The organism is Geobacillus zalihae NBRC 101842 (assembly GCF_001544135.1).
In the GTDB taxonomy this organism is placed as follows: Bacteria; Bacillota; Bacilli; order Bacillales; family Anoxybacillaceae; genus Geobacillus; species Geobacillus zalihae.
This window is the reverse complement of the sequence record NZ_BCPV01000001.1, coordinates 281,592-322,013: the sequence shown is the minus strand read 5'-3', so window position 1 is coordinate 322,013 and position 40,422 is coordinate 281,592. Positions and strand designations below refer to the sequence as shown.

Here is a 40,422-nt window from a genome sequence, read left to right as displayed (position 1 = left end):
ATACAGAAAATTGCCTTTCACCGCAAAATTTGCTACGATACAAGTGAATCTTCCGAACCGAAACGAGCGAAAGGAGAATGAGCGATGCCTCCACGGTTCGTGCTTGCATCCCGCTCCCCTCGACGAAGGCAGATCCTCGAGCTGGCCGGCTGGCCGTTTGATGTGCAGGAAAGCCATGCCGATGAGACGATTCCCCCCGGAACGCCCCCTGATGAAGCGGTTCAACTTCTTGCCCGCCGGAAAGTGGAGGCGGTGATGTCCTCTTTTCTCGACGCGTATGTTCTTGGCGCTGATACGATCGTTGTGTGCGATGGCCGCTTGTTAGGGAAGCCGCGCACGGAAGAAGAAGCATTCGCCATGCTGCGTCAGTTGTCCGGGCGGACGCATGACGTATGGACCGGTGTCGCCATCGCACTCCCTCAAGGGTCCATCACCTCGTTTGCGGAAAAAACAGCGGTGACGTTTTGGGAGCTCGATGACGAGGAAATCGCCGCCTATATTGCGACTGGGGAGCCGATGGACAAGGCGGGGGCGTATGGCATCCAAGGCCGCGCTGCCCTGTTTGTCAAACGGATCGAAGGCGACTATTTGACGGTCGTCGGCCTGCCGCTGTCGCGGACGGTGAGGGAATTGCGCCGGCTCGGGTGGCCGCCGGCATAGATCAAAGCAAAAGCGGCCGCCGTCTGGCGCTTTTTGGCAAAAGAACGCCCCCGCAAACGGATTCTACTGTCGTACCGAGGGGCGGTTCAAGCCTCTCCATCTTTCGATGAAGCAAAACAAAAAAGGGGGAGTATGATGGCGTGGATGATCCGCGATGTTCCGAAAGACAGCCGGCCGCGTGAACGGCTGCTGTCATCAGGGCCGGAAAGTTTATCCGACCATGAACTGATCGCCATTTTGTTGCGCACGGGCACGAAGGAGGAGTCGGTCGTGCAGCTCGCCCAGCGTCTCCTTCGCCATTTTGAGGGGCTGAGACCGCTCAAAGACGCAACGGTCGAAGAAATGACAAACATCAAAGGGATCGGGCCGACGAAAGCCGTGCAAATTTTGGCGGCGCTCGAGCTCGGCCGACGCATCCACCAGTCCGGCTGCGCCGACCGCTATGTGATTCGTTGCCCGGAAGACGGAGCGAAATACGTCATGGAAGATATGCGCTTTTTATCGCAAGAACATTTTGTCGCCATTTATTTAAATACGAAAAATCAAGTCATCTACCGCAAAACGGTGTTCATCGGCAGTTTAAACGCCTCGATTGTCCATCCGCGCGAAGTGTTTAAAGAGGCGATCAAACGTTCCGCCGCCTCAGTCATTTGTGTGCATAACCACCCTTCTGGCGATCCGACTCCAAGCCGCGAAGACATCGATGTGACGAAACGGCTCGCGGAATGCGGCCGCATCATCGGCATCGAGCTCTTGGATCACCTCATCATCGGCGATCAAAAATTCATCAGTTTGAAAGAAAAAGGCTATGTCTAGCGGTTCTCATTTTTTGTCGAATCAGTTATAATATCAACTATGGGTTTTTCCGAATCCGTTCGGGCGGTGTTGTACAATTTATAAATGACTTGACATCTGATCCATGTTGTCAATAGAAAATCATATGCATTTCGTTTCGGAAAGGAAGATCGATCATATGTTTGGAATTGGGACGAAAGATCTCGGGATTGATTTAGGAACAGCGAATACGCTCGTTTATGTGAAGGGAAAAGGGATCGTTTTGCGCGAGCCGTCGGTTGTCGCCATTCAGCGCGACACGAAGCAAATCGTCGCCGTCGGCAATGAAGCGAAAAACATGATCGGGCGCACGCCGGGCAACATCGTGGCGCTTCGTCCGATGAAAGACGGCGTCATCGCCGATTATGAAACGACGGCGACGATGATGAAATATTTCATTCGCAAGGCCGTCAAAACGAAAGGGTTGTTTGCCAGCAAGCCGTATGTGATGGTATGCGTGCCGTACGGCATCACAGCCGTGGAGGAGCGCGCGGTCATCGATGCGACTCGCCAGGCTGGAGCACGCGATGCCTATACGATTGAAGAACCATTTGCGGCCGCGATCGGCGCCAATTTGCCGGTGTGGGAGCCGACCGGGAGCATGGTCGTCGACATCGGCGGCGGTACGACTGAAGTGGCCGTGATTTCGCTCGGCGGCATCGTGACGAGCCAGTCGATTCGCATCGCCGGCGATGAAATGGATGAGGCGATCATTCAATACATCCGAAAAACGTACAATTTGATGATCGGAGAACGGACGGCGGAGGCGATTAAAGTCGAGATCGGCTCAGCCGGAAATCCGGAAGGAATCGGAAACATGGAAATTCGCGGCCGCGACTTGCTCACTGGGCTGCCAAAAACGATCGAAATCAGCGCCGAAGAAGTGGCTGAGGCGCTGCACGATACGGTCTATGCGATCGTCGAGTCGGTGAAAAACACGCTCGAAAAAACACCGCCGGAGCTAGCGGCTGACATTATGGACCGCGGCATCGTGCTGACAGGCGGCGGCGCTTTGTTGCGCAATTTGGACAAGGTCATCAGCAAAGAGACGGACATGCCGGTCATCGTCGCGGAAAATCCGCTTGATTGCGTGGCCATTGGCACCGGGAAAGCGCTCGACCACATCGACTTGTTTAAAAACAAGGCGAGAGACCATCGCTGACGGTAAGAAGGTGTGACGCATGCCACAGCTTTTTGGGAATAAGCGTCTCATTTTTTTGCTCGTCAGCATCGTCATCCTTGTCATGTTGATCGGCTTTTCCCTGCGCAGCCGCGAAGAATTGACGTGGCCGGAGCAGTTTGTAAAAGATACGGTCGGTTTTGTTCAGCTTCTGTTTGGGAAGCCCGCCCAGCAAGTCGCGGGCTTCTTTGAAAATGTGAGCGATCTTCGCCGTACATATAAGGAAAACGAACTGCTGAAGGCAAGACTTGAGGAATATGCGGCGCTTGAGACCGAGGTCGAGGCGCTGCGGCAAGAAAACGAACGGCTGCGCGCGTTGCTCGATAAAAAAGAGAGCTTGCGTGATTTTGTTTCGATTCAGGCGACGGTGATCGGGCGGAACCCGGATCGTTGGCGGGAAACGATCATCATCAACAAAGGCGAGCAACACGGCGTGAAAAAAGATATGGCCGTCATCACCCCAGCGGGGCTTGTCGGCAAGGTGCAGCACGCTTCCCAATTTACGTCCACTGTGCAGCTGTTAAGCGCGCTTGACCAAAACAACCGCATTTCCGCTTATATCCAAGGAAAGGAAAACGTGTTTGGGTTGATCGAAGGCTACGATGAGAAGCGGCGCGAGTTGCTGCTCGGAGAAATTCCGATTGACGCCAAAGTGGAAAAAAGGCAAAAAGTGTTGACTTCCGGCCTTGGCGGCGTGTTTCCGAAAGGACTGCCGATCGGTGAGGTGACCGAGATCAAGCCGGACCAATACGGATTGACGAAAGTCGTCTATGTCAAGCCGTTTGCCAACTTGTATGATATTGACGACGTCATGATTGTGAAACGAACCATCGATGCAGCACTGCAGGAAAAGGAGGAGGCAAAGTGAACAAGTGGCGTCTCCCTTTCCTTGCGGTGTTATGTTTTGTGAGTGAGAGCCTGTTTGTTGATGTATGGCCAAAAGGCGACTTGTATGTCCACTATTTTTTTGTTCCCCGGTTTTTTCTTGTTTTTCTCGTGTTCACAGCGATGCATTTCGGCGGGACGCGGGCGATGGGGTACGGGTTCATCTTCGGTTTTCTGTATGACTGCGTCTACACAGAGCTGCTCGGTGTTTATGCGTTTGCCTATACGCTTATCGCCTACTTGGCGGGCAAAGCGATGAAATGGTTCCACCAAAACTGGTTCGTTGCATCGCTCTTGTCGCTGCTTTCCATTGTGTTGCTTGACAGTTATGTCTACGGCATCCAGCTGTTGATCGGGCGGACCGATTGGTCGTTTTCTGTTTTTTGGGACCGCCGTCTATGGCCGACGCTGCTTCTGAACGTCGCGTTTTTGCTCGTCTTTTCGTACCCGCTCGAACGGCGATTGGCCAAAATTCGCCGGTTTGAGCAGGAAGAATAAAAGAGGAAAAACGGCCCGTTTTGTAGAATTATTCGTTGGGGTGAACGTTGTGGCGAAACAAAAGCAGCAGTATGTGACGATTAAAGGGACGAAAGATGGGCTGACGCTGCATCTCGACGACCGCTGCTCGTATGACGATTTATTGAAAGAAATCGAGGAGCGGCTTGTCAAACAAGCTGGCGTCGCGCCAGACAGCCCCCTTGTCTCTGTTCATCTGAAAATTGGGAACCGCTATTTGACGCCTGCCCAAGAGGAAGAGGTGCGTGCGCTCATCCGCCGTTCAAAAAATTTGGTCGTCGATTCGATCGAAAGCAATGTCATGTCGAAAGCAGAAGCGATAGAATGGATGAGAAAAACGGAAATTGTGCCCGTTTCGCGCATTGTCCGTTCGGGACAAGTGCTTCATGTCGAAGGGGATTTGCTGCTGATCGGCGACGTGAACCCTGGCGGAACGGTCATTGCCGGAGGCAACATTTTCATTCTCGGCGCCTTGCGCGGCATCGCCCATGCCGGGTATGCCGGCAATAAACAGGCGATCATCGCTGCATCGGTCATGAAACCGATGCAGCTGCGCATCGGCGACATCATGAGCCGAGCGCCCGATTCGAAAACGGATGAAGGAAATGAAATGGAATGCGCCTATATTGATGAGCATAACCAAATTGTTGTCGACCGCCTTCAGCTGCTTATGCATTTGCGGCCGAATTTGACGCGCTTAGAAAGGAGAATGTGACCGTGGGAGAAGCGATCGTCATCACTTCCGGAAAAGGCGGCGTCGGCAAAACGACGACGACCGCGAACCTTGGGACGGCCCTCGCCATTCTAGGGAAGCGGGTGTGCCTTGTCGACACCGACATCGGGCTGCGCAACCTCGATGTCGTGCTTGGGCTTGAGAACCGAATTATTTATGATTTGGTCGATGTCGTGGAAGGGCGTTGCACAGTGCAAAAAGCGCTTGTGAAAGACAAGCGGTTCGATAACCATTTGTATTTGTTGCCGGCCGCGCAAACGAGCGATAAGTCGGCGGTCAACCCCGCGCAAATGAAACAGCTCATTGAGGAGCTGAAACAGGAATACGATTATGTGCTCATCGACTGTCCGGCTGGAATCGAACAAGGCTATCGCAACGCTGTCGCCGGCGCGGACGAAGCGATCGTCGTCACGACGCCGGAAGTGTCGGCGGTCCGCGACGCCGACCGCATCATCGGCTTGCTTGAAGCGGAGGAGCACGTCAAACCGCCGCGCCTCATCATCAACCGCATTCGCAGCCATATGGTGAAAAACGGCGATATGTTGGATGTCGACGAAATCATCTCGCATTTATCGATCGAGTTGCTCGGCATTATCGCCGACGATGAAAACGTGATCAAAGCGTCGAACCGCGGCGAGCCGATTGTGCTGGACCCAAACAGCAAAGCGTCGATCGCCTTCCGCAACATCGCCCGCCGCATCCTCGGCGAGTCGGTGCCGCTGCCGCCGCTAGAGGAAGAGGAGAAGGGGCTGTTTTCAAAGATTCGGAAAATATTTAGTTTGAAATCATGAAGTTGGCGCAAGAAGGCCGTTGAATGGGCCTTCTTTTTTTATTCATATTGTTGTGCCGTTTGGAATTCCTGATCTGTAACAACGGAAGCAGATGGTATCGATCGGTTGCGGCGCTCAGCCGAAACGTTGGTGTGAAACCGTTTGAGGGATTTGTTCGCGGACGTGTTCGGCGAGGCGCGGCGAAAAACGCTCGTTCATATTCCATGAGGTTGTCTCATAAATTAGTACAAACGTTGTTGGAAAGGTGGAGGGGGGACGTATGGATCGACGCGTCCGTGAGATGAAAAAACGCATTGAAAAACGAAGAAGGGAACGTCAATATAAGGGGCAGGTTCCAAAAGAATCTAGATGGAGCGCCGCTGATGAGGAGCGGTACGGGCTGCCGGTCGTCACGTACGACCGCTATTCGTTTGAATCAGAGCCGCATCCGCTGTTTCGCAAAGAGTGGTTTCTTTTTCAAACCCTCATCGCCGCTTGTCTCGTGCTCGTGACGGCCATTGTGTTCCGGCATCCTTCCGCTTCGCTCGAGCCGGCGCGGCAGTTTATTGCCCGGACGATGGAAACGGAGTTTCAGTTTGCGGCTGTCTCAGCGTGGTATGAGAAAGCGTTCGGTGAGCCGCTCGCTTTTTTTGCACCGCAAAAAGAAACGAAGACGAAACCGGCGCCTTCCTACGCTGTGCCCGCTTCCGGCCGGGTGTTGGAGAGCTTTGACCAAAACGGGCAAGGAGTGATGATCGAAACCGAGAATGGAGCCAAAGTGGAAGCGATGAAAGAAGGAATTGTCACCTTTGCCGGTACGAAAGACCGTCTTGGCAAAACGGTCATCATCCAACATGCGGACGGCACGGAGACGTGGTACGGACATTTGGGGGCCATTTCAGTGAAATTGTATGACTTTGTTGAAATGGGGCAGGAAGTTGGCACGGCCGAGGCGAGCGAGGCAAATAAACAGAAAGGGCTGTTTTATTTTGCGATTAAACAAGGAGATGAATTTATCGATCCGATTCAGGTGATCTCCTTTGAATAAGTATATGGCGCTGCTCGGGAAGCTGCACGTCCACCCGCTGTTATGGCTGATCGGCGGCATCGCGGTGCTTACCGCCCATTTCAAGCAGCTTTGCCTGTTGTTTTTCATCGTCCTCGTTCATGAGCTCGGCCATGCGGTGGCGGCCGCGTTTTTCGCATGGCGGGTGAAGCGGATTTTGCTGCTGCCGTTCGGCGGAGTGGCGGAAGTCGAAGAGCACGGCAACCGGCCGTTTGGCGAGGAGTGGATCGTGACGCTCGCCGGGCCGGCCCAGCATCTGTGGCTCACAGCGGCGGCGTTTTTTTTGTGGAAGGCCGGCATGATGGATGGCGGGAGCTGGGAGCTCTTTTTTCGCTACAATGCGGCCATTTTCGCTTTGAACTTGCTGCCGATCTGGCCGCTGGATGGAGGCAAGCTATTGTTTTTGCTGCTGTCCTACCGCCGCCCGTTCAGCGAAGCGCACCGGAACACGGTCGCCATATCGGCCGCCGTGCTTGCTGTCGGCGTCGTTCTTTTGTTTGTGTTGGCGCCGCGCCAGCTTGATTTATGGGCGATCGCCGCCTTTTTGGCGCATGCTCTTTGGCAGGAGCAAAAGCAGCATCCGTATGTCGTTATGCGCTTTTTGCTTGAGCGGTATTATGGAAACAAAGGCGGCTATACAAAGCTGCGGACGATTACGGCGCCGGCGGACGAACGCATCTCGGCCGTGCTGCAGCGATTTTACCGCGGACAAAAGCATGCGATCATCGTCGTTCGCGACGGGAGCGAACGGGCGACGCTCGATGAAAACGAGCTGCTGCATGCGTTTTTTGCCGAAAAGCAAGCCGATGCGCCGCTTGGCGCTCTCATCTATTGATCGCGGCTATAGATAGATGCAACAAAAACGTTTCACATATCCTTGATGGAAAAGTTGCTTATCTATGTTTTTGACTGTCGGAGGCAAGCCTGTGGTTTGGGAGGCCGAACGACCGCTCGCTTCACAGACCCATACATGGGTCTGACAGCGGCGTTGTTCGGTCGCTCGACAGTCGATCCAATGCTCGGCAAAAGCTGCAAATGTGAAAGCTTCAAATGGCATCTATATAGTCGTTTGCACCGTTTCATCATCGCCCGCCGGGGGACGAAGATGACGGTTGACGGACGGCCGTTTCTATGTTACGATAGATGACGTTGTAGACTTTTTGTCCTGCCAACAAGGGCAAAAGAGGGCGGCTGTCGCAAAAAGACGCACCCGCACTACAACCGCTCAGCGCGGGCGATGAAGCGCTCCGTCTTGGGCCGCCTTGGCGCTGGCGAGTCTGAGTCCATGAAGGAGGTGCGATGCATGTACGCAATTATCGAAACTGGCGGCAAACAATTGAAAGTCGAAGAAGGCCAAGAAATTTACATCGAAAAATTGGATGCGAATGAAGGCGATACGGTCACGTTTGACAAAGTGCTGTTCGTCGGCGGGGAAACGGTGAAAATCGGCAACCCGACGGTCGAAGGCGCAACCGTGACGGCGAGAGTGCAAAAACACGGCCGACAAAAGAAAATTATCGTCTTCAAATATAAAGCGAAAAAGAACTATCGCCGCAAACAAGGCCACCGTCAGCCGTACACGAAAGTCGTCATCGAAAAAATCAACGCGTAACGATGATCCGCGTCACGATTGAACGGGAAGCGGACGGCCGCATCCGCGCGTTTACGATGGAAGGGCACGCCCATTTTGCGAAACGCGGGCAGGACATTGTATGCGCCGGCGCTTCGGCGGTCTCGTTCGGCACGATCAACGCCATCGAGACACTTATTGGCGTAAGCCCGCATGTTTCGCTCGGCAAAGACGGCGGCTACCTCCGCTGCGAGCTTCCGGAGCTGGAAGAAGCGGCGGCAGAGAAAGTGCAGTTGTTGTTGGAAGCGATGGTCGTTTCGCTAAAGACGATCGAACGCGATTACGGAACATTTATCCGCGTGACATCCATCTAGCGGGAGGTGACTGCCATGCTGAGACTTGACCTGCAATTTTTTGCTTCGAAAAAAGGGGTCGGTTCGACGAAAAACGGCCGCGACTCGATCGCGAAACGTCTTGGCGCAAAACGGGCTGACGGTCAATTCGTCACCAGCGGTTCGATTTTGTACCGTCAACGCGGAACGAAAGTCCATCCGGGCTTGAACGTCGGCCGCGGCGGCGACGATACGCTGTATGCGAAAATCGACGGCATCGTCCGCTTCGAGCGGCTCGGCCGCGACCGCAAACGCGTCAGCGTCTACCCGGTCAGCCAAGAAGCGTAATCGATGTGAAAAAACTCTAACCGTTCGGTTAGAGTTTTTTCTTTTTGGCGTAGAAAAATCGTTCCCGTTCAATGTCAAAAAATGTTATAGTAAAAGTACATATGCCTCCCCCATGGAGGCGGAAGTCCAAGCGAGGCAGGGAGCCTACGCTTAGTGGATAGGGGAGCGTCGGATGGAGAAGCGATGGACTGTCGTTGAGGTGATGCGCCATGCCCGCCATGACTGGCTGAACAAAATTCAGCTCATCAAAGGGCATTTGGCGCTTAATAAAATCGAACGGGTGCAGGAAATCATTGAAGACATGATCGGCGAGATGCATCAGGAAACACGGTTGACGAATTTGAAGGCCGAGCGGTTCGCCGAGCTTATCATGACCTATAACTGGGAGCCGCGCCCGCTTTTTCTTGAGTATGAAATCATGGACGGCAAAGCGGATTGGTCGCAGTACGATGAACAGCTGGCTGAATGGTGCCGCCAATTTTTTCGCCTGCTCGAAGCGCAATCCGATGAGCGGACAGAAAACCATTTATGTTTGTCCATTGAGCTGTCCGACCGACGGGCGGCGCTGTTTTTGGATTACCGCGGCACGTTTCGAGATGGCGAAACCATTCGCGCTTGGCTTGAGCGCTGCGAACCATCACCGCCGCTTCGGCTCGCGTCGTTTGCCGTTGGCGAGGGCGAATTGACGGTGGAGCTTGAGCTTTTGGCGGCGGAATCTTGACCATTGGTTGGACGAAGGAAAATGGAAGGCAAAGCTTATTTTGCCCTAAGAGGTGCGAACGGATCGATCCAATCGGACCGAAAAGCGGCGGCTGGGCTTGAGCCGTCCCGCCAGCCCGCAGACGGCCGATGCTTGCGTACATATTGACATCATGGAATCGACTCTGTATACAATAATAAGTATTAGTCATACTCATTTCGCCATGATACCATGATGGAAGCGAATCGGAGGAACAGCCATGTTTGTTGATCAGGTGAAAATTTATGTGAAAGGCGGGGACGGCGGCAACGGCATGGTCGCGTTCCGCCGGGAAAAATACGTCCCAAAAGGCGGGCCGGCCGGCGGAGACGGCGGCAAAGGCGGCGATGTCGTCTTTGTCGTTGATGAAGGGCTGCGGACGTTGATGGATTTCCGCTACCAGCGCCATTTTAAAGCGCCGCGCGGCGAAAACGGCATGTCGAAAAACCAGCATGGCAAAAATGCGGAAGACTTGATTGTCAAAGTGCCGCCAGGCACCGTTGTCATCGATGCGGATACGAACGAAGTGCTCGCCGATTTGACCGAGGCGGGGCAGCGGTTTGTCGTCGCCAAAGGCGGGCGCGGCGGGCGCGGCAACACCCGATTTGCGACGGCGTCCAACCCAGCGCCGGAAATTGCGGAAAACGGCGAACCGGGCGAAGAGCGCAACATCATTTTAGAGCTGAAGCTTCTCGCTGACGTCGGGCTGGTCGGGTTTCCAAGCGTCGGCAAATCGACGCTGCTGTCGGTTGTCTCCGCAGCCCGTCCGAAAATCGCCGAGTACCATTTTACGACGCTCGTTCCGAACTTGGGCGTTGTCGAAACGGAAGACGGGCGCAGTTTTGTGATGGCCGACTTGCCGGGATTGATTGAAGGGGCCCATCAAGGGGTCGGGCTCGGGCATCAGTTTTTGCGCCATATTGAACGGACGCGTGTCATCGTCCATGTCATCGACATGGCGGCGGTCGAAGGGCGCGATCCGTACAACGATTATCTCGTCATCAACGAAGAGCTGAAACAGTACAATTTGCGCTTGACCGAGCGGCCGCAAATTGTTGCCGCCAATAAAATGGACATGCCGAACGCCGAAGAAAATTTGCGCCGCTTCAAAGAGAAAGTCGGCGATGCGGTGCCGGTCTTTCCGATTTCTGCAGCGACAAGACAAGGAGTGCGCGAGCTGTTGTTTGCCATCGCCGACCTGTTGGAAACGACGCCGGAATTCCCGCTTCATGAACGGGAAGATCCGGCCGTGCAGCGCGTCGTGTACAAATATGAAAAAGAGGAGCCGCCGTTTACGATCACCCGCGCCAGCGACGGAGCATTCATTTTGGCGGGCGACAAAATTGAAAAGTTGTTTAAGATGACGGATTTCTCGCGCGAAGAATCGGTGCGCCGCTTCGCCCGCCAGCTTAAGGCGATGGGGGTGGATGATGCGCTGCGCGAGCGCGGCGCGAAAGACGGAGACACGATCCGGTTGCTTGATTACGAGTTCGAGTTTGTCGACGACTGGGATGAATAGAGCGGGGGAAGGTGCGGTGGAGAAAAAATTTTATTTGGTGCGCGAAGACGTCCTGCCGGAAGCGATGAAGAAAGTCGTGCTCGCTAAACAGCTGCTTGAGCGGAAAAAAGCCGCCTCGGTCGCCGAGGCGGCGCAGCTCGCCAACATCAGCCGCGGTGTGTTTTACAAATACCGCGATGCCATTTTTCCGTTCCAAGCGGTGACGAAAGAAAACATCGTCACGCTCTTTTTCCATTTAGAAGACCGCTCCGGAACGTTGTCACAGCTGCTTGGCGTTGTGGCGGCGGCCGGCTGCAACGTGCTGACCATCCATCAAACGATTCCGCTTCAAGGGAGGGCGAACGTGACGCTGTCGGTCAGCACAAACGATATGAACGAGGAGATTGATGAGCTCCTCGCTAAGCTCAAACAGCTCGAATTTGTCGAAAAAGTGGAAATTGTCGGTTCGGGAGTGTATTAAAGCAAGGGAGAGGCAAACGAGATGAAAATCGGTTATTTAGGACCGAAGGCGACGTTCACCGAAGCGGCGGCTGCTCTTCTTTTTCCGTCGCAGCCGCGGGAGCCGTATGACACGATTCCCGATTGCATTGACGCCGCGGCGGCCGGAGAGATTGAAGCGGCCGTGGTGCCGCTCGAGAACGCCTTGGAAGGATCGGTCAATTTGACACTCGACTATTTAATTCACGAACAGCCGTTGCCGATCATCGGCGAAATCGTTGTGCCCATCGAGCAACATTTGATGGTGCACCCCTATTTCACCCCGCATTGGCGCGAAGTGAAAGAAGTGTATTCCCACTCGCACGCCATTGCCCAATGCCGGAAGTTTTTGCATACGGTGCTGAAAGGGGCGAAGCAAGTGCCGATGACGTCAACGAGCGCCGCCGCGAAATTTGTGAGCGAGCATCCGCACTTGCCGGCGGCGGCGATCGCCAACCGGCTGGCGGCGGAACAATACGGGCTGGTGATCGTGCAGGAAAACGTCCACGATTACGATTACAACCATACGCGCTTTATTGTCGTCAGCCGGCGCAAAGAGCCGCTTTCGCCTGCTTCGCCTCTTTATGCCGGCGACAAGACGACCGTGGTCGTCATGCTGCCGCAAGACCGTCCGGGCGCACTCCATCAAGTGTTATCAGCGTTTGCCTGGCGGCGGCTCAACTTGACGAAAATCGAATCGCGCCCAGCGAAAACGGGCCTTGGAAATTATTTCTTTATTATTGACATCGACGCGCCGATGGATGACGTCCTCATCCCGGGGGCGATCGCGGAAATTGAGGCGCTCGGCTGCACTGTGCAGCTGTTGGGCAGCTATCCATATTATTTTGCTTGACACAGACAAAAACACGCGGGCGGTCTGCTGCCGTCCGCCTGTTCCTTTTTAGACGGCCCGCCGCGCAGTATTCCGCAGGGAATGAACCGATGTTCGGCCAGGTCCAGTTTACGCTTCGATGAGAAAGCCGGCTTGTTTCAAGGCGCGGCAGGCGGCGTCAAGCTTCACTGGTGAATCGGCTTCCAGCGTATGCAAATGGGTTCCGTCCGTCAGCTGCAACAAATACGACGATTTTGTCGCCTCGATTTTGGCGATGAATTGGTCGACTTCCAGGCGGTTGCTCACCATGATCGAGGCGGTTAAATCGCCGTAAACCGGATGCTCGATTTTGACGTCCTTGACTGTCACGCCGCAATCCACGAGCAAATACAACTCTTCTTTCGTCTGTTCTGGCGTATGGAAGCAGGCGACCGTCCTCGTGTACGTTTTGGCCGGTTCAGCCGGCTTTAAATACAAATAGCCTTGGCTTGTGGCGATGATTGGTTCGTTGCGCGCCTTTAACAGTGAAATGTCTTGGACGATCACTTGGCGGCTGACGTTCGTTTTCGCTGCCAGCTCAGCCCCCGTGAGCGGCGCTTCGCTTTCTTTCAACCATTGCAAAATGAGCTGGCGCCGCCTTTCCCCTAAAATTTTCTTTTCCTCTTTCACCTGCCATTCCTCCTTTCATGCCGATGTAAGTCGCTCCAATGTGGAAACGAACTGGTCGATCTCCGCTTCGGTCGTGGCCGCGCCCAATGAGACGCGGATGAATTGCTTCGCTTCTTCAGGCGTTTTCCCGACGGCGAGCATCGTCCGCGACGGCGCTTGCAGCCCGACTTGGCAGGCGCTGCCGGTGGAAATGGCGATGCCGGCGCGGTTGCATTCAAGCATCACAAGCTGCCCTTCGTACCCAGCGACGGACAAACCGATAATATGGGCAAGACGGAAATCGGGATGGCCTTCCACCGCCACCGGCAGCTGTTTGGCGGCGATGGCGTGAAGCAACCGATTCCGCAGTCGTTCCAAACGCGACTGTTCGTCCGCCATTCGTCGATGGAGCTGCTGCGCGGCCGTAATGAAGGCGGCAATACCCGGTACGTTGACCGTTCCCGGCCGAAAGCCTGATTCGTGCGTCGCTCCCGGGAATACCGGCTTCCAATGCCGGCGCGGGTTGATGTACACAGCGCCGACCCCTTTGGGACCGTACACTTTATGGGCGGAAACGGATAGGCTGTCTAGTCCTATCTCTTGAACATCTAGCTGTATTTTAGCAAAAGTTTGCACGCAGTCGCTATGAAAAAGGACGCCGTGCGCCCGCAGGAGGCGGCCGATGTCGGCAAGCGGCTGAATCGTGCCGATTTCCGAGTTGGCGTGCTGGATGGAAGCAAGGATCGTCTTCGGCGTGATCGCCCGCTCCAAATCGGCAAGTCGAATGCGCCCGAATCGGTCGACGGGCAAATACGTGACCGTATATCCTTCTGTTTCCAGCTGTTTGAACAGGTGATGGAGCGAGGCATGCTCGATTTCGGTCGTGATCAGGTGGTTTCCCTTATGCCGGTAGGCGGCAGCTAGCGAACGGATCGCGAGCACGTTCGCTTCCGTTCCGCCGCTTGTGAAATAGATCCCTTCCGCTTCTCCGTTAATCATGGCGGCGAGTTCGCGCCGGCATAAGGCAAGCAGTTGTTTCGCTTTCGTTCCGATGTCATGCAAGCTGCTTTCGTTGCCAAAGTAAACGGACGCCGCTTCAGCGTAAGCGGCGATCGCCTCTTGGCACATTGGCGTCGTTGCCGCGTAATCCAAATAAATCATATTCCCCCGCCTTTGCATCATTTTTTTCGCCAAACCTCTTGCCATTAGTTTAAATATGTGTAAATATAGATGTCAAGACAGGTGAAAAGAAAGGGGCGTCCGAGAGTGAAGGAAGGTGGCGTGATTATCGTCGGAAGCGGGCTGGCGGCGTTAACGGTCGCGTATCATTTATCTGAGCTCGACCATGTGATGATATTCACAAAAAAACGTTGCACCGACAGCAATTCATGGCGGGCGCAAGGAGGGGTGGCCGCGGCGCTGGCAGAGAGCGACGATTGGCGCGCTCATTTCCGCGATACGATGGTCGCCGGCTGCTTTCATAACGATGAACGAATGGTCGAACGGCTTGTCCGCGAAGGGCCGAGGCGGCTGCAAGAATGGATCAACGCCGGCATGGCGTTTGATCGGGACGAACGCGGCCGGTTTTGTTTCGGCCTTGAAGGCGGGCATAGCCACCGCCGGATTTTGCACGCCGGCGGCGATCAAACGGGCAAAGCACTCGTTTCGTTTTTGCTTGAGCGGCTCGAGGGACGCGTATGGATGGAAGAAGGCGAGCAGGTGATTGATTTGCTTGTGGAAGAGGGGCGTTGCGTCGGGGTGAAAACGAAGCGGGAAGACGGTTCGGTGTCCATTTGGCCGGCGTCGGCCGTCGTGTTGGCGACCGGTGGATGCGCCGGATTGTATACGTTCACTTCCAATGCGCCGACGGCGACTGGCGACGGCATTGCCATGGCGTACCGCGCCGGTGCGGCGGTGGCGGATATGGAGTTTATCCAATTTCATCCGACGATGCTCGTTGCCGGCGGAAAAGCGGTCGGGCTCGTCTCGGAAGCGGTGCGCGGCGAAGGGGCGGTGCTTGAGGCGGAAGACGGAAGACCGCTGATGGACGGCGTCCATCCGCTTCGCGATCTCGCTCCGCGCGACATCGTCGCCCGAGCGATCGCGGCGGAACTCGATCGCGGCGGCCGCGTCTATTTGAATATTTCCCGCGTGTCCCACTTCCGCCGCCGCTTTCCGACGATCGCCGCGCTATGTGAGGCCTATGGAGTCGACTTTGAAGCCGGCCGCCTTCCTGTCGCGCCGGGCGCCCATTTTTTAATGGGCGGCGTTGTCGTCAACGAGTGGGGGCAGACGACGGTTCCGGGCTTGTACGCCGTCGGGGAAGCGGCGTGCACCGGTGTGCACGGCGCCAACCGGCTCGCGAGCAACTCGTTGCTTGAAGCGATCGTCTTTGGATTCCGTGCGGCCTGCGCCATCCGCCGTCAGGCGGCGTGGCCGGAAACGGTGCACCGAGCGGATTCATCCAGCCCGCGTCGTTTGATTGTACCACGGCTGCCAGAGCGGGCGTTGCTCCGCGAACAGCTGTCAACGTTTGTCGGCATCGTCCGCAACGGCGATCGGCTTCGCAAAGCGGTCGACTGGTTGGAACAGTTTTCGTTGCCGGATTGGCTGGATGGCGACCTTGAACGATTGTCGGCAGAGGAGATTGAAACAGGATACATGTTGCTAGTGGGCTGGCTTGTCGCTTCATCAGCGCTTGGGCGCACGGAAAGCCGCGGCGGCCATTACCGGAGCGATTTTCCGCGTGAATGCCCAAAGTGGCGGGGGCGGCGCCTCGTGCGGACGAAAGAAGAGTGGGCCCGCCTTGGGGCTGGGAGGTAAAGCGGCAAAGAAAACGGAGGGATGAAAGATGAACCGGTTGAAGCTCGAACAACTGTTGCGACAGTTTTTTCTTGAAGATATTGGCGACGGCGATGTGACGAGCGAGACGATTTTTCCGGCTCATGAACGGGCATCAGGCATGTTTATGGCCAAAGCGGACGGGGTGGTGGCCGGCGTCGGCATGATTGCGGCGGGCTATCAGCTGCTGGATCCGCGCGTCGAAGTAACCATCATGAAACAGGACGGCGAACGGGTCCAAGCCGGCGAAACGATCGCCGTCGCATCCGGACCGGTCGGGCCGCTGTTGTCCGGTGAGCGCGTCATTTTAAACTTGCTGCAGCGGTTAAGCGGCATTGCCACCGTGACGCGACAGGCCGTTGACTTGCTTGGCAATAGCTCCACACGCATTTGCGACACGCGGAAAACGACGCCGGGGCTGCGCATGCTTGAAAAATATGCCGTCACATGCGGCGGCGGCTACAATCACCGCTTTGGCTTGTACGACGGTGTCATGATTAAAGACAACCATATCGCCTTTTGCGGATCGATCGCCCGCGCCGTCAAAACGGTGCGGGAGCGGCTTGGGCATATGGTGAAAATCGAAGTAGAGACCGAAACGGAAGACGAAGTGCTCGAGGCGGTCGAGGCCGGGGTGGATGTCATTATGTTTGACAACCGGACGCCGGATGAGGTGCGGGCGTTCGTCCGGCTTGTGCCAAAGCCGATCATCACGGAAGCGTCGGGGGGAATTACGCTCGCCAATGTGGCGGCGTACGGCGCGACCGGAGTCGACTACATTTCGCTCGGATGTTTAACCCATTCCGCCCCGGCGCTCGATATGAGTTTCAATTTGCGATAATGGAGGGGAGAACCGTGAACGTCCTTGAACAGTTGAAACGGCTGGATGAGATGCCCAAACGGTATAAAACGATGGAACGAAGCGAGCTCGAAGCACGCGCCCGCGCGGTGAAAGAACGGTTCGGCCGGCGCCTTTTCATCCCGGGTCATCACTACCAAAAGGATGAGGTCATTCAGTTCGCCGATGCGACCGGCGATTCGCTTCAGCTTGCCCAGCTCGCGGCAAAGAACAGCGAAGCCGAATATATTGTGTTTTGCGGCGTCCATTTTATGGCGGAAACCGCCGATATTTTAACGAGCGACGACCAAACGGTCATTTTGCCGGACTTGCGCGCCGGCTGTTCAATGGCCGATATGGCCGATATTTTTCAAGTCGAGCGGGCATGGGCGGCGCTTATTGAGCGGTTTGGCGAGACGATCGTGCCGCTTGTGTACGTCAATTCAACCGCGGCGATTAAAGCGTTTGTCGGCCGCCATGGCGGAGCGACCGTCACCTCGTCGAACGCGAAAAAGATGATGGCTTGGGCGTTTTCACGGAATGAACGGATTTTCTTTTTGCCGGATCAGCATTTAGGGAGAAATACGGCCTATGCGCTCGGCATCCGTCTTGACGAGATGGCGGTGTGGGATCCGCATGAGGAGACGCTCCAAGGGGCGGACGATCTCGACAAGGTGAAAGTCATTCTTTGGAAAGGACATTGCTCCGTGCATGAAAACTTCACCGTGCGACAAATCGAGCATATTCGACGGATGAAGCCGGGAATCCATGTCATCGTCCATCCGGAATGCAGCTGGGAGGTCGTCCAGCAAGCAGACTACGCCGGTTCGACAAAATACATTATTGAAACGATCCGCAATGCTCCACCCGGCACCCAGTGGGCGATTGGAACGGAAATGAATTTGGTGAACCGGCTGAAGCATGAACATCCAGACAAAGAAATTGTTTCTCTCAATCCATATATGTGCCCGTGTTTAACGATGAATCGAATTGATTTGCCGCATTTCGTCTGGGCGCTCGAATCGCTTGAGCAAGGAGCGATCGTCAATCGCATCACCGTTCCGAAAGACATCGCCGCAGAGGCAAAAGAGGCGCTCGACCGCATGCTTTCGCTTGTCTAGCTTTTTCCCTGGCTTGACGAGGAGGGATCCTCGTTCGGTCAGGGATTTTTTTATCATAAATCAACGATCATCGTCATACATTGTGTTGAAAGACGATAACGGGAAACAAGCATCGGTTCGATCGAGCGTAAACAGTCTCGGTTTAGGAGGGGAATGGAGTGAAAATCCATATTGTCCAAAAGGGCGACACCCTTTGGAAAATCGCCCAAAAATATGGAGTGGATTTTGAACAATTGAAAAAAATAAATGGGCATTTGAGCGACCCGAATATGATTATGCCTGGAATGAAAATCAAAGTGCCGACAGCAGGGGTGCCGGTCAAAAAAGAGACGAAGGCGCTTGTGTCACCCAAAAAAATGCACGTAAAAGAGCACCCGTACGCGGAGGCGAAACCGTTCGTCTCATTCCACATTGATACCGAGCTTGACACTGCTGTCGCCCCTGCTCCGGAAGGCGAGGCAGCGGTAAACGAACCGGCGGGTGAGGCGCCGAAAGCAGTGGTAAAGAAAACGCCCAAAGCAGTCGTAAAGGAAACACCGAAAGCGCCGGAGAAGAAGGCGGAGAATGTGCCAGTGAATGAAGCGCCAAACGTGCCGGTGAACGAAATGCCAAATGTATCAGTGAATGAAACGCCAAATGTGCCCATCAATGAAGCGCCAAAGGCCGTCGAGAAGGAAGCGCCAAAAGCGGCACCAAAAGCAGTGGTGAATGAAGCGCCGAACGTACCGGTGAACGAAACGCCGAATGCGCCCATCAATGAAGCGCCAAAGGCACCGGCGGGTGAGGCGCCGAAAGCGGCGATGAACGAAACGCCAAAGGCTGTCGAGAAAAAAGCGCCAAAAGCAACGGCACAAGAAGCACCAAAAACGCCGAAAGCGGAGGCAAAAGAAGGGGCAAAAGCGAAAGGCGCCTCTGTGCCGCCGCTTGTGCATACGATTCCGCCGGTGGCCCCGCCTCCTCAACTTTCGTTCGCTCAATCGCTGGCCAACGTGCCGCCGATTCCGCCGAAGCCGAGCAATATTTTGCCCAACATGATGAAAGAGGAGGACAATGAAAGCCCAGCTGAATGGAAAGGGGAACCGGCGGCTGAGAGCGAAGACGCGCCGCCGCTGCCGAACATTCCATACGTTCCTGTCGCCCCGCCGACGATCCCAATATTTGGCACTGACCAAGGATGTACGCCAGTGCCGCCAGTTTGGCCGGGGAGCGGTTTTTACGCGCCGCCGCTGCCGATCATGCCGACGTCCTATCCGCCATCGTCTGCGCCGTCGGCCGTTGGGAAAAGCGGTGAAAGTCCGGAAAACGGTTCGGCGCCGTTTCCCGGCATTCACGAAAGCAGCAGTGAATCATTAGAGCCGCCGTTTTCTGGGCCTGGGGTTGCCGCCCCGTTTGTCCCGTCCGCAGGGGGCGTTCTCCCGCCGCCCGGCGCTGCAACGCCAGTTTATGCGCCGCCTGCGGCGCACCCCTCGCCTGTCGGCTATCCACCTTTTGGGTATGCACCGGCCTATGCGCCGCCCCCGTACTATTATGGAGGGTACGCCCTGCCGGCTCCATACGGATATGCGCCGCAGTCAGCGCCGCCGCTTCCGTGGCCAGGCGTCGTTTATCCGACAAGTCCAGCGGGATACTCGCCGCCATCCTACCCGCCATCATCCGCCCCGCCGGTCGCCGGCCCCCGTTTGTTTAGCGAACCGCCGGATGAGGAGAGCGGGCATGGCGAGGAACAATAACCAAGTGAAAAGAGACGCCGCCGGCCGTCTCTTTTTTCTTCTTGACCGCCAATATCGGCTTGTTATTCAACAAGTTGTGGCATTGAAACCGCATGTCTTAGCCATTGCCGCCCGGCAAGGAATGTTTGTCGCCAAAGCGTATCGCTTTCCTGTTGCGGCCGCGCGGCACGCCTGGCTTCTTGCCGCATTAAGGAAGACCGGTTTTTCCGCCGCGCCGGCCCCTATGCCGATCGGGCGCGGAGGAGTGGTTGAAGCCGGCGGATGCTATTGGCTGCTGACGGAATATGTGGCCGGAGCGCGTCCAATCTCGTTTGCCGCTTGGGCTGACGCCGCTGACGGACTTCATTTGCTCGAACGTTACCATACCATAACGGCAAACATCGCCAGCAGCAAGCAGGAGGCGATGGGGCTGCCGCGTGCGCAGCTGTATGACAAATGGCGGCGCCGCTATGAGGAGTTTTGCCGACATTTGCCTGTTGTTGAAACGATCATGGACAAAGAAGACATTTTATTTACGCTGAGCTGGGCGGATTACTGTCTATCAACGTGTCGCGAGCATGCTCCAGAGTTGACGGCGGATTCTGCTGCCATCATTCATGGTGATGTCGCCTCCCATAATTTTTTGCGCACCACAACCGGCCAGATGTACCTCATCGACTATGACGCGGCCGCTCTTGCCTCGCCCGGGCTTGACTATTGCCAATACGCCAATCGCCTCTTGCCGTATATCGGTTGGTCATATTCAACACTCGCCCGTTTCGCTCCGCTTCGCCGTTGGTTGGAAAAACGCTGGTTTTTGCATGCGCTCTTATTTCCGGCTGATGTGTTTCGCGAATGGCGGTCAGCCGCCGCGCGCCGCCGCCCCCTTGTGTTTGACCGCAAGCGGAGAGAACGGTTTGTCCGCCGCCTTTATGCTATGCTACAATGAAGAATGGAATCTTTGGAAAAGGAGTCGAGGACGGATGCAAGAAAAAATTGACAAACTCGTGCAATGGTTGCGTGACCAAGTCTCATCAGCCGGTTTAAACGGGGCGGTCGTCGGCATCAGCGGCGGCATCGACTCGGCGGTTGTCGCCCATTTGATTAAGCGTGCCTTTCCGGACGATTCGCTGGGGCTGATCATGCCTTGCAAAAGCAATCCGAAAGATATGGAAGATGCGCTGAAAGTGGTGAAAAGCTGCGGCATCCGGCATTTGGTCATCGATTTGACCGAGGCGCACCGGACGTTGTTTGGCGCGGTCGAGGCCGAGCTGAAAGCCATCGGGGAATGGAGCGAAGAGCGCGCGCGCCTCGGCGATGCGAATACAAGGGCGCGTTTGCGCATGACGACGTTGTATGCGGTCGCCAACAATTACGGCTATCTCGTCGTCGGTACGGACAACGCCGCCGAATGGCATACGGGCTACTTTACGAAATACGGTGACGGTGGAGTCGATTTAGTGCCGCTCATTCACTTTACAAAAGGCGAAGTGCGCGAAATGGGCCGTCTGCTCGGCGTCCCGGAAGAAATTATCAAGAAAGCTCCAAGCGCCGGACTGTGGGAAGGGCAGACGGATGAAAGCGAAATGGGCACGACGTATGAAATGATCGATAAATATTTAAAAGGGGAAGATATTCCAGAACGCGATCGAAACATTATTGAACGGCTTCATGAACGTTCGCATCATAAACGGCAGTTGGCGATTGCGCCGCCGAAGTTTTAGCTGTCACCTCGTTGGGTTGAACTGACAGCGATAAACCCCCCGCGTTTGCCGCAAGCTAAACGTAAGGCTGGCTTCATGCCAGCCTTGGGCGAAGGAAACCAAGGGGGGTTTTCCATTGAGATACGCGGTCAGATGGATCGGCGCGTTGTCGGTCGCCGGATTGCTCGCCTCATGCACCAACTACCGGGCGAATGAGGAAGGGGCGCAGCGTTATCATGATGCGGCGAGACCGATCGGTTTTTACTCGACGGAGCGAGGCGACGATTTCCGCTATGGCCGATACGGGACGAATGCGCTCAATTATGACAACCGTTATATATGGGCGCGCCGCGGTCCGGTCACCGATTATTTGACGGACGGCGGCCGCCTCGGAGGACCAGCAGCGACCCGGTTTGACACGGACGTTCCGGCTCTTCCGCCCGACGTCGATTTCGGTGACAGTGATTACAACTACCATGGGCATTTGCACTCGCTAAACGTCGATCCGCACCCGTCGTACTACCGAAGCTATGCCGGCGGTTTGGCTGAGAAGCTCTCCCGCCGCGCCGCAGCGGTGAACGGAGTCGACGATGCCCGCGCGGTTGTGTATGGCGATCAGGCGCTCATCGCGATTGCCACAGACGCCCGCCATCCCAAGCGGCTTGAGAAGCAAATCGAGCAAGCGGTCGCTCCGTACGCGGACGGCAAGCGGGTGCGCGTCACCTCGAATCCGAGCATGTACCACCGCATTCGCACGATTGACAACGCGCTTCGACGCGGGACTCCAATCAATATGGAAGAAATCCGCCGTGATTTGCGCACCATTTTTATCGATGGCACGATTCAAGAACGGCCGGAAAACACTCGGTGACAAACGAAAAAGGCGTCCCAAAAAAGCGGGGCGCCTTTTTTCATGGCTGCTCCTTCGCTGGAGCTTGGCTGACAATTTCCGCGTTTTTTGCTATAGTAATAGTCGGAACATTCCGTTGCGATGAGAGGAGAACTGTCGATGGCTGGACATTCGAAGTGGAAAAATATCCAACGGCGGAAAAATGCTCAAGATGCCAAACGCGGCAAACTGTTCATGAAACTGGCGAAGGAAATTTATGTGGCCGCCAAAAGCGGCGGAGGCGATCCAGCGTCCAATCCGAGCCTGCGCCTTGTCATTGAGAAGGCGAAAGCGGCCAACATGCCGAGCGAAAACATTGAACGGGCGATTAAAAAAGCAACTGGAACCCAAGAACATACCAACTATGAGGAAATTCGCTACGAAGGATATGGACCAGGCGGCGTTGCCGTCATGGTCGTTTGCCTGACGGATAATAAAAACCGCACCGCCGCCAACGTGCGTGCGGCGTTTGCGAAAAACGGCGGCAATTTAGGGGAAACGGGCTGCGTCTCCTATTTGTTCGAGCGCAAAGGGCTGCTCGTGATTGACCGCGAACAGCACAACGTTGATGAGGATGAATTGCTGCTGTTGGCCATTGAAGCGGGCGCCGAGGAGATGGAAACAACGGACGAATCGTTCGAAATTTATACAGCGCCCGAATCGTTTGAAACGGTGAAAGACGAGCTGGAACAGCAAGGATTCACGTTTGCCAGCGCGGAAATTACGATGATTCCGCAAACGTATACGACGCTTGAGGGCGACGATTTGAAAAAAATGCTGAAGTTGATCGATACGCTTGAAGATGATGATGACGTCCAAGAAGTGTACCATAATTTGGACGAATCGGTGCTTGAGGAGTAGCGGCGTCCGTCGGCGAAGCCGGCGGATTTTTTTGTACATACGTTCGAAGGTCGTGGAACATAATGGAATATGATGATCGAGCGCCGTTGGCTCGAATCCCCGCCCCACTTTTTGGATCGGCGGCAGCTTGCTTGGCAAAAAAGCTGATGGATCAAGGAATAAAATGGCGTCCGCTGGTGAAACTAGTGGCGTAAAGGAACCATCATCCGAGAAGAGAGGAACAAACGATGCGAATTCTTTCCCTCATACTGTGGATCGCCGCCATCGTGTTGCCGGTTCATTCGGCCTCCGCCGCACCGGTTAAGATGACGATTGTGCTCGAGCGGCAATACTTGGACGGAGAGATGAGCGAAGAGAAAGTCACCGAAACCGTCGATTCGATGACAGAAATATGGAAAAAATATCGCGGTTGGCAACTCGTGACGCTCGATGATCAGACGATCGTGTTTCGCAAAACAATCAACGACATTTCGCCGTTGTTAAAAACAAACGGCTACTTCGGAATTACGGACGATGGCACGTTGTCTATCTTCAACGGCAAACCGGGCCGGTCGAGCGAAATCATCCAGTCGTTTTTCCAAATCGACGTGCAAAAGCTCGAAAGCCGTCAGCAAGAAAAGCTGAAGAAAGGAATTCGCGTCCTCTCGAAAGAGCGGTATGAACAAGTGATCGAAATGTACCGCCATTTTGCGGTCGTCCAATAAACCAAGCGAAAGCCCGTGGTGCAAAGCGCATCGCGGGATTTCTTTTTGCTATAATGAAATCATATGATACAATGAAAGGACGAAAAAAGGAGAGGAGCATCCATTGATCGAGTTTATCCGTGGGTATGTCGATTACGTCTGCCCGGAATATATCGTCATCGACCATAACGGCATCGGCTACGAGATCTTTACGCCGAACCCGTTTGCGTTTCAGGAAAGCCGCGAGGCGGCGGTGACCGTCTATACATACGAATATGTACGCGAAGGTGTGCACGCCTTGTACGGGTTCCCAACGCGCGAGGAGCGCAACTTGTTCGCCAAGCTGCTGCAAGTGTCGGGCATCGGGCCGAAAGGCGGCCTCGCCATTTTGGCGGCCGGGCGTCCGGATGAACTGGCGCGGGCCATCGAGGAAGAAAACGAGGCGTTTTTATGCAAGTTTCCAGGCGTGGGCAAAAAGACGGCCCGGCAAATGATTTTGGATTTAAAAGGGAAGCTCGGGGCGCTTGCGGCGCCGGCGGCTGCACGTTCGGCCGCCCCGCTTTCCGGTGCGCTCGCCGAGGCGGTGGCGGCGCTCAAGGCGCTCGGCTACGCTGAACGGGAGATCGAGAAAATCATTCCGGCGCTCCGCGAAGAAGCGATGTCGACGGAACAGTATGTGAAGCGGGCGCTGGCGCTGCTTTTGGGATAAACAGCGGCCAAAGGGAGGAATGACGGTGAAGGAACGGCTTGTATCCGGGGAGGTCTTAGGGGAAGAGACTGCGCTTGAACCGAGTTTGCGCCCGCAATATTTGCATGAATATATCGGGCAAGATAAGATCAAAGAAAACTTAAAAGTGTTCATTGAAGCGGCCAAGCTCCGCGAAGAGACGCTCGACCATGTGTTGCTGTACGGACCGCCGGGGCTTGGGAAAACGACGCTCGCCGTGATCATCGCCAATGAAATGGGCGTCAAGCTGCGAGCGACATCTGGACCGGCGCTCGAGCGGCCGGGAGATTTGGCGGCGCTTCTCACTTCGCTTGAGCCGGGGGATGTGCTCTTTATTGATGAGATCCACCGGCTGCCGCGGGCGGTGGAAGAGGTGCTCTATCCGGCGATGGAAGATTATTGCTTAGATATCGCGATTGGCAAAGGGCCGGATGCGCGCACGCTTCGCCTCGACTTGCCGCCATTTACGCTCGTTGGGGCGACGACGAGAGCCGGGGCGCTGTCGGCGCCGCTGCGCGACCGGTTTGGTGTCATCAGCCGGCTCGAATACTATCACGTCGACCAACTCGCCCAAATCATTGAGCGGGCGGCGGCCATCTTGCAAATCGGCATCGAGCGCGAAGCGGCGCTTGAGCTTGCCCGTCGGGCGCGCGGCACCCCGCGCATCGCCAATCGGCTGCTCCGCCGCGTTCGCGATTTTGCCCAAGTGCGCGGGGACGGCGAAATTACCCTGCCGCTCGCTGTTGAGGCGCTCGAGCGGCTGCAGGTCGACCGGCTCGGGCTTGATCACATTGACCATAAGCTGCTTTTAGCGATCATTGAGAAGTTCGCCGGCGGCCCGGTCGGGCTTGAAACAATGGCGGCGGTGATCGGGGAAGAGGCGCAGACGATTGAAGAAGTGTATGAACCGTATTTGCTGCAAATCGGTTTGCTGCAGCGGACGCCGCGCGGGCGCGTCGTCACGCCGGCTGCGTACACCCATTTAGGAATGGAGGTTCCGAAGCGGTGAACAGCTTGCCAAAGTTGATCATGACGATCGGCGTTGTGCTCATCATGGTCGGGTTTGTCATGCAGTTTGTCAAACTCGGCCGCTTGCCGGGGGATATCGTCATCCGCAAAGGGAATATGACGTTTTATTTTCCCGTTGTGACATCCATCTTGCTGAGCGTTGTGTTATCGTTGATTTTTTACGTGCTCGGACGATTTCGCTGAAGAAAGGAGAACTGCATGAAAGTCGATTTGTTTGATTTTCATTTGCCGGAAGAGTTGATTGCGCAAACGCCGCTTCCAGACCGGGCGGCATCAAGGCTCATGGTGCTCGATAAACGAACGGGCGCCATTCGCCATGAAACGTTTCGCAACATTATTTCGTACTTGAATCCGGGCGACTGCCTCGTTTTAAACGATACGCGCGTCATGCCGGCGCGGCTTTACGGCGAAAAAGAGGAAACGGGCGGAACAGTCGAAGTGCTGCTGTTAAAGCAATTGGACGGCGACCGTTGGGAGACGCTCGTTAAGCCGGGCAAACGGGTCAAGCCGGGGACGAAGCTCACCTTTGGCGAGGGGAAGCTTGAAGCCGTCTGCCTCGATACGCTGGAACACGGCGGGCGAGTGCTTGAGTTTTCGTATGACGGCCTGTTTTATGAAGTATTGGCCGAACTTGGGGAGATGCCGCTGCCCCCGTACATTAAAGAAAAGCTTGACGACCCGGAACGGTATCAGACGGTGTACGCCCGTGAAATTGGTTCGGCAGCGGCGCCAACCGCCGGTTTGCATTTCACCGAAGAGCTGCTTGACGCCATTCGCGAAAAAGGGGTGCATATCGTCTTCATCACCCTTCATGTCGGGCTTGGCACGTTTCGGCCGGTGCAAGTGGACGACGTCGAGAAGCACGATATGCACGCCGAATTTTATCAAATGAGCGAGGAAACGGCTGAGACGTTAAACCGTGTCCGGAATCAAGGCGGCCGCATCATCGCCGTCGGCACGACGTCGACACGGACGCTCGAGACGATCGCCGGCAAACATAACGGCCGATTTGTTGCAGAAAGCGGCTGGACCGACATTTTCATCTATCCGGGCTATGAGTTCAAAGGGATTGATGGGCTGGTGACGAACTTCCACCTGCCGAAATCGACGCTCATCATGCTCGTGAGTGCGCTCGCCGGGCGCGAAAATATTTTGCACGCGTATCAAGTAGCGGTCAAAGAGCGATACCGCTTTTTCAGCTTCGGTGATGCGATGCTCATCATTTGAGAAAGGAGACGAGCACGTTGACGACACCGATTCGCTTTGAACTGATCAAAACGTGCCGGCAGACGGGCGCGCGCCTTGGCATCCTCCATACGCCGCACGGCTCGTTTGAAACGCCGATGTTTATGCCGGTTGGGACGCTCGCCACGGTCAAGACGCTGTCGCCGGAAGAGCTGAAGACAATGGGGGCCGGCGTCATTTTAAGCAACACCTATCATCTTTGGCTGCGCCCGGGGCATGACATTGTCGCGGAAGCGGGCGGGTTGCATGCGTTTATGAATTGGGATCGCGGCATTTTGACGGATTCCGGCGGCTTCCAAGTGTTCAGCCTCAGCGAATTCCGCCGCATCGAGGAAGAAGGCGTCTATTTCCGCAACCATTTAAACGGCGATAAGCTGTTTTTATCGCCGGAAAAAGCAGTCGAAATTCAAAATGCGCTTGGCGCCGACATCATCATGGCGTTTGATGAGTGCCCGCCGTATCCGGCGACGTATGAATACATGAAACAGTCCATCGAGCGGACGAGCCGTTGGGCGGAGCGCTGCTTGAAGGCGCACCGCCGCCCGAATGAGCAAGGGCTGTTTGGCATCGTCCAAGGCGGCGAGTATGAGGAGTTGCGCCGGCAGAGCGCCCGCGATTTAGTGTCGCTCGATTTTCCCGGCTATGCGGTCGGCGGATTGTCGGTCGGCGAGCCGAAGGAGGTCATGAATCGGGTGCTTGAGTTTACGACGCCGCTTCTGCCGGCGGACAAGCCCCGCTATTTAATGGGCGTCGGTTCGCCGGATTCGCTCATCGACGGGGCGATCCGCGGCATCGACATGTTCGACTGCGTATTGCCGACGCGCATCGGCCGCAACGGGACGGTGATGACGAGCGAAGGACGGGTGGTGATCAAAAATGCCCAGTACGCTCGCGACTTCTCGCCGCTCGATCCGAACTGCGACTGCTACACGTGCCGGAACTATACGCGCGCGTACATCCGCCATCTCATCAAATGTGATGAAACATTTGGCATCCGCCTCACGTCTTACCATAACGTCTATTTTTTGATAAAATTGATGGAGCAGGTGAGACAAGCGATCCGCGAAGATCGACTCGCCGATTTCCGTGAGGAATTTTTCGAACGCTACGGCTTCAACAAGCCGAATGCAAAAAACTTTTGACGACCGGAAAGGAGGGGGATTGCATGAACGCAGCGATCGCCAATTTGTTGTCGATTGTGCTGTTTTTTGTGATTTTCTACTTTTTGTTCATTCGCCCGCAACAAAAACGGCAACGCGCCATCCAGCAAATGCAGGCGAACTTGAAAAAAGGTGACAAAATCGTCACGATCGGTGGATTGCACGGCATCATCGACTCGGTCGATGAGGACAAAATCATCGTTCGCGCCGGCGACGGCACGCGGTTGACGTTCGACCGCTCTGCGGTAAGAGAAGTGGTGGCGGAAAGCAAGGCGTAGCGAAAGCGCGGCCATCGGCGTCTAAGCTTGAGCGCCGATTTGAACGGCGGTGTGAAAAGCGCGAGCGAGACGCAATCTCGTTTCTTACCATCGCGCTCTCCATCACAAAAGGTGTCCCGTTTGCTTTGAGGACACCTTTTGCTTTTGCGCTGGTTTGTCGTTTTTACGTCCGTTCATAGCGCGACGATGACAAATTGACCCCGACGATGCCGCCTAAGGAAGCAGCAGCGAAAAAGGCAAGGTGGTACAGCCATTGTTCGACGGTAAACGATTTTTCCATGCCAAGAAATTGAAACAAAAAGATGATCGCCGTAAATAAGAGGCCGGTCAGCCCGCCAGCGAGCCATCCTTTTTCTTGGCTTTTTCCGCCGGCGACAACGCCGCCGATAAACAGCGAGACAACCGAGGCGGCAAACACGATCCAGGTGAGCGACGATTCGTGAATGTCCGTCCATTTGAGCAACAACGAAAAAATGAAGCTGACGAGCGCCGCCAACACAAAAACTGTGGCGATTCCATACACCAGTGCGCTGCCAAGCCGTGACACCGCGATCCCTCCTTGGCCCAAACGCTTTTTACCACAATATATTCACCGCCGGACAGGTTTAGACGTTTATTTTCGCTTGTTTTTGCCGGCCAGCCAGTGCAGCCCCGGAAGGTAGACGAGCTCTTCGCGCCGGATGAGCCGGAACAGAACGAGGCAGGCGGCATATAGGGCGGCTGTCGCGGCCATGGCAAGCAGCGTCCAAAGCGGTGCGGGCACCGCCAAAAGCGGATGGCGGGAGAGCGCATAGCCGATTGCGCCCGCAGCGATGATGGCGCCAAGCGCTTTGATGTACTCGCGCGCATCGATGGAAAAAGACACCACCTTGACGACCGTGGCAAAGTGAAGCAACGTCACAAGAACGGTGCTGACTGCAGTCGCCAGCGCCGCGCCCATAATGCCCAAACTTGGACGGGAAGCAAGGACGAAGATGCACACGAGCTTCACCACTGCTCCGATCAAGCTGTTCGTCATGGCGGCGTTCGCCAAGTCCAGTCCTTGCAAGACCGCCTGCAGCGGGCCTTGGAAATAATACAATAAGAAAAACGGCGCCATCACTTGAATAAAGATCGCGGCTTCACTTGTGCCGTACATCCAGCGCATGAGCGGCTCGGCGAACAAGTAAAGAACGACGGTGGAAAGGCCGCCGGTGACAAGCGACAAGCGCATCGCCTGGGCGATCCGGTATTCGACCAAAAGCAGCTTGCGTTGCGCCATGGCTTCGCTGATGGCCGGCACCAGGGCGGTCGAAAGCGCGTACGTAATAAACGACGGCAACGTCAACAACGGCAGCGCGTAGCCGACAAGCTGTCCGTATTGCCTTGTGGCAGTGGAGGCGGCGATGCCGGCCAATGCCAAGCTGTTGGCGACGACGATTGGCTCAAAAAACCAAGAAAGCGAGCCGATCAAACGGCCGCCGGTCGTCGGCAAGGCAATGCGCATGAGGCGGACGAACGTCTCTTTGCCGGCTTGGACGTAGTGAAAAAACTTTGTCCGCAGGCGAATCGATTTTTTAACCTTAAATAAAAACAGCAAATACAATAATGCTGCCAGCTCGCCGAGAACGGAAGACGCCATGGCGCCGGCGGCGGCATACTCGACGCCGTACGGCAAAAGCGGCTGTGTGCATAAAGCGATCAAGCTGATGCGGACGATTTGTTCCATCAAGAGCGAGTAGGCGTACGGTTTCATTTGCTGGCGTCCTTGAAAGTAGCCGCGCAGCACCGAAGAGATGGCGACGATCGGCACAATTGGAGCGATGGCAAGAAGCGGATAGTACGTGCGCGGGTCGGTGAACATCGTCCGGGAGAGCCATGGCGCGGCGGCGAGGAACACCGGCAAAAAGACAACGCTGAGTCCCCCGGTCGTCGCGAGCGATACGACAAGAATTTTTTTCACCCGTTGCCGGTCGCCGGCCGCCTCTGCTTCGGCGACGAGTTTGGAAATGGCGACCGGCAGCCCGATCTGCGTCGCGGTAATCGCTAAAACGAGCGTCGGCACGGCCATCATGTACAGCCCGACTCCTTCATCGCCGATCATGCGGGCGACGACAATTCGGTTGATGAAGCCGAGAATTTTCGTAATAAAGCCAGCGGCGATTAAAATGACCGTACCTTGTAAAAATTTAGACATTTTCTCCCCCTGCCTTCTCAAATGCCTCCATCTTTTATACAATATATGCAAGGCCCATGGCCAAGCATGACAAGATTGGCAGGCGGCAATGGATACAAGGGGGGATGGGGGATGGAGGAAAACCGGAAGTTGCGCGAACAGCTCATGCCGGCGCTCGAGTCGAAGTGCGATGAGTTTCGTCTTCTCGGCTATACGCAAGTGACGATGGACGGGCTGTGGGAATGTTTATGTTCCCGCAAGTGGAAGCATCGGCCGGCGGAAAAAAAACTGCATGAGTTGGTCAGCGACATTTTCTCTCTTTCGCCGAGCGAGTATATGATGTTTTTGACGATGCGTTCGTATAAGCAGCAGGCGGCCGGCGATGATGAGTTGGAGCGGGTTTTAAAGGAGTTGTTATAGTGGAAAATTGACACTTGCCGGCTGCTGTTTCATAATGGAAGGCGAGGCCAATGTTTTGCTTGGCGCTGCGGCGGACGGCGCCGAGGCAAGTTGAAGGAGGATCTTAAGGAGAATGGTAAAACGAAGCCGCATCGTCGCCTTTTTTCTGCTCCTGCTTTTGTTCGCCGGAGTGATGGGGCCGACGATTCAAGGAATTGTACATAACATCAAACTGGGCCTTGACTTGCAAGGCGGTTTTGAAGTGCTGTATGAAGTGAAGCCGGCCAAAAAAGGCGATAAGATTGATCAAGAGACGCTGCAAAGCACCGTCAGCGCGCTGAATAAACGGATCAACGTCCTTGGTGTCAGCGAGCCGCGCGTTGACATCGAGGGAGGAAACCGCATCCGCGTCCAGCTCGCCGGGGTGAAAGACCAAAATGAGGCGCGCGAAATTTTGTCCACGCAGGCGAAATTGACGTTCCGCGATGTCAATGACAACGTGCTTATGGACGGAAGCGACCTCGTCCAAGGCGGAGCGAAGCTGTCGTTTGATGAAAACGGCCGGCCGAGCGTCGCTCTGAAATTGAAAGACGCCGACAAGTTCCGCCAGGTGACGGAAAAAGTATATAAAATGGGGCCGCCAAACAACATTTTAGTCATTTGGCTCGATTTTAAAGAAGGGGTGGACTCCTACCGGAAAGAAGCGGGCAAAGCGGATCCGAAATTTATTTCCGCCGCTTCAGTCAACCAAGTGTTCAATCAGACGGATGTGTCGATCGTCGGCAATTTTACGGTCAAAGAAGCGCAACAGCTGGCCGATTTGCTCAATGCCGGCGCGCTGCCGGTCGAGCTGCATGAAATTTACTCCACGTCCGTCGGCGCTCAGTTTGGGAAAAACGCCCTGCAAAAAACGGTGTTGGCCGGCATCATCGGTGTGGCGGCGATCTTCTTGTTCATGATTTGGTTTTACCGGCTTCCCGGGATCATCGCCGTCATTACGCTGTCGGTATACATTTATTTGATTTTGCTTTTGTTTGATTGGATGAACGTCGTGATGACGCTGCCGGGCATTGCCGCCCTTATTTTAGGGGTTGGGATGGCGGTCGATGCCAACATTATTACGTACGAACGGATCAAAGAGGAGCTGAAGCTCGGCAAGTCGATGCTGTCGGCGTTCCGTGCTGGCAACCGCGGGTCGTTTGCGACGATTTTTGACGCCAACCTTACGACGATCATCGCCGGCGCTGTTCTTTTTATTTACGGGACAAGCTCGGTGAAAGGGTTTGCGACGACGCTCATCATCAGCATCGTCGTCAGCTTTCTCACCGCCGTTTACGGCACGCGGCTGTTGCTCGGACTGCTTGTGTCAAGCCGCTGGCTCGATAAAAAGCCGGAGTGGTTTGGCGTCAAAAAGTCGGAAATCTTAAACATTGCCGAAACGACCGAGGAAACGGAAGTGCCGACGAAGTTTGACCGCTGGGATTTTGTCAAACATAGCCAAAAGTTTTTCATTTTCTCTGGCGCATTGACGATCGCCGGCGTCATCTCGTTGTTTGCCCTGGGGCTGAATCTTGGCATTGACTTCACGAGCGGAACGCGCGTTGAGGTGACGAGCAGCCAGCCGATCGATGCAAAAGAGTTGAGCGGCTATTTCGAGCGGCTCGGCTACAAGCCGGAAGATGTCGTCCTGTCCGGCACGGATGGGAAAACAGGCGTCGTCCGCTTGATTGGCGTGCTCGATAAGCAAGAAATTGCCAAGCTGAAAAATGAATTGAAGCAAGCGTATGGCAACGAACCAAACATCAGCACCGTCTCTCCGGTCGTCGGCAAGCAGCTGGCCCGCAATGCGCTCATTGCTGTGCTTATTTCATCCATCGGCATCATTCTTTACGTGACGATTCGCTTTGAGTGGCGAATGGCGCTCGCAGCCATTGTCGCCTTATTGCACGATGCGTTTTTTATTATTACCGTGTTCAGCTTGACGCGTCTTGAAGTCGATTTGACATTCATCGCCGCGGTGCTGACGATCATCGGGTACTCGATCAACGATACGATCGTCACGTTTGACCGCATCCGGGATTTGATGAAAAAGCGGAAAGTGAAAACGGTCGACGACTTGAAGCATATCGTCAACCGGGCGTTGCAGCAAACCTTTACGCGCTCGGTCAATACCGTCTTGACCGTCTTGTTTACGGTCATCGCGTTGCTCATCTTTGGCAGCGAAGCGATCCGCAATTTCAACCTCGCCTTGCTCGTTGGACTTGTGTGCGGCGTCTATTCGTCGCTTTGCATCGCTTCTCAGCTTTGGGTCGTTTGGAAAGGACAGGAGCTCAAAAAAGGGAAAGGAGCCAAAAAAGCGGCGGCCGAGGCCGAACCGCAGGTGTAACAGCGCGCCGGAAAAGTGAATGTGCTTTTCCGGCGCCTTTTTTGTTCGGTGCAATGCTCGGGGCGGAAAATGGATACACTAACCGTCAGATGCAACATAGGCAGCGCGTGAGGCTGCTGAATGCAAAGGTGGGGGAGATGGCCATGGAACACGAACAGCGGTTCAGGCAGGCGAAAACAGCAGCGGTCGTCGGCATCGCCGGCAACATGGCGCTCGCCGTCGTCAAGGCGGCGGTCGGCGTGTGGAGCCAAAGCCAAGCGTTGATCGCTGATGCCGCCCATTCAGCGTCCGATGTTGCCGGCTCGTTCGCCGTTTGGGTCGGACTGCGGGCCGCTGCGCGCCCGCCGGATGAGGATCATCCGTACGGGCATGGGAAAGCGGAATCCATCGCCGCCATTATTGTGGCGGTTCTTCTATTTCTCGTTGGGATCGAGATCGGGCGCTCGGCGTTTCTGTCATTTTTCGCCCCACTGTCGCCGCCCGGGGCGGCCGCCATTTACGTCTTGTTGTTGTCGATTGCTGTCAAAGAAGCGATGTTTCGCTATAAATACCGGCTCGGGAAAAAGCTAAACAGCGATGCGCTGATCATCAACGCCTATGAGCACCGATCGGATGTGTTTTCGTCGTTTGCTGCGCTCATCGGCGTCGGCGCCGCCATTGTCGGTGGAAAATGGGAGATTGACTGGCTTGTATATGCCGACCCGCTCGCCGGATTGTTCGTCTCGCTGCTTGTTCTGAAAATGGCATGGGACCTTGGCCGACAGTCGGTCCATACGGCGATCGACCATGTGCTTCACGAGGAGGAGGCCGGCTATTTGCGCGAGGCGGTCTTGTCCATTCCCGATGTGCGGCAAATCAATGAGCTGCATGCGCGCGAGCACGGCCATTACGTCATCGTCGATTTGAAAATCGCCGTCGATCCGCGATTGACGGTCGAAGAGGGGCACCGGATCGGAAAGAAAGTGAAAGAAAAACTGCTGACGCTGCCGCGCGTCCGCAATGTCATGGTTCACATCAACCCGTACAACCCGGAAAAAAAACCGTAATGTCGTTGCCTGCCCTTTTCTCCTTTTTGTATAATAAGGAGAGTTGAGGTGGGAGACATGTTGAAAGCGAAAACGCGTTGGGAGGTGGAGCGCCTCGATGAGCAGACGGTGAGGCGGCTGGCTGAGGAAGCCGGCGTCACGCCCTTATTGGCGAGGCTTCTCGTCCGCCGCGGGGTGCGGACGGCCTCGGAGGCGGCGGCGTTTCTCAATCCGCTTGAGCAACCGTTTCATGATCCGTTTTTGCTTGACGGGATGGAGCGAGCGATTCAGCGTCTAAAGCGGGCGATCGACGCGGGTGAACGCGTGTTGGTATACGGCGATTACGATGCCGATGGCGTTTGCAGCACGTCGGTGATGGTGAGTGCTCTCAAGGAGGCGGGGGCGTCGGTCGAGTTCTACATTCCGAACCGATTTACGGAAGGATACGGGCCGAACATGGCGGCGTTTCGCTCCGCAAAAGAGCGCGGCGTTTCCGTCATTGTGACCGTCGACAATGGGATTGCGGCGGTCAAGGAAATTGCGGCCGCCAACGAGTGGGGGATGGATGTCATCGTAACGGATCACCACGAGCCAGGTCCGGTGTTGCCGGAGGCGCATGCGATCATTCATCCGAAGCAGCCGGGAAGTACATATCCGTTTCGCGATTTAGCCGGCGTCGGCGTTGCGTTTAAGGTAGCCCATGCCTTGCTTGGGCGGGTGCCGCGCCATTTGCTTGATTTGGTCGCGATCGGCACGATCGCTGATTTGGTTCCGCTTGTTGGGGAAAACCGCCTCTTTGTTGCACACGGGCTTGAAGCGTTGCGAGCGACGGAGCGCATCGGGCTGCGCGCTCTTTTTCGGCAATGCCGCATTGATGCGGCGGCCATCAACGAACAGACGGTCGGATTTGTCATCGCTCCGCGCTTGAACGCGGCGGGGCGCCTCGGCGGCGCCGATCCGGCAGTGGCGCTCTTAATGACGGACGATGAGAACGAAGCGGTGCAGCTGGCGGCGGAGATGGACGAGTTAAACCGCGAACGTCAGCAGCTTGTGGCACAAATCGCTGAAGAAGCGGCGGACATGGTGCGCCGCCAATTTCCTCCTGAGGAACATCGCGTCTTGGTTGTGGCAGGCGAAGGATGGAATGCCGGAGTGGTGGGCATTGTCGCTTCTAAGCTTGTCGAGCAGTTTTACCGCCCGGCGGTCGTGCTTTCCATCGACCGGGAAAAAGGGATCGCCAAAGGGTCAGCCCGCAGCATTCATGGGTTTGACTTATTCGCCAGCCTGTCGCAATGCCGCGACCTGTTGCCGCACTTTGGCGGCCACCCGATGGCGGCGGGGATGACATTGGCGCTTGATGATGTCGAAGAATTGCGGCAACGGCTGAACGCCATCGCCGCCGAAACGTTGTCTGAGGACGATTTTACGCCGCCGACGTTCATCGATGCTTCCTGTTCGATTGCTGAGTTGACGCTCGACGCCGCCCGCGGTCTTGAGCGGTTCGCTCCGTTTGGCGTCGGCAATCCGCGGCCGCTTGTTCTCATTGAAGGGGCGTCCGTTGAAACGATGCGGCGCGTCGGGGCGAACGGAGCCCATATGAAAGCCGTCTTTTCCCAAGACGGGGCCGCGATCGATGCCATCGGCTTCGGCCTCGGGCCGTTATGCGAAGAAATCGCTCCGGATGCGCGCATTTCGGCGGTCGGGGAGCTGTCGGTGAACGAATGGAACGGGTTCGCCAAGCCGCAGCTGTCGTTGTGTGATCTGGCGGTCAGCGACTGCCAGCTGTTTGACGTCCGCGGCTGCCGCGACGTCCGTCCACTTCTTGAGCGGCTGCCAAAAGAGAAGCGGCTAGTCGTCTCCTTTCGCTGCGAAACTGGGCAGCGCCCGGACGTGGCGCCATTTCGCGGGGAGCTTCATTGCGTGCCGACCGAAGAAGAGGCGGGCGCCTTATCGATTGACGACCGCTATGTCGTGCTGCTTGACGTGCCGCCGCGGCTGGCCTTGCTGTCGGCGCTTCTTGGCAGCGGGCGGCCGGCGCGCATTTACGCGGTGTTCGCCCAGCCCGAGGCGCAATTTTTCCGCACGTTTCCGACGCGCGAACATTTTAAATGGTTTTACGCCTTTTTGCATCAACACCGTTCGTTTCCGCTCGCCAAGCGCGGCGGTGAGCTGGCCCGCGCCCGCGGTTGGACGGAAGAGACGGTTCATTTTATGGCGAAAGTATTTTTAGAGCTTGACTTTATCAGCGAACAAAACGGCGTCATTTCGCTCGTTCATCAGCCGGCGAAGCGCGATTTGCACGAATCGCCGACGTACCGCCGGCGGCGGGACGAGCTCGAGGCGGAGCATCAGTTAGTCTATTCCACTTACGAGCAATTGAAACGCTGTTTGGCGGAAATGACACGTTCGCAAACGCACGAGGAGGCAAACGTATCATGGACTTAAAACAATACATTACGATTGTGCCCGATTTCCCGAAGCCGGGCATCATGTTTAAAGATATTACCACGCTGATGGACAACGGTCCGGCGTACAAATACGCGACCGACCAAATTGTTCAATATGCGCGCGAAAAACAAATCGATATCGTCGTTGGTCCGGAAGCGCGCGGCTTTATCATCGGATGCCCAGTCGCCTATGCGCTTGGCGTCGGGTTTGCGCCGGTGCGCAAGGAAGGGAAGCTGCCGCGCGAAGTCGTCCGTGTGGAGTATGGCCTGGAATATGGAACAGATGTCTTGACGATGCATAAAGATGCCATTAAGCCAGGGCAGCGTGTGTTGATCACCGACGATTTGCTCGCGACGGGCGGGACGATGCGGGCGACGATCGATTTGGTGGAACAGCTCGGCGGAGTGGTGGCCGGATTGGCGTTTTTGATTGAGCTCACCGAGCTTGGCGGCCGCAAAAAATTGGAAGGCTACGACATTTTGACGCTGATGCAGTTTTAAACAGTCGACATTGTTCGCATCTTCGGATACAATAAAGAAAAAAGGGGCACTCACACATGAGTGCTCTTTCTTATTAACCGTATGAACGCAACGGACCTCTGCGCTTTGCAGCTTCAATTTTAATCGATTAAAAAGGTGATTCAACCCTATGGCCAATGAACAAGTGCTGACAGCGGAGCAAGTGTTTGAACGAGCGAGCTGTTATTTGTCGGAACAAGACGTCGCCTTTTTGAAAAAGGCGTATGAGTTTGCCAAGCACGCCCATCGCGACCAATTTCGGAAATCGGGCGAACCATACATCATCCATCCGATTCAAGTCGCGGGCATTTTGGTGGACTTAAAGATGGACGCGACAACGATCGCCGCCGGGTTTTTGCATGATGTCATCGAAGACACCGAGGCGACAAAAGAAGACCTCGAGCGCGAGTTCGGCGCGGAAGTGGCGATGCTTGTCGACGGGGTGACGAAGCTTGGGAAAATTAAATATAAATCGCAGGAAGAACAGCAGGCGGAAAACCACCGGAAAATGTTTTTGGCCATGGCGCAAGATATCCGGGTCATTTTGATCAAGCTCGCCGACCGGCTGCACAATATGCGGACATTGAAACATTTGCCGGCCGAAAAACAGCGGCGCATTGCCAATGAGACGCTCGAAATTTTCGCTCCGCTCGCGCATCGGCTCGGCATTTCGAAAATCAAATGGGAGCTTGAGGATACGGCGCTTCGCTATTTAAACCCGCAGCAATATTACCGCATCGTCAATTTAATGAAGAAAAAGCGGGCCGAGCGCGAGCAATATTTGGAGGAAGTCATTCAAGAAGTGCGCGAACGGCTCAACGAAGTGCATATTCCTTGCGAAATTTCCGGGCGTCCGAAACATATTTACAGCATTTATCGAAAAATGGTGATGCAAAATAAACAGTTCAACGAAATTTACGATTTGCTCGCTGTCCGCATCATCGTCAACAGCATCAAAGACTGCTATGCTGTGCTCGGCATTATTCATACATGCTGGAAGCCAATGCCAGGCCGCTTCAAAGACTACATCGCCATGCCGAAGCCGAACATGTACCAATCGCTCCATACGACGGTGATCGGCCCAAAAGGCGAACCGCTTGAGGTGCAAATCCGCACGTTTGAAATGCATCAAATCGCCGAGTTCGGGATCGCCGCCCACTGGGCGTACAAAGAAGGAAAGACGATCAAACCCAACTCGTTTGAAGAAAAGCTGTCTTGGTTTCGGGAAATTTTGGAATGGCAAAACGACGCCAGCAATGCCGAAGAGTTCATGGAATCGCTCAAGATGGATTTGTTTTCCGACATGGTGTTCGTCTTCACGCCAAAGGGCGATGTCATCGAGCTGCCGGCCGGATCGGTGCCAATCGATTTCGCTTACCGCATCCATTCGGAAATCGGCAACAAGACGATCGGGGCGAAAGTCAACGGCAAAATGGTGCCGCTTGACTACAAGCTGCAAACGGGCGACATCGTCGAAATTTTAACTTCCAATCATTCGTACGGTCCGAGCCAAGACTGGCTGAAACTGGCGAAAACGTCGCAGGCGCGCAACAAAATCCGCCAGTTTTTCAAAAAGCAACGGCGCGAAGAAAACATCGAAAAAGGCAAAGAGATGGTGGAAAAAGAGGTGCGCAGCCTCGGCTTTGAGCCGAAAGAAGTGATGACGGCGGACAACGTAAAGCGCGTCGCCGAAAAGTTCAACTTCTCGAACGAAGACGATATGTATGCGGCAGTCGGCTATCATGGCATCACAGCGGCGCAAATCGCCCATCGGTTGACGGAAAAATGGCGAAAGCAGCGCGATCTCGAGGAACAGCAGCGCAAACTGGCCGAAGCGGTCTTCGAAGCCAAGCTGCCAGCTGGCAAAAAGCGCGACTGCGGCATTCGCGTCCAAGGAATGGACAACTTGCTCATCCGTTTGTCGCGCTGCTGCAACCCGGTGCCGGGCGATGAAATTATCGGCTTCATTACCCGCGGCCGCGGCATTTCCGTCCACCGCGCCGATTGCCCGAACGTCAAGACCGAAGAAGCGGCCGATCGGTTGATTGCCGTAGAATGGGAGAGCGGAGCAAACGGCGAGCGTGAATATAACGTGGACATTGAGATCACCGGATTTGACCGCCGCGGTTTGCTGAATGAGGTGCTGCAGGCGGTGAATGAAACGCGCACCGATATTTCCGCCGTCTCGGGACGCTCAGACCACCGACATAAAATTGCGACGATCCATATGACAATCGCCATTCATAATTTGAGCCACTTGCAAAAAGTCGTCGAACGAATCAAACAAATTCCCGACATTTATTCCGTCCAGCGCTTGATGAACAACTAAGGGCGGCGAAAGGAGGGATGCAAGTGAGAGCGGTCATCCAGCGGGCGAAAGAGGCAAAAGTCACCGTCGGCGGCGAAGTCGTTGGTGCCATTGATGCGGGTTTTGTCGTCCTTCTTGGCATCACGCATGAAGATACAGAAGACGATGCTGCCTATTTGGCTGAGAAAATCGCTCATTTGCGCGTTTTTGAAGATGAAGACGGAAAAATGAACCGCTCCTTGCTTGACGTCGGCGGGGCGGTGCTGTCGGTGTCGCAGTTCACCCTTTACGGCGACTGCCGAAAAGGCCGGCGCCCGAACTTTATGGCGGCGGCCAAGCCCGACCATGCCTTGCCGCTGTATGAGGCGTTCAACGCCGCTTTGCGCGAAAGAGGCGTTCATGTAGAAACCGGCGTATTCGGTGCGATGATGGACGTATCGCTCACAAACGACGGGCCAGTCACCTTGATCATCGACAGCAGCGAGAAACTGGGAAACAGATGAAGTTTCCCGGTTTCTTTTTTATTTTCGGCGAAAAATGGGAAAGATGAAAACAAGTGCGGCGATAGAGAAAGGAGGAGCGCGATGCGGCAAACCAAAAGAGGCGAGCAGGCGCACCGGACAAACGATGTGCTGTCCGTCGACTTTCACGAATGGGTGCGGCTCGAGGCCCAATATAGAGCGTTTGAGTTGGCATCCGAATTCGGTGTGGCGCCGAAAGACGTACAAATGTTGAAAAAACAGCAGCCCCGCCCGTAAACATGGCGAGTTGGAAGGAGCGCACGGGGCGTGTGGATGTTTCGTGGGCCTAGGCGGTGTGGCCGTTCAGACGAAACAGCTGCGAATGAGCGCTGCGCATCCGCTCAACACTGATCCAGCTCGGTAGAGGAAAAAATCCATTGCATATGTATTGACAAACATATGCCCCTATATGATAATAAGTATTGGTTTAAAATTATTATAAATTAACAGTCGCAGGAGGTAGATGAAG

Annotated in this window: 43 protein-coding genes and 1 other annotated feature; of the genes, 39 read left to right on the top strand and 4 right to left on the bottom strand. The window is 55.3% G+C overall.

The genetic code is table 11. The annotated features are described in order from the left end of the window. Nucleotides 1–84 precede the first annotated feature (84 nt). From GZ1_RS01700 to pheA, 16 genes are all read left to right on the top strand, one after another. Nucleotides 85–660 carry a Maf family protein gene (locus GZ1_RS01700; RefSeq protein WP_060787743.1) on the top strand — a complete coding sequence of 192 codons (576 nt, stop codon included), beginning with the start codon at nucleotides 85–87 and terminating at the stop codon, nucleotides 658–660. Nucleotides 661–795: 135 nt separating this feature from the next. Further along, nucleotides 796–1,476, top strand: a complete 681-nt coding sequence (gene radC, locus GZ1_RS01695; RefSeq protein WP_011232094.1) for a RadC family protein — start codon at nucleotides 796–798, stop codon at nucleotides 1,474–1,476. A 157-nt stretch (nucleotides 1,477–1,633) separates the two neighbouring features. Continuing rightward, nucleotides 1,634–2,656: a rod shape-determining protein gene (locus tag GZ1_RS01690; protein ID WP_011232093.1), complete on the top strand. Its 1,023-nt coding sequence runs from the start codon at nucleotides 1,634–1,636 to the stop codon at nucleotides 2,654–2,656. A gap of 19 nt (nucleotides 2,657–2,675) precedes the next feature. Further along, a complete protein-coding gene (mreC, locus tag GZ1_RS01685; protein WP_015375500.1) occupies nucleotides 2,676–3,542 on the top strand; it encodes a rod shape-determining protein MreC in 867 nt (288 codons plus the stop codon). After that, nucleotides 3,539–4,057 carry a rod shape-determining protein MreD gene (gene mreD / locus GZ1_RS01680; RefSeq protein WP_015375499.1) on the top strand — a complete coding sequence of 173 codons (519 nt, stop codon included), beginning with the start codon at nucleotides 3,539–3,541 and terminating at the stop codon, nucleotides 4,055–4,057. Before mreC ends, mreD begins: the two co-directional genes overlap by 4 nt. Before the next feature lie 49 nt (nucleotides 4,058–4,106). After that, nucleotides 4,107–4,790 carry a septum site-determining protein MinC gene (minC, locus tag GZ1_RS01675; protein WP_020278403.1) on the top strand — a complete coding sequence of 228 codons (684 nt, stop codon included), beginning with the start codon at nucleotides 4,107–4,109 and terminating at the stop codon, nucleotides 4,788–4,790. 2 nt (nucleotides 4,791–4,792) lie between these two features. Then, complete coding sequence (minD, locus tag GZ1_RS01670) at nucleotides 4,793–5,599, top strand: septum site-determining protein MinD (RefSeq protein WP_014196423.1); 807 nt, start codon at nucleotides 4,793–4,795, stop codon at nucleotides 5,597–5,599. A gap of 259 nt (nucleotides 5,600–5,858) precedes the next feature. Then, nucleotides 5,859–6,626 carry a M23 family metallopeptidase gene (locus tag GZ1_RS01665; protein WP_060787742.1) on the top strand — a complete coding sequence of 256 codons (768 nt, stop codon included), beginning with the start codon at nucleotides 5,859–5,861 and terminating at the stop codon, nucleotides 6,624–6,626. Continuing rightward, a complete protein-coding gene (locus GZ1_RS01660; RefSeq protein ID WP_060787741.1) occupies nucleotides 6,619–7,479 on the top strand; it encodes a site-2 protease family protein in 861 nt (286 codons plus the stop codon). The genes GZ1_RS01665 and GZ1_RS01660 overlap by 8 nt, the downstream gene beginning before the upstream one ends. Nucleotides 7,480–7,853: 374 nt before the next feature. Then, nucleotides 7,854–7,933 (top strand) — a sequence feature (ribosomal protein L21 leader region). Between the two features lie 14 nt (nucleotides 7,934–7,947). Next, nucleotides 7,948–8,256 carry a 50S ribosomal protein L21 gene (rplU, locus tag GZ1_RS01655; protein WP_011232086.1) on the top strand — a complete coding sequence of 103 codons (309 nt, stop codon included), beginning with the start codon at nucleotides 7,948–7,950 and terminating at the stop codon, nucleotides 8,254–8,256. A 2-nt stretch (nucleotides 8,257–8,258) separates the two neighbouring features. Next, on the top strand, nucleotides 8,259–8,588 hold the full coding sequence (locus tag GZ1_RS01650) for a ribosomal-processing cysteine protease Prp (RefSeq protein WP_011232085.1): 330 nt from the start codon (nucleotides 8,259–8,261) through the stop codon (nucleotides 8,586–8,588). A 15-nt stretch (nucleotides 8,589–8,603) separates the two neighbouring features. Next, the gene (gene rpmA / locus GZ1_RS01645) at nucleotides 8,604–8,894 is read left to right on the top strand and encodes a 50S ribosomal protein L27 (RefSeq protein ID WP_011232084.1); all 291 of its coding nucleotides are present in this window, start codon (nucleotides 8,604–8,606) and stop codon (nucleotides 8,892–8,894) included. 172 nt (nucleotides 8,895–9,066) lie between these two features. Then, complete coding sequence (locus GZ1_RS01640; RefSeq protein WP_060787740.1) at nucleotides 9,067–9,615, top strand: sporulation initiation phosphotransferase B; 549 nt, start codon at nucleotides 9,067–9,069, stop codon at nucleotides 9,613–9,615. Nucleotides 9,616–9,853: 238 nt separating this feature from the next. Next, nucleotides 9,854–11,152, top strand: a complete 1,299-nt coding sequence (gene obgE, locus GZ1_RS01635; protein WP_011232082.1) for a GTPase ObgE — start codon at nucleotides 9,854–9,856, stop codon at nucleotides 11,150–11,152. A 16-nt stretch (nucleotides 11,153–11,168) separates the two neighbouring features. Further along, nucleotides 11,169–11,612: a transcriptional regulator ThrR gene (thrR, locus tag GZ1_RS01630; protein ID WP_011232081.1), complete on the top strand. Its 444-nt coding sequence runs from the start codon at nucleotides 11,169–11,171 to the stop codon at nucleotides 11,610–11,612. A 21-nt stretch (nucleotides 11,613–11,633) separates the two neighbouring features. Continuing rightward, nucleotides 11,634–12,482 carry a prephenate dehydratase gene (gene pheA / locus GZ1_RS01625; protein ID WP_060787739.1) on the top strand — a complete coding sequence of 283 codons (849 nt, stop codon included), beginning with the start codon at nucleotides 11,634–11,636 and terminating at the stop codon, nucleotides 12,480–12,482. Between the two features lie 108 nt (nucleotides 12,483–12,590). Here the strand turns inward: pheA and GZ1_RS01620 are convergent, their stop codons facing one another. Next, entirely contained in the window at nucleotides 12,591–13,130 is a 540-nt protein-coding gene (locus tag GZ1_RS01620) for a transcription repressor NadR (protein ID WP_013144620.1), read from the bottom strand. A 15-nt stretch (nucleotides 13,131–13,145) separates the two neighbouring features. Then, on the bottom strand, nucleotides 13,146–14,270 hold the full coding sequence (locus GZ1_RS01615; RefSeq protein WP_013524233.1) for an IscS subfamily cysteine desulfurase: 1,125 nt from the start codon (nucleotides 14,268–14,270) through the stop codon (nucleotides 13,146–13,148). A gap of 69 nt (nucleotides 14,271–14,339) precedes the next feature. Here GZ1_RS01615 and nadB point away from each other — a divergent pair, with 69 nt between their 5' ends. The 15 genes from nadB to yajC all read left to right on the top strand — a co-directional run bounded on the left by nadB (nucleotide 14,340) and on the right by yajC (nucleotide 28,193). Continuing rightward, on the top strand, nucleotides 14,340–15,932 hold the full coding sequence (gene nadB / locus GZ1_RS01610) for an L-aspartate oxidase (RefSeq protein ID WP_174520660.1): 1,593 nt from the start codon (nucleotides 14,340–14,342) through the stop codon (nucleotides 15,930–15,932). 28 nt (nucleotides 15,933–15,960) lie between these two features. After that, nucleotides 15,961–16,791, top strand: a complete 831-nt coding sequence (nadC, locus tag GZ1_RS01605; RefSeq protein WP_060787737.1) for a carboxylating nicotinate-nucleotide diphosphorylase — start codon at nucleotides 15,961–15,963, stop codon at nucleotides 16,789–16,791. A gap of 14 nt (nucleotides 16,792–16,805) precedes the next feature. Further along, on the top strand, nucleotides 16,806–17,909 hold the full coding sequence (gene nadA / locus GZ1_RS01600; RefSeq protein WP_023633733.1) for a quinolinate synthase NadA: 1,104 nt from the start codon (nucleotides 16,806–16,808) through the stop codon (nucleotides 17,907–17,909). Between the two features lie 158 nt (nucleotides 17,910–18,067). Then, nucleotides 18,068–19,639: a SafA/ExsA family spore coat assembly protein gene (gene safA / locus GZ1_RS01595; protein ID WP_023633732.1), complete on the top strand. Its 1,572-nt coding sequence runs from the start codon at nucleotides 18,068–18,070 to the stop codon at nucleotides 19,637–19,639. After that, entirely contained in the window at nucleotides 19,623–20,567 is a 945-nt protein-coding gene (locus tag GZ1_RS01590) for a phosphotransferase (RefSeq protein WP_060787736.1), read from the top strand. Before safA ends, GZ1_RS01590 begins: the two co-directional genes overlap by 17 nt. Before the next feature lie 34 nt (nucleotides 20,568–20,601). Further along, complete coding sequence (nadE, locus tag GZ1_RS01585) at nucleotides 20,602–21,342, top strand: NAD(+) synthase (RefSeq protein WP_013144627.1); 741 nt, start codon at nucleotides 20,602–20,604, stop codon at nucleotides 21,340–21,342. A gap of 115 nt (nucleotides 21,343–21,457) precedes the next feature. Next, nucleotides 21,458–22,192, top strand: a complete 735-nt coding sequence (locus GZ1_RS01580; protein ID WP_020756206.1) for a YhcN/YlaJ family sporulation lipoprotein — start codon at nucleotides 21,458–21,460, stop codon at nucleotides 22,190–22,192. Nucleotides 22,193–22,330: 138 nt separating this feature from the next. After that, on the top strand, nucleotides 22,331–23,071 hold the full coding sequence (locus tag GZ1_RS01575) for a YebC/PmpR family DNA-binding transcriptional regulator (protein WP_011232070.1): 741 nt from the start codon (nucleotides 22,331–22,333) through the stop codon (nucleotides 23,069–23,071). Nucleotides 23,072–23,298: 227 nt separating this feature from the next. Continuing rightward, a complete protein-coding gene (locus GZ1_RS01570) occupies nucleotides 23,299–23,775 on the top strand; it encodes an intercompartmental signaling factor BofC (RefSeq protein WP_011232069.1) in 477 nt (158 codons plus the stop codon). A gap of 103 nt (nucleotides 23,776–23,878) precedes the next feature. Then, the gene (ruvA, locus tag GZ1_RS01565; RefSeq protein ID WP_011232068.1) at nucleotides 23,879–24,463 is read left to right on the top strand and encodes a Holliday junction branch migration protein RuvA; all 585 of its coding nucleotides are present in this window, start codon (nucleotides 23,879–23,881) and stop codon (nucleotides 24,461–24,463) included. Between the two features lie 25 nt (nucleotides 24,464–24,488). After that, nucleotides 24,489–25,490 carry a Holliday junction branch migration DNA helicase RuvB gene (gene ruvB, locus GZ1_RS01560; protein WP_060787753.1) on the top strand — a complete coding sequence of 334 codons (1,002 nt, stop codon included), beginning with the start codon at nucleotides 24,489–24,491 and terminating at the stop codon, nucleotides 25,488–25,490. Continuing rightward, a complete protein-coding gene (locus GZ1_RS01555; RefSeq protein WP_011232066.1) occupies nucleotides 25,487–25,693 on the top strand; it encodes a DUF2905 domain-containing protein in 207 nt (68 codons plus the stop codon). The genes ruvB and GZ1_RS01555 overlap by 4 nt, the downstream gene beginning before the upstream one ends. Before the next feature lie 15 nt (nucleotides 25,694–25,708). Continuing rightward, nucleotides 25,709–26,737: a tRNA preQ1(34) S-adenosylmethionine ribosyltransferase-isomerase QueA gene (queA, locus tag GZ1_RS01550; protein WP_020756202.1), complete on the top strand. Its 1,029-nt coding sequence runs from the start codon at nucleotides 25,709–25,711 to the stop codon at nucleotides 26,735–26,737. Nucleotides 26,738–26,754: 17 nt separating this feature from the next. After that, entirely contained in the window at nucleotides 26,755–27,897 is a 1,143-nt protein-coding gene (gene tgt, locus GZ1_RS01545; protein WP_060787735.1) for a tRNA guanosine(34) transglycosylase Tgt, read from the top strand. A 23-nt stretch (nucleotides 27,898–27,920) separates the two neighbouring features. Beyond that, on the top strand, nucleotides 27,921–28,193 hold the full coding sequence (gene yajC / locus GZ1_RS01540) for a preprotein translocase subunit YajC (RefSeq protein ID WP_060787734.1): 273 nt from the start codon (nucleotides 27,921–27,923) through the stop codon (nucleotides 28,191–28,193). A gap of 163 nt (nucleotides 28,194–28,356) precedes the next feature. Here yajC and GZ1_RS01535 read toward each other — a convergent pair whose 3' ends face one another. Together GZ1_RS01535 and spoVB are read right to left on the bottom strand one after the other, a co-directional pair. After that, nucleotides 28,357–28,740: a TIGR04086 family membrane protein gene (locus tag GZ1_RS01535; protein ID WP_033006360.1), complete on the bottom strand. Its 384-nt coding sequence runs from the start codon at nucleotides 28,738–28,740 to the stop codon at nucleotides 28,357–28,359. Between the two features lie 66 nt (nucleotides 28,741–28,806). After that, nucleotides 28,807–30,369, bottom strand: a complete 1,563-nt coding sequence (gene spoVB / locus GZ1_RS01530; protein WP_060787733.1) for a stage V sporulation protein B — start codon at nucleotides 30,367–30,369, stop codon at nucleotides 28,807–28,809. A 111-nt stretch (nucleotides 30,370–30,480) separates the two neighbouring features. Between spoVB and GZ1_RS01525 the strand changes: the two genes are divergently transcribed. From GZ1_RS01525 to GZ1_RS19140, 8 genes are all read left to right on the top strand, one after another. Further along, nucleotides 30,481–30,768, top strand: a complete 288-nt coding sequence (locus GZ1_RS01525) for a post-transcriptional regulator (RefSeq protein ID WP_013144637.1) — start codon at nucleotides 30,481–30,483, stop codon at nucleotides 30,766–30,768. Between the two features lie 112 nt (nucleotides 30,769–30,880). After that, nucleotides 30,881–33,133, top strand: coding sequence for a protein translocase subunit SecDF (secDF, locus tag GZ1_RS01520; protein ID WP_060787732.1), 2,253 nt, complete (start codon nucleotides 30,881–30,883; stop codon nucleotides 33,131–33,133). A gap of 143 nt (nucleotides 33,134–33,276) precedes the next feature. After that, on the top strand, nucleotides 33,277–34,179 hold the full coding sequence (locus GZ1_RS01515) for a cation diffusion facilitator family transporter (RefSeq protein ID WP_041468708.1): 903 nt from the start codon (nucleotides 33,277–33,279) through the stop codon (nucleotides 34,177–34,179). A gap of 57 nt (nucleotides 34,180–34,236) precedes the next feature. Beyond that, entirely contained in the window at nucleotides 34,237–36,603 is a 2,367-nt protein-coding gene (gene recJ, locus GZ1_RS01510) for a single-stranded-DNA-specific exonuclease RecJ (RefSeq protein WP_060787752.1), read from the top strand. Beyond that, complete coding sequence (locus GZ1_RS01505) at nucleotides 36,594–37,106, top strand: adenine phosphoribosyltransferase (RefSeq protein WP_013144641.1); 513 nt, start codon at nucleotides 36,594–36,596, stop codon at nucleotides 37,104–37,106. Before recJ ends, GZ1_RS01505 begins: the two co-directional genes overlap by 10 nt. Nucleotides 37,107–37,254: 148 nt before the next feature. After that, the gene (locus tag GZ1_RS01500) at nucleotides 37,255–39,453 is read left to right on the top strand and encodes a RelA/SpoT family protein (RefSeq protein WP_011232055.1); all 2,199 of its coding nucleotides are present in this window, start codon (nucleotides 37,255–37,257) and stop codon (nucleotides 39,451–39,453) included. A 23-nt stretch (nucleotides 39,454–39,476) separates the two neighbouring features. Further along, nucleotides 39,477–39,935 carry a D-aminoacyl-tRNA deacylase gene (gene dtd, locus GZ1_RS01495; RefSeq protein ID WP_011232054.1) on the top strand — a complete coding sequence of 153 codons (459 nt, stop codon included), beginning with the start codon at nucleotides 39,477–39,479 and terminating at the stop codon, nucleotides 39,933–39,935. An 81-nt stretch (nucleotides 39,936–40,016) separates the two neighbouring features. Next, nucleotides 40,017–40,190, top strand: coding sequence for a hypothetical protein (locus GZ1_RS19140; RefSeq protein ID WP_020756192.1), 174 nt, complete (start codon nucleotides 40,017–40,019; stop codon nucleotides 40,188–40,190). Nucleotides 40,191–40,422 lie beyond the last annotated feature (232 nt).

What these genes read in the sequence shown, in the direction of transcription:
- GZ1_RS01650 (WP_011232085.1), top strand. Translation starts at nt 8,259, where the DNA reads ATGATCCGCGTCACGATTGAACGGGAAGCGGACGGCCGCATCCGCGCG.
- nadB (WP_174520660.1), top strand. Translation starts at nt 14,340, where the DNA reads ATGTCAAGACAGGTGAAAAGAAAGGGGCGTCCGAGAGTGAAGGAAGGT.
- GZ1_RS01665 (WP_060787742.1), top strand. Translation starts at nt 5,859, where the DNA reads ATGGATCGACGCGTCCGTGAGATGAAAAAACGCATTGAAAAACGAAGA.
- GZ1_RS01700 (WP_060787743.1), top strand. Translation starts at nt 85, where the DNA reads ATGCCTCCACGGTTCGTGCTTGCATCCCGCTCCCCTCGACGAAGGCAG.
- GZ1_RS01505 (WP_013144641.1), top strand. Translation starts at nt 36,594, where the DNA reads ATGGACTTAAAACAATACATTACGATTGTGCCCGATTTCCCGAAGCCG.
- pheA (WP_060787739.1), top strand. Translation starts at nt 11,634, where the DNA reads ATGAAAATCGGTTATTTAGGACCGAAGGCGACGTTCACCGAAGCGGCG.
- GZ1_RS01570 (WP_011232069.1), top strand. Translation starts at nt 23,299, where the DNA reads ATGCGAATTCTTTCCCTCATACTGTGGATCGCCGCCATCGTGTTGCCG.
- yajC (WP_060787734.1), top strand. Translation starts at nt 27,921, where the DNA reads ATGAACGCAGCGATCGCCAATTTGTTGTCGATTGTGCTGTTTTTTGTG.
- mreC (WP_015375500.1), top strand. Translation starts at nt 2,676, where the DNA reads ATGCCACAGCTTTTTGGGAATAAGCGTCTCATTTTTTTGCTCGTCAGC.
- GZ1_RS01690 (WP_011232093.1), top strand. Translation starts at nt 1,634, where the DNA reads ATGTTTGGAATTGGGACGAAAGATCTCGGGATTGATTTAGGAACAGCG.
- nadE (WP_013144627.1), top strand. Translation starts at nt 20,602, where the DNA reads ATGCAAGAAAAAATTGACAAACTCGTGCAATGGTTGCGTGACCAAGTC.
- rplU (WP_011232086.1), top strand. Translation starts at nt 7,948, where the DNA reads ATGTACGCAATTATCGAAACTGGCGGCAAACAATTGAAAGTCGAAGAA.
- GZ1_RS01515 (WP_041468708.1), top strand. Translation starts at nt 33,277, where the DNA reads ATGGAACACGAACAGCGGTTCAGGCAGGCGAAAACAGCAGCGGTCGTC.
- nadC (WP_060787737.1), top strand. Translation starts at nt 15,961, where the DNA reads ATGAACCGGTTGAAGCTCGAACAACTGTTGCGACAGTTTTTTCTTGAA.
- GZ1_RS01525 (WP_013144637.1), top strand. Translation starts at nt 30,481, where the DNA reads ATGGAGGAAAACCGGAAGTTGCGCGAACAGCTCATGCCGGCGCTCGAG.
- GZ1_RS19140 (WP_020756192.1), top strand. Translation starts at nt 40,017, where the DNA reads ATGCGGCAAACCAAAAGAGGCGAGCAGGCGCACCGGACAAACGATGTG.
- radC (WP_011232094.1), top strand. Translation starts at nt 796, where the DNA reads ATGGCGTGGATGATCCGCGATGTTCCGAAAGACAGCCGGCCGCGTGAA.
- GZ1_RS01640 (WP_060787740.1), top strand. Translation starts at nt 9,067, where the DNA reads ATGGAGAAGCGATGGACTGTCGTTGAGGTGATGCGCCATGCCCGCCAT.
- secDF (WP_060787732.1), top strand. Translation starts at nt 30,881, where the DNA reads ATGGTAAAACGAAGCCGCATCGTCGCCTTTTTTCTGCTCCTGCTTTTG.
- obgE (WP_011232082.1), top strand. Translation starts at nt 9,854, where the DNA reads ATGTTTGTTGATCAGGTGAAAATTTATGTGAAAGGCGGGGACGGCGGC.
- GZ1_RS01590 (WP_060787736.1), top strand. Translation starts at nt 19,623, where the DNA reads ATGGCGAGGAACAATAACCAAGTGAAAAGAGACGCCGCCGGCCGTCTC.
- rpmA (WP_011232084.1), top strand. Translation starts at nt 8,604, where the DNA reads ATGCTGAGACTTGACCTGCAATTTTTTGCTTCGAAAAAAGGGGTCGGT.
- GZ1_RS01500 (WP_011232055.1), top strand. Translation starts at nt 37,255, where the DNA reads ATGGCCAATGAACAAGTGCTGACAGCGGAGCAAGTGTTTGAACGAGCG.
- GZ1_RS01575 (WP_011232070.1), top strand. Translation starts at nt 22,331, where the DNA reads ATGGCTGGACATTCGAAGTGGAAAAATATCCAACGGCGGAAAAATGCT.
- recJ (WP_060787752.1), top strand. Translation starts at nt 34,237, where the DNA reads ATGTTGAAAGCGAAAACGCGTTGGGAGGTGGAGCGCCTCGATGAGCAG.
- spoVB (WP_060787733.1), bottom strand. Translation starts at nt 30,369, where the DNA reads ATGTCTAAATTTTTACAAGGTACGGTCATTTTAATCGCCGCTGGCTTT.
- GZ1_RS01615 (WP_013524233.1), bottom strand. Translation starts at nt 14,270, where the DNA reads ATGATTTATTTGGATTACGCGGCAACGACGCCAATGTGCCAAGAGGCG.
- queA (WP_020756202.1), top strand. Translation starts at nt 25,709, where the DNA reads ATGAAAGTCGATTTGTTTGATTTTCATTTGCCGGAAGAGTTGATTGCG.